Here is a 55,683-nt window from a genome sequence, read left to right as displayed (position 1 = left end):
CGGCTGGGGCCGGTTATCCTGCGCAGCGTTCTGATTACGCTGGCGATGTTGTTTTATTTTGCATCGCTGGCGCTGATGCCGATAGCACAGGCGTTGGCGGGGTTGTTCACTTCGCCGATTTTCGTGCTGCTGATTTCGGCCCTTGCGATGGGGCAGAGGATAGGCCCGTGGCGCATTCTGGCTGTTGTAATCGGGTTTGTCGGTATCCTGTGTGTGCTGCAGCCCAACCCCTATGAATTTGACGCGCAAACCCTGTTGCCGGTGGCCGGAGGGTTCTTCTATGCGCTCAGTTCCATCATCACGCGCAGCCATTGCGCGCAGGAAAGCACTGTGGCGCTGCTGGCAGCGATGATCGCCACCCTTGGGCTAGCCGGGGCGATTGGGCTGGCCGTGTTCTCGACCCTGCCACATTCCTTTGCGGATGGTTTCGTGACGCGGGGCATGGTGTGGGAGATGAAACCGGCGCTGCCCTGGATCGCCGTGCAGGCGGTTGGGTCCACGATTGCAGTCTTCATGCTGATCAAATCCTATCAGATCGGTGAGACCTCTTATGTCGCGGTGTTCGAATACTCGGTGATGATCTTCGGCCCATTATTCGCCTGGGTCGCGCTGGGTCAGGTGATCGGCGTCATGCAGATTGCCGGGATCGGGCTGATCGCGCTTGCTGGGGCACTGCTGGGCTGGCGGTCACGGCGTGCCGCCGCATTGGGGAAGACGGCATGATCATCTCGCGCGGGCGCGGCTATGTTTTCGTTCACATCCCTAAAACGGGCGGTACATCACTGTCGCAAGCGTTAGAACAGCGGGCGATGAAGGATGACATCCTGTTCGGAGACACGCCCAAGGCCATCAAGCGCCGCAGGCGCGCCAAGGCTCTGACTGGCAGGGGACGTTTGTGGAAACATTCCACGCTGGCGGATATCGACGGGGTTCTTTCGATTGAAGAACTGCAGGTGCTGACCGTGTTCACCTTGGTGCGTAACCCGTGGGACCGGATCGTCAGCTACTATCACTGGTTACGCGAGCAGAGCTTTGATCACGCGTCGGTCTCGCTGGCAAAGTCCTTGCCCTTCGATGGGTTTGCGCAACACCCCGATATTGGGCAATCGTTCCGTCTGAACCCTGCCCGCCGGTACGTGACACGCGCCGACGGGGTCGAGCAGTGCAGCTTTTTCATCCGACTTGAGCATTTCGAACAGGACGCGGCCCCCTTGGATGACCATCTTGGATTCCATGTGACTTTGCCCCGTCTCAACCGGTCAGGGCGGCGTGCGGACTACCGCAGCTACTATTCTGACCATACGGCTGCGGCGGTTGCCGAAGCCTGTGCCGAGGACATCGCCAGATTCGGGTATGCATTTGATCCGGCCAGCGGCAGATAGTTTCCAGATTGATTCTAATTATATCTGGATTTTCGTTGTTGTTCATTTTTCAAGGGCTTGATGGGCCTGAAATGACCCAAATTGGGCCATAATATGTCAAAAATAAGTCGCACCGCCTGATCCTGTGATACTCATAAGACTTAGTTTTTGTGTGTAATAGGTGGGTGGGTTCTTGTTGAAGGTACAGAGTGTAATAGATTTTGCTGAAGGGTCCGAATACCAGGGGAGAGCTGAGCCGCAAGTAGCGCTGAACGCGCGCCGGGGTGGGCTGGTACACGGTACAAAGGTTGCGACAAAGGGTGGGTGGAAGCTGGTCGAAGAGTTGCGGGCCGGTGACTTTGTTCGAACTTTGGATAATGGTTTCCAACCGATAAACCGCGTTGCGACAGATTGCATCACGGTGCCGACCGGAGAAAACAACTCGGAAAGCATGCCGGTCAGAGTGCCGTCAAACGCGGCCTATAATGGGCGTCCGGTCTGGCTGATGCCCGAACAGGGCGTCGCATTGGACAACACCAAGCTGGGTCATGATCCGATCACACTGCCCGTTAGCCTGCCGGTTGTTTCAGCCAGACTACTGAGCGGCATGTTCCGGATAACCTCGGATGTGCCTGCGACTTATTTCGACATCAGCACCCTGTTCTTCGATCGGGATGAAGTGATCTATATCGAGGGTGGATTTCGGGCCTTTTGTCCCGCGGGTCGCTTTGGATCGATCAGCCTTGCCGGTGGTGCTTCGTATGAGGTCGTCGCGGGCGAAGCCGCTGCGGATTTGATATATCTGACGACAAGGCGCGGCGATATTGGTGTTCTGGCAAATTCGCTGGGCTCGGTTCCTGCGCCGGTTTTTGATCATCCGATCGTTCCGGTGCGGCCGGTCAGGGGTGCGCGTCGGCCCGGGCGGCCGGGTCGGCCTGTGATGATGATCTGAACGGGAAGCTATCTGAAACTACAAGGTGACGCTGGCGCATTGGGGGCATGCGCCAGCGTTTTTGTTTAGGCAGCCTTGGCTTCGGGTGCGAAGCGACTGTAGAAGCTCTGGCCCTTTTCGGCCATCTCACGCAGCAGTGGCGGGCAGGCGAAGCGCTCACCGTAAGCTTCGGTCAGTTGATCGCAACGCTCGGCCGCGTAAGGCGTGCCGATGATGTCCAGCCAACTCAGCGGGCCGCCCGACCAAGGTGCAAAGCCCCAGCCAAGGATCGCGCCTACGTCGCCTTCGCGGATGTCTTCCAGAACGCCTTCCTCCAGCGCCCGGACCGCTTCCAGAACCTGCGCGAACATCAGGCGTTCCTGTACTTCGATCAAGTCGGGCTGGTCCTCGGCATGCGGGTATTTCTCCTGCAGGCCTTTCCAGTATTCGGTGCGCTTGCCCTTTTCGTCATAGTCGAAGAAACCCGCATTGGCCTTGCGGCCCAGACGGCCCAGTTCCTCCATCCAGAAGATCAGATCATCCGAGGGGCTTTCCGGGTAAGCATCGCCCATCGCTGCTTTGGTCGCGCGGGCAATCTTGGCCCCAAGATCAATCGAGGTCTCATCGGTCAGCTGGATCGGCCCCACCGGGAACCCCAGTTGACGCGCGGCATTGTCGATCAGCACCGGGTTCACACCTTCGGCGATCATCCGCACACCTTCATTGATATAGGGGATGATACAGCGGTTGGCGTAGAAGAACCGAGCATCGTTGACCACGATTGGCGTCTTCTTGATTTGACGGACATAGTCCAGCGCCTTGGCCACGGCACGATCACCAGTTTCCTTGCCCTTGATGATCTCGACCAGGAACATCTTCTCAACCGGTGAGAAGAAGTGGATGCCGATGAACTGCTCACGCCGTGCGGATGCTTTGGCCAGATCGGTGATCGGCAGGGTCGAGGTGTTCGAAGCAAAAATGCAATCCTCGGGGATGATAGCCTCGACCTTTTCGGTCATCTCTGCTTTCACGTCTGGATCTTCGAACACGGCTTCGATGATCAGATCGCAGCCTTTTAGGTGCTCCAGATCGGGCGTCGCGGTGATGCGGGCCAGCATGGCTTCCTTCTTTTCGACCGTGACCTTGCCGCGCTTCATACCCTTGTCCAGATAGGTCTCGGTATAGGCCTTACCTTTGTCGGCAGCTTCCTGATCGCGGTCGACCAGAACCACTTCCATTCCGGCCTGCGCCGAGACCAGTGCAATGCCGGCCCCCATCATGCCCGCACCCAGAACGCCAACCTTTTTGACCCGCTGATCTGGCACGTCCTTGGGGCGCACCGCGCCTTTCTCCAATGCTTCCTTGTTCAGGAACAGCGAGCGGATCATTGCCGACGAGGAGGGGTTCATCAGAATATTGGTGAACCAGCGCGCTTCGATCCGCAGAGCAGTGTCGAAATCTACCAATGCACCTTCGTAGATTGAACTCAGCAGGGCTTTGGCCGCCGGGAAAGCGCCTTGGGTCTTGCCGTTCACCATTGCATTGGCGCCGACGAAGGTCATGAAACCGGCAGGGTGATAGGGCGCACCGCCGGGCATCTTGTAGCCCTTGGCGTCCCAAGGTTTGACCAGATCAGCGTCTTTGGCGTTCAGAACCCACTCTTTCGCCGCCGCAACCGGATCGTCCGCCACGGCGTCGATCAGCTGTGCGCCCTTGGCCTTGGCCGGGTCCATCATCTTGCCTTCCAGCAGGACCGGGGCCGCTGCCATCGCGCCAACCATACGGCTGAAACGCATGGTGCCGCCGCCGCCGGGGAAGATGCCAAGCATGATTTCCGGCAGACCGATCTTGGCCTTGGGGTTCGAGGTCATGACGCGGTGGTGACAGGCCAGCGCTATCTCGGTTCCGATCCCTGCGCAGGTGCCGTTGATGGCGCAGGCCACAGGCTTGCCGCCTTTCTTGGTCTTGGGGTCCATGCCCGCCAATTCCAGCTTACGCAGGATGTGGTGGCCACCCATGACGAAGTCGAACAGCGCCTGTGCCGGCTCATCACCTGCTTCCTGCCGGATAGTGGCCAGCGTGTTCAGGTCCATGCCGCCAGCGAAGGAACCTTCTTTGCCACTGGTAATGACGACACCTTTGATTTCGTCATCTTCCAACGCCTGGTCAACCAGCGTGCTGACAAGTTCAAACGCTTCGCGGGTCATCACGTTCATGGATTTGCCCTGAGCGTCCCAGGTAACAAAGGCGACGCCGTCCGCGTCTTTGGTCAGAGTGAAATCAGTCATTGTCATCTCCAATCTGGTCAGCCGTCAGCGGGCTGCCGTCCTTGCGGGTGAAGGCGAATCCGTTCTCGTCATCCTTCACCATCATGTCTATGTCGCTGTAATAGCCGGTCTCAGTCGGGGTCCGTGTGCCCACCACCAGAAAGGTCGCAGGCGCATCGGTTTTGTTCACAAGGTGATGGCCGTTGGCCTCACCAGCTGGCCATGCCGCGCAATCGCCGGGCTGCATCTCATGCTCACCATCATCATCGATTAGCACGCAGGTGCCGCTGAGCATGATGGCAAACTCGTCCTGCTCCATGTGGTAATGGCGCAGCGAGGACATGCCTTGCGGCTCGAGCCGCACGATGTTGACCCCGTATTGGGTCAGCCCGCCCGCGTCACCCACACGCTGGGCGAAACGACCTGCGGTCGCCTCGGCCAGCTTGCCGGGATAGGCCGAGCCGCCCTGAAACGGGATCTGAGAGAGATCCAGCTTGGGCATCAGACCCGCTCGATAATGGTTGCCGCACCCATGCCGGATGCGATGCAGAGCGTGGCCAGACCGGTTTCTTTGTCCTGACGCTCCAGCTCATCCAGCAGCGTGCCAACGATCATCGCGCCGGTCGCACCCAACGGGTGGCCCATTGCGATCGAGCCGCCGTTGACGTTTACCAGCGCAGGATCGACTTCGAATGCTTGTTGGAAGCGCAAAACTACCGAGGCGAAGGCTTCGTTCACTTCGAACAGGTCCAGATCGCTGATCTTCATACCGTTGTCGGCGAGGATCTTCTCGGTCACCGGAACCGGGCCGGTCAGCATGATAGTCGGGTCAGTGCCGATCTTGGCGGTCGCTTTGATCCGGGCGCGCGGTTTCAGGCCGTATTTCTCACCGAATTCCTTGTTGCCGATCAGAACAGCGGCGGCACCGTCCACAATGCCCGAGCTGTTGCCCGCGTGGTGGATGTGGTTGATCCGCTCAAGGTGCGGGTATTTCAGCATCGCCACCTTGTCGAAGCCCGGCATCTGCTCACCCATCATCGCGAAGGACGGGTTCAGAGATCCAAGGCTCTGCATGTCGGTGCCGGGGCGCATGTATTCGTCGCGGTCCAGAATGGTCAGGCCGTTCTGATCCTTGATGGTGATGACCGATTTTTCGAACCGGTTGTCTTCCCAAGCCTCTGCTGCGCGTCTTTGGGATTCCACGGCCAGCGCGTCTGCGTCATCCCGGCTGAAACCATACTCGGTCGCGATGATGTCGGCCGAGATACCTTGCGGAACGAAATAGGTGTCCATCGCCAGCGTGGGATCGACAGCAATCGCGGCACCGTCGCTGCCCATGGCCACGCGGCCCATCATTTCGACACCACCGGCGATATAGGCTTCGCCTGCGCCGCCTTTGACCTGATTTGCCGCCAGGTTCACGGCTTCCATACCCGAGGCACAGAAACGGTTGATGGCCAGGCCAGGGATCGACTGGTCGAGTTCGGAGGCCAGAACCGCGGAACGTGCCAGACAGCCGCCTTGCTCCATCACCTGCGTAACGTTGCCCCAGATCACGTCCTCGACGGCGTGGCCTTCGAGGTTGTTGCGCTCTTTCATCGCGTTCAGGGTCAGGGCGGACAGGCGCACCGAGGTTACCTCGTGCAGGCTGCCATCCTTGCGGCCCTTTCCGCGCGGCGTGCGCAGGGCATCATAAATGTAAGCTTCGGTCATGGGTCTTCTCCTTAAGCTCGATCCGACGGTTTGCCGGGCATCAGGTCATATGGGTGTTTCCAGCCGGGCTGTTCGCTGAGGCGAGACAGCCAAGCGTCGATATGGGGCCAGTCGCCCCGGTCAAAGCCGAATGGTTCGGGGTAGTAGAGGTAGCCGCAGCAGCTGAGATCGGCGTTAGTCACGCCGTCTCCGATGATCCAATCGCGGCCTGCAAGGTGGTTGTTCAGAGTTTCATAGGCCGCCTTCAAGCGCCCTTGATTGAAAGCGATGACATCCGGGTTGCGGTGCTTTTCGGGCAAGAAGTGGATCAGGAAACGGGTCAACCCTGCCACCGAGCTGAGCTTGTGATTGTCCCACAGCACCCAGCGGAAAATATCGTAATTCTCGTCCCGATCCTTGCCGCCGAACTTGCCCGATTTCTCGGTTACATAGGCTTGTATCGCTCCGGATTGTGTGGTGCGAAAATCGCCGTCGATCATGACGGGGGCTTCACCCATCTCGTTGACCTCGGCGCGGTATTCGGGCGTGCGTGTCTCACCATTGAAGAAATCGACAAAGACCGGTTCCCAGTCCAGCCCGGACATTTCCAGCGCCAGTGCGGCCTTGTAAGAATTTCCGCTCTCGCCGAAACAGTGAAGTTTTATGGTCATGCGATCGCCCCTCCCAAGGCGCATGGTGCAGTGCCGCAATCTGCGTATTTCGAGAAAGCCGAACCGGTCTGGTCGATATGAGGTTCGTCTTTCTGAAAACACGCACGCCCAAAACGGGTGCGAGTAAAGCCGTCAGCGTTTGCGCGCCTCAAGCTCGGTATTGAATTCTCGTAGCCGGCGCGTCAGGTTCTCCTCATCTATGACGCTGTTGAAGTTCTCGAACAGAAACGACAGTGCTTCACCTTCGTCCAGCCCGGCATCGCGGGCAAAAGCCCTGAGCTGCGGTAACCGTCCTCGGTCATGGCGACCGGAATTCGACGGGTCAGGTGAAAGCGTTTTGGCATTGTGTCTCCTCCGAAAAGCCGGTTCCGGGGCGGGGCCCCGAAACCGGAGATTGATCAGAAGTTCGCGGCCTCCAGAGCCATGACCGTGTCCGCTCCGGTCTGGATGCGGGCCAGGTGCATTGCCGTGGCAGGCAGGCGACGTGCCATGTAGAATCGGCCCGTGTTGATCTTGGTTTCGTAGAATTCTTTGTCCGACGCACCATCGTCCAGCGCGTCCTGCGCGGCCTTGGCCATCTGTGCCCACATCAGCCCCAGGCAGACGTGGCCGAACATGTGCATGAAGTCATAAGAGCCGGACAGTGCGTTGTTCGGGTTCTTCATACCTTCCTGCATGAAGTACATTCCAGCTGCCTGCAGATCCTTGGACGCGGCTTTCAGCGGTTCGATGAAGGCCTTGTCATAGGCTTCGTCCTTGCCGCTGTTTTCCTTGCAGAAGGTTTTGACCATGTCGAAGAAGGCCATGACGTGCTTACCGCCATCCTGTGCCAGTTTCCGGCCCACAAGGTCCAGTGCCTGCACACCGTTCGCACCTTCGTAGATCATCGCGATCCGGGCGTCGCGGGTGTATTGCGACATGCCCCATTCTTCGATGTAGCCGTGGCCGCCGTAGATCTGTTGCGCCTGAACGGTCATGTCATAACCCTGATCAGTCAGGAAGCCCTTGATGACCGGGGTCAGCAGCGAGATCAGCCCGTCTGCGTCCTTGTCACCCGAGCGGTGTGCCTTGTCGATCATGGTCGCGCCCCACAGGATGAACGCACGTGCGCCTTCGGTGAAGCTTTTCTGATCCATCAGGTTGCGGCGGATGTCCGGGTGTACGATCAGCGGATCGGCCGGGCCGTCTGGGTTCTTCACACCGGTTACATCGCGGCCCTGCAGACGGTCCTTGGCATATTCCAGAGAGTTCTGGAACGCGGCCTCGGCCTGCGACAGGCCCTGCATCCCCACACCCAGACGCGCTTCGTTCATCATGGTGAACATGGCGCGCATGCCTTTGTGCTCTTCGCCCAACAGCCAGCCGGTGGCTTCGTCATAGTTCATGACACAGGTCGAGTTGCCGTGAATGCCCATTTTTTCTTCGATCTTGCCGACCGAAACGCCGTTGCGTTCGCCTGGCGTACCGTCTTCATTGACGATGAACTTTGGCACGATGAACAGCGATACGCCCTTGATGCCCTCGGGGCCACCGGGGATCTTGGCCAGCACCAGATGGATGATGTTGTCGGCCATGTCGTGATCACCGGACGAGATAAAGATCTTCTGTCCCGAAATCTTGAAGCTGCCGTCACCCTGTGGTTCCGCCTTGGTGCGCATCAGGCCCAGATCGGTGCCGCAATGCGGTTCGGTCAGGTTCATGGTACCGGTCCATTCACAGCTGACCATGTTGGGCAGATAGGTGTTCTTCTGCTCTTCGGTGCCGTGCGCCAGAATGGCCGAGGCCGCGCCGTGGGTCAGGCCCTGATACATCACAAATGCCTGGTTTGCGCCCGAGAACATCTCGCCCACAGCGGTTCCCAGTACGTACGGCATGTTCTGGCCGCCATACTCTTCCGGCATGTCCAGACCAGTCCAGCCGCCTTCCTTCATCTGCTCGAAAGCATCCTTGAATCCAGTGGGGGTGTAGACGATGCCGTTTTCCAACCGGCATCCTTCGGTGTCGCCGACCACGTTCAGCGGATGCAGAACGTTGGTGGCAACCTTGCCGGCTTCTTCCAGAACCGCGCCGGTAAATTCGGCCTCCAGTTCGCTATAGCCTGGAATATCGGATTCCGAGACTTTCAGTACATTGTGCAGAATGAACTGAGTGTCTTTGGTCGGCGCGTTGTAGACGGGCATTTGAAGCTCCCTTAAATTCAGATGTCCGGGGATTGAGCCGCTGGGGTTACCCGGCGGCTTTTTTCTCGTTGTTTATCGAGGCGATGACTTTCTCGCCCCAGCGCAGCTGTTCTTTCAGATCGTCAATGGCTTGCGTCAGCTCTTCGCGGCGGGCTTCCATGTCCGACAGGCGTTCACGTGCGATTTCAATCGTACGGATCATCTGGGTCATTTGTTGGTCACCCACATGGTACAGATCCAGCAATTGCCGGATCTCTTCCAGGCTGAAGCCGAAACGCTTGCCGCGCAGGATTAGTTTCAGGCGCGCCCGGTCCCGTTTGGTGAACAGGCGTTTCTGGCCCTCGCGGATCGGGAACAAAAGTTCCTTTGCCTCGTAAAAACGCAATGTGCGCGGCGTGACATCGTAGGTCTCGCACATTTCACGGATGGTCATCAGGTCTTCGGTCATGGTTTCAGCACTCTCGTCACTGGCGTCTAAAAAAGTCAGGTGCGCAGTCGATGCGCACGTTACAACACGTAGATGACGTTCACGTAATGCAAACGCTACGTCACATTGAAAGTTGACGTAGCATCCTTTCGCGTCAAGGTGCCTGATGCGCAGGTTTTTGGAATTGACGTTACGGAATTTCAGCCGGGAGAGGGCGTTGGCTATCTGACACGGAACCACAACGGGCCAGCCCAAGGCTGCAACGCGCGGGCTTCAGGTATCAGCAAAGGAAGTGAGTATGTTCAGCGCAGCGATTTGGCGGTCTGGTCACGCAGACGCTGAAGTTCGTCCATCGCCTCATCCAGCTGCTGCCGCTGCTTCTGCAGTTCGGGCATCTGCCGGTCAGCCAGTTTCACGAACTCGGCCATCTGCGCCTGATTACCCTGATCTTCATAGATCAACAGCCACTGGCGAATCTCTTCCAGTGAGAATCCAAACAGGCGACCGCGCATGATCAGCTTCATCCGGGCGCATTCACGCGGACCGTAATACCGGCTGCGGCCTTCGCGTTCCGGCTGCAAAAGCTCGATATACTCGTAGTAACGCAAGGTGCGCTTGGTTACGTCGAACTCTTCGCACATCTCGTTTAATGACAAACGGTTGTCAGTCATTTTCGATCTCCTTGGCTGCAAACTAGGCCGTCGTGGCGGCAAGCGCAACAGGCGGTCTTGCTCTTTTGCAAGGCACAGGCTCATAAAGAAGGAAATTAGGGGGGGCACCACGCATGGTCGACAAAGTAGAAATTGCGCGCCGGTTCATCGAGGCGATTCCACACGCCAAAGCGCTTGGGCTCAAGCTGACTACAATCAGCGATGGTGAGGCCGCGATTTCCATGCCGTATAACGCCGATCTGGTCGGAGACCCCAGAACCGGTGTCATCCATGGTGGCGCGGTATTTGCCGCGTTGGATACTTGCTGCGGTGCGGCCGTCATGTGTCACCCATCGGCCCCTGGCGGGACTGCTACAATTGACTTGAGGATCGACTACATGCGCGCCGCCACGCCGGGGCAGAGCATCACCGCTCATGCCACCTGCTATCACATCACTCGCAATGTTGCCTTTGTCCGGGCTACGGCGATGGACGAGAATCAGGACTTGCCGGTCGCAACCGCCGCTGGTTCCTTTACGGTGGAGGGTCTGTGATGGCGCGGCCCCGTCCCGAACCGATGCAGGTGGTCAAACAACGCCGCGATGCGGCCCTGAACGCAATTGTCGAAGGCGTGCCGTATATCCGGTTCCTGAATATCACTTTCGACCGGCGCGGTGACGAACTGACCGGAGTGTTGAATTTCGACGACAAGCTGATCGGCAACCCCTTACTGCCTGCACTGCATGGTGGGGTTACGGCGGCATTCCTTGAGGTCACCGCCGTCATCACGCTGAGTTGGGAATATTTCTTTCCCAAGATCGAAAGTGGCGAGATAGAAGCGGAGGAATTATTCAAGGCCGACTCGGTGCGGTTTCCCAAAACCGTAGATTTCACGGTGGATTACCTGCGCTCGGGCCTGCCGCGCGACGCCTATGCGCGCGCCTTTGTCAGCCGCTCTGGCCGGCGTTACGCCTCGGTCCGGGTCGAGGCATGGCAGGACAATCACGCGCGCCCGATTGCGCAGGCGACGGGGCATTTCCTGATGCCGCAATCCAAACCGGTCGCCGGGTAGAACACCGTGCAAACCGCCTCGGCGCCACTCACCCATAAACGGGTGTTGAAGATCGCGGTTCCGATCGTACTGTCCAATGCCACGGTGCCCATTCTGGGGGCTGTCGATACCGGTGTCGTCGGACAGATGGGGCAGGCGGCCCCCATCGGCGCTGTTGGCATGGGCGCGGTTATTCTGGCGACAATCTACTGGATCTTCGGCTTCCTTCGCATGGGCACCACTGGCCTTGCCGCGCAGGCACGCGGGGCCGGGGACACTGCTGAGACCGGCGCCTTGCTGATGCGCGGTCTGCTGCTGGGCAGTGCGGCGGGGCTGTTTTTTATAGTCACGCAGATCTGGGTGTTCTGGGGCGCATTCGCCCTGTCACCCGCCAGCCCCGAAGTCGAGGCGCTGACGCGGGACTACCTGCAAATACGCATATGGGGCGCACCGGCGACAATTGCCCTCTATGCGGTAACAGGCTGGCTGATCGCGGTCGAGCGAACGCGCGGCGTGTTCATCCTGCAGGTCTGGATGAATGGGTTGAACATCTTGCTGGATCTGTGGTTCGTGCTTGGTCTTGGCTGGGGCGTTGAAGGTGTCGCCATCGCCACTCTGATCGCCGAATGGACCGGGTTGGCACTGGGTCTTTGGCTGTGCCGCGGCGCGTTTCAGGGAAGCCAGTGGTGCGACTGGCCGCGCATATTCGATGCGGCCCGGCTGCGGCGGATGATGCAGGTGAACACGGACATTATGATCCGCTCGGTCCTGCTGACCGGAGCGTTCACTACCTTTCTGTTTGTCGGCTCCGATCTGGGCGATGTGAATCTTGCGGCCAATCAGGTGTTGTTGCAGTTTCTTGAAATCACCGCCTTTGCTTTGGACGGCTTTGCCTTCTCGGCCGAAGCCCTGGTCGGAAGCGCCGTGGGCGCGCGCGACCGGTATCAGGTCCGCCGTGCGTCGATCATGGCGTCGCAATGGGGCGTGGGCGGAGCTTTTGCTCTGGGTACTGTATTCTACCTGGCCGGACCGACCCTGATCGACCTGATGACCACTTCGCCCGAAGTGCGGGGCGCCGCACGGGACTATCTGATCTGGGCCGCTCTGGCCCCGGCGATCGGAGTGGCGAGCTGGATGTTCGACGGCATCTATATCGGGGCCACATGGACCCGCGCCATGCGCAATGCGATGCTTCAGTCGGTCGTAATCTATGTCGGCGCGCTGTTCATTCTTGTGCCGACGCTGGGCAATCACGGACTGTGGGCCGCGCTGATGGTTCTGAATATCGCGCGCGGCATCACGCTGGGCTGGCGTTATCCCCGGTTGGAGGCGCAGGTGGCTTAAAGCAGCGTAAGCAGGTTTTCGGGCGGGCGCCCGATGGCCGCCTTGTCGCCTGCAATGGCCAGAGGGCGCTCGATCAGGATCGGGCTTTCGGCCATGGCGGTGATCAGGTCGTCTGCAGACGTGTCCTTGGTCAGACCCAGCTCTTTGAACCGCTTTTCACCCGTCCGCATCATGTCGATGGCATCAATGCCCAGCTGATCCAGCACGCTGCGAAGCTCGTCGGCCGAAGGCGCGTCCTCAAGGTATTTGCGAATTTCGACTTGCGCGCCGTTCTCTTCCAGCAACGCCAGCCCGGCGCGGGATTTCGAACAGCGCGGGTTGTGCCAATATGCGATCACAGCCAGTCCTCTCGTTTACTTCCAACGGCTTGCGTGACAGAGTTGAACCCGTCTCGCGCCAACAATTCGTCCAACCCCTGCGCAATCTCAGCGGCCAGAGATATCCCACCATAGACAAGCGCCGTATAAAACTGCACGGCAGAGGCCCCGGCACAAATCTTGGCGTAGGCCTGTTCCGCATTGCTGATGCCGCCCACGCCGATCAAGGGGATGTTCCCCTCGGTCAGTTGGCTGAGCCGGGCCAGAACCCGCGTCGATTTCTCGAACAAGGGTGCGCCTGACAACCCGCCAGCTTCCCCCTTGTGGTCGCTGCGCAACCCGTCACGGGACAGGGTGGTGTTGGTTGCGATCACCGCGTCCACGCAGGTTTCTGAGGCGACTTCGGCGATGTCCCGCAATTCCGCTTCGGTCAGGTCGGGCGCGACCTTCAGGAAAACCGGGATTGGGCGCGGCAGCGTATTGCGCGTTTCGATCACGCCTCCCAGCAGCGCGCCAAGCGCCGCCTTACCCTGCAAATCCCGCAGCTTTTCAGTGTTGGGGGACGAAACATTGACCGTGGCAAAATCCAGATACGCCGCGCAATGGGCGAGAACCTTGGCAAAGTCGCCGGGCCGGTCGTCACTGTCCTTGTTCGCGCCAAGGTTCAGGCCGATCACTGCGTCCTTGGGGCGCTCCGCTAGGCGGCTTGCCATGGCTTCCATGCCTTCGTTGTTGAAGCCAAAGCGGTTGATGGCGGCCTTGTCTTCGGACAGGCGGAACAGACGGGGCTTCGGGTTGCCGGGTTGCGGGCGCGGTGTGACTGCGCCAACTTCGATGAAACCAAAACCAGTGCGAGAGAGAGGGGTCAGAACCTCTCCGTTCTTGTCGAATCCCGCGGCCAGTCCTACTGGGTTGGGCAGATCCAGGCCGGCTACTTGGGTTTTCAGCCGAGGCGAGGTTACCGGTCCCGGCATAGGGGCCAGACCGGCCCGCAACGCCTTGATCGACATGCCATGGGCGGCTTCCGGGTCCAACTTGTGGAGGACGGCAAGCCCCAGTTTCTCTGTCAATTTCATCCGAAAGTCTCTCCGCCATTTGCCGGTGCGCATCGGATCAGGCGCGAGGTTTCAACCGCCGCTTGTCGATGTATGACCGCCGCTTGGTAAACCGGGTCCGTCACCATTTCAAGGAACGCGTGTGCCGATGGATATCGGGCGATGAACACTTCATCCCATACCTCATCTTGCGGACCGATCAGGGTGGTCTGATACGCGCCACGCCACAGGATCGACGCCCCCAGCCGTGCAATGATCGGGGCGGTCTCGACCCCATAGTTGCGATAGGCCTGCGCGCCGGTCAGCCCGGCCTTGGCCAGTTCGTGCCCAGCGAGGTATGCGGCCTTGTCGCGAAACTTCACCAGATTCAGCATCTCAATCGGGTGATCGCGGTCCAGTGCCTTGAACACTTCGAACTGGGCACGGTCGGGATCAATGAACGCGGTCATACCATCTCTGCCGGGAACTGGTGCGCCTGCCCGTCAAAGGGCAGGGCGCGCGACCAGACCACATCCGTCATGCGAATTTGGCGGTAGAGATGCGGAAACAAGGCGCCGCCGCGCGATACCTCCCATTTCAGGTCGTCACCCATCGCATCCGCGTCGCAGGCCAGCAGGGTCAGCCCTTCGGCCTTGGCAAAATGTTTGGCTGCGGTCTCGGCGGCTTGTTCGGCGGTCGAGAAATGGACAAAGCCGTCGGCAACATCAATCGGTGCACCGTCAGTGGCCCCCTGATCCTGCAAAATAGCCCATTCATCGGCCCGGAAAATCTTGTAAATCAGCATGAGGAGGTGATGCCCCGCGGAACAGGCAGAATCAAGCCGGATTTCCCCCTTTGACTCTTCTTGTCGCTGAGCGCACCATCGCGGCAAACAAATACAGGGAGTATCAATATGTTCACCCGTTTTCTGGCGTCAGTGGCCGTTCTGGGCCTGACCGCAGGTATGGCCGCGGCGGAGTATAAGCTGACGATTCTGCACACAAATGACCTTCACAGCCGTATCGAGTCGATCAACAAATACGACTCGACCTGCGACGCCGAGGACGAAGCCGAAGGCAAATGCTTTGGCGGTGTTGCCCGGCTGAAAACCATTGTGGACACCAAGCGGGATGAACTGGCGGATCAGAATGTGCTGTTGCTGGATGCCGGTGACCCGTTTCAGGGATCGCTGTTCTATACAACCTACAAAGGCGCGGCCGAAGCCGAATTTATGGAGGCTATCGGCTATGACGCCATGGCGGTCGGCAACCACGAATTCGACGATGGCCCCGAAGGTCTGGCTGCGTTCATCGACGCCGTCAGCTTTCCGGTCATTTCGGGCAACCTCGATCTTTCGTCCTCGGCCGAGTTGAACGGAAAGGTTGAAAACCATCTTGTGCTTGAGGTTGGAGATCAGAAGATCGGCATCGTCTCTGCTCTGGCAACGGACACGGTCGATACGTCCAGCCCCGGCAAGGACGTGGTCTTTCAGGATGAAATCGACAGCCTGACCGCCGATGTCGAGGCGCTGCAGGCCGAAGGCGTCGATATCATCATCGCGCTGAACCATGTTGGTCTGGCAAAGGATATCGAGATTGCCGAGAAGGTGCCCGGCCTTGATCTGGTGATCGGTGGGCATTCCCACACATTGCTGTCCAACACGCAGGAAGGCGCGGCGGGTTCATACCCGTTGATGGTCGGCGATGTGCCGGTTGTTCAGGCCTATGCCTATTCCAAATATCTGGGCGACGTCACGCTGACTTTTGACGACGACGGCAACCTGATTTCGGCTGAAGGCGAACCCATTTTGCTGGATGCTTCGGTTGAACCGGATGCAGACATCGCTGCGCGTGTTGCCGAAATGGGCGCCCCGATTGAAGAGATGAAAAAGCGCGTTGTTGCCAATTCTGCTGACGCTATCCAGGGCGACCGAGCAGTCTGCCGTGTGCAGGAATGTGAGATGGGCAATCTGGTTGCTGACGCCATGCTGGCAAGGGTTGCCGATCAGGGCGCGCAGATCGCGATTGCCAACTCGGGCGGGTTGCGGGCCTCGATCGATCCTGGTGAGGTGACTATGGGTGAGGTGCTGACCGTGCTGCCCTTCCAGAACACGCTTTCAACCTTTGAGATCAGTGGTCAGACGGTCATCGACGCGCTGGAAAACGGCGTCAGTCAGGTCGAAGAGGTCAAGGGCCGCTTCCCGCAGGTCGCGGGCCTGACCTTCACCTGGGACCCGTCGGTTGCGCCGAACGAAGGGCGGATCGCCGAGGTGATGGTCGCCGAGGGGGATGGTTTCGTTCCGATTGATCCCGCTGCCACTTATCTGGTGGTCACCAACAACTATGTCCGCAACGGCGGTGACGGTTATTCCATGTTCGAAGGTGACGACAAGAACGCCTACGATTTTGGTCCTGATCTGGCCGATGTAACGGCGGAATACCTCGCCGAGAACGCGCCGTATCAGCCTTATCTGGACGGGCGCATCAAGCAGAAATAATCTTGTGCCCCTGTAATCAAAAAGGCCGCATCGCCCGATGCGGCCTTTGTTTTTACGGCTTGCTCAACCGAGGTCATATTCAGGCCAGAGCGCCGGGTCGAAACCGTCCAGCATGGGTTGCAGGTGTTTGGACACGCTCTGCCATCCACCGACCGATTTGGTCGAGATCTTGTTGCGGACCTGATCGATACTGGCGGTTCTTACCTGCTTTTTGTTTTCCTCTGGGCGCATCATCGTTTCATGCCATTCAATACCGCAGAATGCAGCGACCTGTTGGCTATAGCTTTTCGGATCGGCGACCAGCTTTTCGTAAGGAACGGTCAGAATGCGGTCTCCGAACACGGCATCCCAATGGGCCATATAGCGGCGGTACAAATTCGCCGAGTGTGCAATGGCCGAAAGATTCGAAGCATAGCGCATTCCACCTGCCGGGAACCGCCTGATCCATTTGGACAGCCCGACGTCACGGGGGTCTCGCAGCATGTTAATTACCTTCGCGTTGGGGAAGGCGGACAACAGGAAACCAACATTCTGGTAGTTGTGCGGCAACTTGTCGACAAAGGCGACAGATCCGTCAGGGACCGGTGGCATCAGTTTGCGGAACTGACAGGCAAATTCGGCGAAGTTTGCCGCATCGAAACTCTGATCATTTTTTACGAATTCACGGGACAGATCGCCGCCCAGCGTCAGTTCCCCGCACCCGGCAATATCAGGGGCCGAACTCAGCATCATTTCCATCAACGTGGTGCCCGATCGGGGTTGTCCGATAACAAAGACCGGAACAGGTGTATCGCTTAGCCCAGAGTCAGGTATCCCGATACCGGCGGGGAAAAGTCCGGTGATCCGCTCCAGTTTTTTCTCCTCGGCGTCCGCGTCGTAGGGGTTGCTCTCATGCTGTATCGCGTTGGCCCGCAGGAACTGTGGCATGGCCGCGTCCAGGCCATCCATTTTTGAGATCAGATGCGCCTTGGCGAATTCAAGCTCCAAATGATCACCGTCTCTGTTGCTGATGGCGGTTTCGACGGCCTCAAGCAATTCCGGAGCCTCCTCTTTGGTGGCCATTGTGGAAAGCTGCAGCAACGCCGAAATATGTTCTGGGTTTGTCTCCAGAATGCGCAGCAGGATGTCTCGGGCACCATTCTTGTCACCGCTCTGGTGCAGGTTCACTGATTTGTCGAATGCAATTACGGAATTGTTCGGATCCAGCTCATAGGCACGGGAAATGTCACGCGAATTGTCATCGACAAACCCGATCTTCGCGTAGGCCCGGGCCCGCTTGGCCAGAAGATGCACATCGTCGGGTTCGCTTGCCAGCTTCTTGCTCGCATGTTCGATGATCATGCGCCAGTTGCTGCCCTTAAGGTGGATCTCATCCAGGACGCGGTTCAGTTCTTTGTTATTCGGGAACTGTTCCAGCTTTTGCTCTGTATAATCCAGCGCTTTGGGGATCTGCCCGGTCTGCATCAAAGCATTGGCCAAGTTTTCCACGAATTGCGGATCGTCCGGTTTCATTCGGGACGCTTCAATAAAATGCGGGATGGATTTCTTGTACTGTTCCATCTCGGTCAGCACAAAGCCCGAGATGGCGTGGAAATCTGAATCCTTCGGGAATTTCTTGACGCCGAGCTGAGCTTTTTTTAGCGCCTGTTGCAGCTTGCCTGCCTCCAGAGCGGCCACTGCCTTGCCTTTGAGGGTTTTCGCTGTTTGATTTTGCATGAGACCCCGGGACATCCTGTGCCTGTATGAAACGACTAATGATGGTTCATTACCCATGTGCGGACGGTTTGCAATAACCCTTCCCAATGATGCGATGGCGCAGCTGTTTTCTGCGCGACCGGCGAACACGCTGCCAGCGGTGCCGAATTTCAACGTCTGTCCGACCAATCAGGTGCACGTGGTCCGCGCCGGAGAGAGCGGGCGCAGGTTGGACCCGTTACGCTGGGGGTTTCTGCCGCATTGGTACAAGACCGAAACCGCCGGACCCCTGCTGATCAATGCGCGGGCCGAAACGTTGGCTGAAAAACCTGCATTTCGTGCGGCTTGTCGCGAACGGCGATGCCTGATCGCAGCGACCGGATTCTACGAATGGACAAAGACCGATCAGGGCACGCGCCTGCCTTGGTATATTCACCGCAAGGATGGCGCGCCGATCGCCTTTGCCGGAGTCTGGCAAGACTGGGGGCAGGATGAGGCTCGGCAAGGTACCTGTGCCATCGTGACGACACCCGCAAACACCCATCTCAGTGCCATCCACCACCGGATGCCGTTGATCCTTGAGCCCGATGACTGGCCGCTCTGGCTGGGTGAGGCCGGGAAGGGGGCCGCGCGTCTGTTGCGACCCGGCGCCGAGAGTGTTTTGGACTTTTACCGTGTCGATCCAGCTGTGAATTCGAACCGCGCCAGCGGGTCCGAACTGATCGAGCCGATCCCGGCATGACAGCGCGCCTTTTCAATGCGGCCTTTGCAGGATAGACCCTTGATATGGCTTTGAACTTCACCGATCTGCCCAGCCTTTACGCGCATGATTTCGATACGGTTATTGATGTGCGCAGCCCGGCGGAATTCGCCGAAGATCATCTGCCCGGTGCCATTAACTTGCCGGTTCTGGACGATGAAGAACGCGCGCGAGTCGGGACGATCTATGTACAGGAAAGCCCCTTTCTGGCCCGCAAGCTGGGCGCGGCGCTGGTGTTCCGTAACGCGGCCAACCACATCGAACACAGCCTGTCACACCACGAAGGTGGCTGGAAACCTCTGGTCTATTGCTGGCGGGGCGGGCAGCGGTCGGGGTCTTTCACCTGGATGCTGCAACAGATCGGCTGGCGGGCCGAGGTGGTCGAGGGCGGGTATCGCACTTATCGTCGTCTGGTGAACCGGTTTCTGTACCAGGACCCCTTACCCCATCGTCTGATCGCGTTGGACGGCTACACAGGCACGGCCAAGACCGACCTTCTGGCCCGTCTTGAAACGCGTGGTGTTCAGGTTCTGGACCTGGAAGGGCTGGCCAATCATCGCGGCTCATTGCTGGGCGAGATGCCAGGCGGGCAACCCAGCCAGAAGGCGTTCGAATCCGCTCTGTCCGCTGCGCTGTGCGGGCTCGATCCGGCGCGCCCGGTTGTGGTTGAGGCCGAGTCCTCCAAGATCGGTTCGTTGATCCTGCCACCAAGCGTATGGGCCGCTTTGCGCAACGCGCCGCGTATTCAGGTCCAGGCCTCAATCGAGGCGCGCATCGCCTATCTTACCCGCGCCTATGACGACATTCTGTCGGATGCAGAGCGGTTGCGCGACCGGCTTTCTCCGCTGCGGTTCCATCGGGGGCATGAGGTTGTGGATGGTTGGTTTTCCCTGATCGACGCGGGCGACAAACAGGCGCTGACACGGGCGCTGATGGAACAGCATTATGACCCATCCTATGCCAAATCCAGCCGCGTTAGCAGCGTCGAGGTTGTTGCAAAGGTAAACGCGACAGCGCTTGACGGCGCGGGTCTGAACGACGCGGCCGCGCGGATCGAACGGATTCTGGATCAGCTTTGAAGGCGCAGGCCAGGTGTGTCGGACATGTGTCCGATGATGACCGCCGGATAACCCGCGTGCCTCAGCTGTTCGCACAGCCCCGGCGCCTGGCCAGCCGCGACGGCGGCCAGCAACCCTCCGGCTGTTTGCGGGTCGAACAACAGGTCGGTCCTGTCGCCAAACGGCAAATCCGGAGCGATCGACCGATTGTCATCGAATATTGTTGACCGGACGCCTTGGGTGCTCAACGCCAGCGCGCCGGCCAACAGCGGAATTGCTTCCAGATCGAGAGTTGCACCGCAGTCCGAAGCCTCGCACATGCCCAGCAGATGCCCGGCCAAACCAAAGCCCGTCACGTCGGTCATCGCATGAGCGCCTGCCAGAATGCGGGAGGCTTCTCCTTGCGGTTGAACCATCTGCCGGAAGGCATCGACAACCCATTCGCCCTGGGCCTTGCCTGCCATTTCGGCGGCCATCAACACGCCGTTGCCCAAAGGTTTTGTTAGTATCAGTGCGTCGCCCGGATGGGCACCCGCCAGGGTGATCGGGTCGGTCTCGCACAAGCCGGTAAGGGTGAAGCCGATGGTCATCTCATCGCCCATTGAGCTGTGGCCACCCACGATTTCAGCCCCGGCTTTGCGCATGACCTCGGTTGCGGCGGTCATGATCTCGGCCATGGTCCGTTGCTGCAATTCGGGGGACATGCGGGGCAGGATGATCGTTGCCGTTGCCGCTTGCGGGCTGGCACCCATGGCCCAGATATCCCCAAGCGCGTGAACGGCGGCGATGCGGGTCATCAGCGCCGGGTCATAGGTGAAACCGCGTAAATGGTCCGAGGTCATCACCTGCTGCACCTCACCGGTCGTCAGCAATGCGGCGTCGTCTCCGGGCAGGGAGGTGATATCTGCGCGCTCAGGCGCGGGCAGGTCGCGCAGTGCAGCCTGCAGCGCGCCGCGCCCGACTTTTGCGCCACAACCGCCGCACATGGGTTTTTCACCTAGTGCCTCATGCAGTCCGGCCGCGTGAAACCGCGGCATTGGAGGGCGCGCCATTTCGGGCAGGTCGCGGAACCTGTTCATGAAAGTCTGGTCGATATGGTTCTTCCAGCGCCACATCAAAGGCCCGCTGAAAGAGGTGCCCAACCGTTCGGCCAGTGCGGATTTTCCGCCCAGAGAGATCAGCTTCAGATAGTCTTTCTGCGGTGTGTACCGCCGCATCCGTCCTGCACCCAAAGCGGCGCGCAGATTGTTGAACAGGACCGGAGCCTCTCGCACCGCATACACCCCTGCCTTGGGGCGCGGGTTTTCCGACAGATGGGCGCAATCCCCGGCGGCAAAGATCACGGGGTCGCTGGATTGCAGGAACCCGTTCACGCGGACGTAACCGTCCTGCAGATCAAGGCCCGTTTGGGCGATCCAGTCATAGGGACGGGCACCGGCGGCGCCGGTCACGAACGCGGCCGGAATTTCACGGCCATCCTCCAGAACAACATGATCGGCCTCGATGCGGGAAATGGGCGTGTTTTCGATCAGATCAACGTTCAGATCAGCCATTGCCTTCCGAATGGTCGCGCTCGCCTTTGGCTTTGTAGCAGTCAGGGCTTGGGCGTTGTCGATCAGGGTCACCCGCGCGGCGCTGCCCTTGGCGCGCAAGGAGTGAGCCATGGCCATCACCAGTTCCACCCCCGCCACGCCGCCGCCGATCACCGCCACTGAGGCGGGGCCGGTGCCCTGCAGGTACGTGGCCCAACGCGCCGCGAAAGGCCCCAGCGGTTTGGCCGGGATCGCATGGTCGGCAAAACCGGGCAGGGCGGGCATGTCCGAGGTGATCCCCACATTGACCGAGGCCACATCGAACGCCACCGGAGGGCGGCCGGGTGCATGGACCAGACCCCGACCAACGTCGATCCCTTCGACCGGGGCAAGGATGACGCGCGCACCGGCAAACCGGGCCAGGCGCACCAGATCTATATCCAATTCCCGGCGGTCATAGTGTCCGGCGACATAGCCAGGCAGCATACCGGAATAAGGCGCAGTAGGACCGGGGTTGATTACCGTTAGCCGCGCGCCGGGCAGCGGGTTCATCCCCCATTTGCGCAGCACCAGCGCATGGGTATGCCCGCCGCCAATCAGAACCAGATCACGGGTCAGGGGCAGCGGAGGGTGATGCATGAGATTTAATTCGCAGTGTGGTCAGGGACATCCTCGACCTGCTCGACCGCGTGAGTGGCCCATAGTTCATCCTCGCCCGCGTCCGGCAGATCGTTGGGCTTTTCATGGCGGTGAATGTGCCATTTGGCAATGAACAGTGCCGTGATCGGCGCAGTCAGAAACAGGAAAAGTGTGATCAGCAGTTCGTGCAGCGACAGATGCTGCTCGATCAGGACTGAGTGGCAAATCGACGCCAGCAACACACCACCCACGCCCAGCGTGGTCGCCTTGGTGGGCGCGTGCAGGCGGGACATCGGGTCTTTCAGTTTGATCATACCGAACGATCCGACAAAGCCGAAGATGCCAGAAATGATCAGAAAGAACGCGATCAGAATTTCGAAAAGGAACTCCATGTCGCCCTCACTCGATGATATTGCCGCGCAGCATGAAGCGCGCATAGGCCACGGTTGAAACAAAGCCAAGCATGGCGATGATCATCGCGGCCTCGAAGAAAATCTCGGTGCCCAAGTGCAGCCCGTAAAGGATCAACAACGCGATGGTGTTGATCACCATCGTATCCAGCGCCAGAACCCGGGTGCCGACGCCTTCGGCCGAGATGATCCGATAGAGGCATAGCATTATGGCCGTTCCAAAACAGGCGAAGGCAAACCAGATCGCAACCTCGATCATTCGAAAATCTCCTTCAGGCGACGTTCATATCGCTGTTTAATCTGATCCCGTACCGCGTCCGGGTCGGGAGCATCCAGGCAGTGAACCAGCAGGTTATGCCCTTGTGCAGACAGGTCTGAGCTGACCGTGCCTGGGGTCATCGTGATGGTTCCCGCCAAAACCGTGATTGCCTCGGGCGTGCGCAGTTCCAGCGGAACGCAAATCCAGTTGGGTTGCCGGTCGGCATCGCGTTTGAACAGGATGATCTTTGCCACCGTGATATTGGCAATCACGATATCCCACAGCACCACCAGCATATATTCCACCACCATCGGCCAGTTGCGCAGCTTGGGGCGGTCGGGCCAATAGGGCTGGGTGACGAACGGGATGATAATCCCAAGGATCAGGCCGAATACGAGCGAGTTTAGCGAGGGTTTGTTGGCCAGCAGAACCCACACAATCGTCAGCAGGAAGGTCAGGTGGGGGTGCGGGAAAATCCGGTGCAGAAGTCTCATCATTCTTCTCCTCCCAGAACGGCCGAGATGTAGTGTTCGGGTGTGAACAGCTGCTCGGCTGTTTTGCCAGCATAATTCAGAGCTGGACCTGCGAACAGGGTCAGCATGACAAGGCCCAGCACCAGCCCAAAGACGGACGAGAAGGCCAGCCCAGCGTTTGGCTCGGGCGCGGGTTGGACGGGGGGCTCTTCATCTTCTTCGGGCGCAGGGTTGTGTTGGGCGTCGTGGCTTTTCCAGAAAATCAGCGAACCCGCGCGCGCGAGCCCGACAATGGTGACAAACGACCCGATCAGAACGACCGCCCAGATCGCGTTTGCATCCGGCGCGTCGCGGGATGCGTCCAGAACCAGCAGTTTGCCAATGAAGCCCGACAGCGGCGGCATCCCCGCCAGCGCGATAGCACCGACAAAGAACAGGGCCGAGATCAGACCGCTCTGCGGCATGGGTGTCTTGGGTTCGATGGAGCCGCCCTGACGCTCCATAACCAGATCGGCCACAAGGAACAGCAATGCCGTCGCAAGGGTTGAATGATAGATGTAGTAGAGCGCCGCAGCGGTGGCGGTTTCCGTGAACAGCGAAATGGCAATTAACAGCGTCCCCATCGACGCGATGGCGCAAAAGGCGACCATCCTCGCGATGTGCTGTGTGCCGAGAATGCCGACGGTGCCAACGGCCAGCGTCACCAAGGCTGCGGGTTGCAGCCATGCGCCGACCAGTCCTTGTGTCGCCTCAACCTCGGGGCCGAAGCCCAACGTGTACATCCGCAGGATCGAGTAAGCCCCGACCTTGGTCATGATCGCAAAAAGGGCGGCCACCGGCAGGGGCGCATTGGCATAGCTGGCGGGCAGCCAGAAATGCAGCGGCAGAACGGCGGCCTTGATACAGAACACCAGCAGCAACAGAACGGCCCCAACACGCAGCAGCGCTGTGTCATCAGCCGGAAGCTCTGCCACGCGCAGCGCCATGTCCGCCATGTTCAGCGTTCCGGTCACGCCATAAAGCGTCCCAAGCGCAAACAGGAACAGGGTCGAGCCCAGCAGGTTATAGGCTACATATTGCACACCTGCTTTCAGGCGCACCGCACCACCACCGTGTGTCATCAGACCGTAGGACGCGATCAGCAGGACCTCGAAGAACACGAACAGGTTGAACGCGTCACCGGTCAGGAACGCACCGCAGACACCCATGAGTTGGAAATGAAACAGCGCGTGGAAGTGCTTACCTCTGTCATCCCAACCCGACGCAATTGCATAGAGCACAATAGGCAGGGCCAGCAGAGCGGTCAGCAAAACCATCATGGCAGACAGTCGATCCAGCACCATCACGATACCGAACGGCGCAGGCCAGTCACCAAGTTCATAGACCTGAATATCGCCGCCAGAGGCCTGCGCGGTGATGGTAAGGGCAATGCCAAGCAGCGCCACCACACCAGCAACTGAAAAGATGCGCTGCAGGTCCAGGTGGTATCGCAGGACCATGATGATGAATGGAGCCAGGATCGCGGGCAGGACGATCGGCGCTACGATCCAATGGTTCATGCGTCTTCTCCTGCGCCGTCCACGCTGTCCCGCGCGGTCATGTCGATATGGTCATCTTTCGAGGACAGATAGGCGGACAGCGCGATCATCACGATCACCGCTGTCATCCCGAACGAGATCACGATGGCCGTCAGCACCAGCGCCTGCGGCAAGGGATCGGTGTAAGGAACGTCTTCGTATTTGTTCAGAACGGCCGGTGCATCCAGTGCCAGCCGTCCGGTTGCGAACAGGAACACGTTCACCGCGTAGGTGATGAGCGACAGGCCCAGGATCACGGGAAATGTCCGGCGGCGCAGGATCAGGAAAATCCCGGCGGCGGTCATGATGCCTACGGCAGAGGCTACGAGCGCTTCCATCAGGCCTGCTCCTTCTTTTCGTCTTCTTTCAGGTCGTCCCGCAGCGGGTTGATATCCATCGGAAATTCCTGCGCCATGCCCGGCTGCCACGCGAACCGCGACAGGCTGTCCAGCGCCAGCATCACCGCGCCCAGAACCGCAAGGAACACGCCAGTGTCAAACAGGATAGCGGTGGCCCATTCAAACTCTTCCAGCGGCGGCCAATGGATGTAACCGAAATCGCTGGTCAGGAAGGGGCGATCATTGAACCACGCACCCAAACCGGTCGCGGCAGCGATCAGCACACCCCAACCGATTGTGCCATGGTAATAAAAGCGCTGCCGCTCGATGGCCCATGTATAACCGCTGGCCATGTATTGCATCAGGTACGCAATAGCTACGATCAGGCCCGCGATGAACCCGCCGCCTGGCTGGTTATGTCCCCGGAAAAAGATATAGGCACCAACCATCAGCGCGATGGGCATCATCACGCGGGTCGCCACCACCATCATCAGCGGATGGGAATCCCCCGATTGCGGCCAGTGCGGTTTTCGGTTCAGCAGATAGGCGCGGACGTTCGAGCCCAGAACCGCCTCGGTCAGGGCAAAGATGATCAGTGCGGCTATGCCCAGAACGATGATCTCGCCAAAGGTATCAAAGCCCCGGAAGTCCACCAGGATCACGTTGACCACGTTGGTGCCGCCACCGCCTTTATACGAATTCGCCAGATGGAATTCCGAGATCGTCGGGAAGGCAAAGTCCCGCAGCATCAGCGCGTAGATCAAGCCGCCGGTGCCAAGACCTGCCACGACCGAGATAGCTGCATCTCGCCAGCGCCGTGCGGCGCTGCTGTCCCACGGCGTATCCGTGGGCAGGAAATTCAGCGACAGCAGCAACAGGATCATCGTCACCACCTCGACCGAGATCTGCGTCAGCGCCAGATCCGGGGCCGACAGATAGTTAAATGCCATCGAAACGATCAGGCCGACCACACCGATCAGCACCAGCGACAGCAAGCGATTGCGGTGGAACCACATGATCGCCAGCGTTGCACCAACCAAACAAATCCAGCCGATGAACGGGATGATCTGTATAGGCAGCGGTTCGCGCGTTTCCGGACCAATTGTCCCGGTTGTATAGGCGTAATAGCCAAGCCCGACGGTGAAGGCGATCAGGATGATGGCATAGCGGCTGATCACACCATTGTGCAACGTGTCGGTGACCCACCGGCTGAGCGTGGTCAAGGCGCCGATCACGGCTTCAAAGATCGTCTTGGCCTCGGGGCGGGGCAGGGCATTCCAAAGTGCCTCTCCCCGGCGGCGTAGCCCCAGCAGGAACAGACCGCCCAGCGTGGCCACGACAGACATATACAGCGCAGGCGTGAACCCGTGCCACAGTTTCAGCGAGTAATAGGGCAGTTTCTCACCACCGATCACAGCGCTGGACACAACCGCGACCAGAGGCCCGACGATAGCCGCCGAGTACAGCCCGATCAATACAACCAGCACCACAAGGAAAGCCGGAGCCAGCCAAAGCCCGACAGGTGGGTCATGCGGGTGGTGCGGGTAATCGGTGCGTTGTGGGCCGAGGAAGACATGGCTGACAAAGCGGAAGGAATAGGCCGCGGAGAATAGCGCCGCCAGCAACGCCAGCCCCGGAACCAGATAATGCGAGTTCAACCACGTGGTGTGGACTGTCTCTTCCAGCATCATTTCCTTGGACAGGAACCCGTTCAGCGGCGGCAGGCCCGCCATCGACAGGGCGGCAATCGTGCCGATGGTAAAGGTAATCGGCATCAGTTGCCGCAGCCCGCCCAATCGCTTGATATCACGGGTTCCGGTTTCGTGATCCACAATCCCGGCGGTCATGAACAGAGCACATTTAAAAGTCGCGTGATTGATGATGTGGAAGATAGCGGCCACGGCGGCAATCTTGGTGCCAAAGCCCAGCAGCATCGTCACCAGCCCCAGATGCGACACAGTCGAAAACGCCAACAGCGCCTTGAGGTCGTCTTTGAACAGCGCGATGCAGGCGCCGATCAACATGGTCACAAGACCTGTTGTCGCAACGATATAGAACCAGGCATCGGTCCCCGCCAAAACCGGCCACATCCGCGCCATCAGGAACAGCCCGGCCTTTACCATCGTGGCCGAGTGCAGATAGGCCGAAACCGGCGTTGGTGCGGCCATCGCGTGCGGCAGCCAGAAGTGAAACGGGAACTGCGCCGATTTGGTGAAACAGCCCAGCAGGATCAGGATCAGCGCCGGCGTGTAATAGGGCGACGCCTGGATCAGTTCCTTGTTTTGCAGGATCACGCTCAGGTCATAAGACCCCACGATATTGCCAAGGATCAGCATCCCGGCAATCATCGCCAGCCCGCCGGAACCGGTAACGGCCAGCGCCATCCGTGCGCCCTGACGACCTTCGGGCAGGTGCTTCCAATAGCCGATTAGCAGGAATGAGCTAAGCGACGTAAGCTCCCAGAATATAAGCAGAAGAAGGATGTTGTCAGAAAGGACAATCCCGACCATCGCGCCCTGAAACAGCAGCAGATAGGTATAGAACTGCCCCATCGGGTCCTCGCGCGACAGGTAGAACCGGGCATAGAGGATGATCAGCAATCCGATCCCCAGGATCAGCAGGGCAAACAGGAACCCCAGACCGTCTAGCATGAAATTCGCGTTCAGTCCCAGCGCTGGTATCCACTCGAACCGCGCCGTAATGACATCTCCGCGCATGACCGACGGGATGTGAATCAACAGCCCCATAAGCGCCAGAAATGTCGTCAGCCCGGCGGCTGATGCTGCTGCGTTTCGTCCTGCCCGGATCAGAAGGGCTGGAAAAACAGCTCCGAGGAAGGGAAGGGCCGCGATGAGGAATAGGGACAAGTGCGATACTCCGGTCTGAGCGGTCAAAAGTAATCCTGATTTTGTAAGGATAATTTTCTGACTGTCCAGCTATTGCAGGTTTTTAGCTGCATTCTAGAAGCGTCGCGCCGATAGCGTTTCAGGTGCGAAATAATGACGCGAACTTGATCTGCCGCCCGGATTTCACCACAGCGCCAACCCGACGACTGTGATAGAACCGGCCTGTCCGCGCAGGAGGGTGCTGTATGGCTGAAATGGTGAACCGGACCCGAAGATGGGTGTTGCTTGGCGGGGGTGCGGCCTTTGCCGCCGGTTTCGCCATCCGGCAATACCGCCTGATCCCCCCGGATTACGCGGGTGATAAACTGAGTGTTGCAGACGCACATGAGCAGGCGTTGTCGGGCGAAGTTCTGTTGGTGGATATCCGAACCCCGCGCGAGTGGAAGGCCACGGGCGTTGCTGAAGGCGCGTACCCGCTGGATATGCGCCGGGATGATTTTGAGCAGGCGCTGGCGCAGCTTGTCGGTGGAGACCGCAATACTCGGGTTGCGCTGATTTGCGCCCGCGGGGTGCGGTCGGCCCGTCTGAGCAACCGGTTGATTGAGGTCGGGTTCACAAATGTCATAGATGTGCCCGAGGGCATGTTGGGGTCGGCCGCAGGGCCGGGATGGGTGCGCGCCGGGTTGCCTGTGCAGCGTAATACAGGAGAGACAGGATGATCCGGGAAATGACGTTGGCAACCGGGCTGGCGCTGGCGGGCCAGACGGGCTTTGCTGCTTGTGCCGATCAGGAAGGCATGTGCGAAACCGCGACAGGCGGCTATCACATCGAACTGCCCGAGGCGGAAAACCCGCCGCTGGTGGTGTTTCTGCACGGCTATGGCGGTACCGCCACGGGAACGCTGAAGAATCGCAGCATGGTCGAGCCTCTGCTGGCGCGGGGGTATGCGGTGATGGCCCCGGAAGGGTCCCAGCGGAATGGCCGCCAAAGCTGGAACTTCTTTCCCGGATGGGAAGGGCGCGAAGAAACGGCTTTTTTGACCGAGGCTGTTCAGGATGCCTCGGACCGGTTCGGGGTGGATGCTGACCGGGTGGTGTTGGGTGGTTTCTCGGCGGGTGCCTTCATGGTCTATTACCTTGCCTGCGCCGCGCCGGAAACGTTTTCGGCCTATGTGCCCGTCTCGGGCGGTTTCTGGCGCCCACAACCCGTAGCCTGCGACGGCCCGGTGCGCTTGTTTCACACTCACGGTTGGACCGATAATGTGGTACCGCTGGAGGGGCGACTGTTGGGGGGCGGCCGGTTCCACCAGGGCGACATCTTTGCCGGTCTGGAAATCTGGCGCGCTGCCAACGAATGCGCCGACACCAAACCCAGCGGGTTTTCCACCACCGGCCAATTCATGCGCCGCTATTGGACTGGATGCGCCGAGGGCAGCGCGCTGGAATTTGCGCTGTTCCCCGGCGGCCACGGGGTGCCCAAGGGCTGGGCGGACATGATGGTCGATTGGTACGAAGGTCTGCCGGGTGGTTGATCCAGGCGCTTTGCGTTCAGTTGGAAACGAAACGCCCTGACTCTCCTGTTGGACGAACGCGCATTTCCTTGCTGGTGTTCACATGAAACGCAAAGCACTTTACTCGGCAGGGGTCATGACGCCTTTGCCTTCGATCAGACGCTTCAGTTCGTCCCGGTGACGCCGGGCCGAGCGAGTAATCGCAGGTTCCCGGAAATCCTCTCTCATCCCGACCATACGCCGCGCAGCCCCGGCCGAGACACCACTGAGCGCGGACAGAGGGATTGCCAGCGCAAGGCTGATCGCGATTGGTGCCAACCAGACCGAGACAAGGCCGGACAGGATGCCAACGCTCAGCGCGATGCCGCTGATAGATTCCAGCGTGTGGCACAGGATCAGTGTGCGCAAGCTGTAGGTGCCGCCGTCCCGCGCCTGCGGTGACCAGCCTTTTTGAATGCCCAGTACCGTGCGGAACACAGCGATCATCTGCTGTACCATCAGGATCGGGGCATAGAGTATAGACAGGATCACTTCGGCCAGAAATGACGCCAGAAACTTGGACCCGCCGCCGAACTCTGCATAGCGCACACCGCTCAGGGGCAGGGCCAGAACACCCAGCACTTTTGGGGCCAACAGCATCGCGTACATTACCAGAATGATCAGCACGTGGCGTGTTTCCGACATCTCGGGCCACTGCGGGAACATCGGGTTGTCGGGGCTGAAATAGTGCAGGACCGAGGCATCTTCACCCTGACCAATAAGCGCCCACATAACCAGCAGGGCAAACCACAGCGGCGACATCAGATAGCCGACCGCGCCGTGGAACATGTGGAAGCGGGACACGGCTCGGAACCCGGTCGAGCCCAACAGTTTCAGGTGCTGCAGGTTGCCCTGGCACCAGCGACGATCCCGCAGGGCGTGGTCGATCAGAGTGGGCGGAGTTTCCTCATACGAGCCCCGGATGCGCGGCAGGAACCGCACCCCCCAACCGGCGCGGCGCAACAAACCGGCTTCGACGAAGTCGTGGCTCATGATCAGCTTTTCCTGACCATTATAAGCCCGCAGTTTGGGTAGGCCAGCGCTTGTGGCAAAAGCCCGCGTGCGGATGATGGCATTGTGGCCCCAATAGTTGCCTTCCTGCCCGCACCAGCGGGCCAGACCTTCGGCAAAGGCGATACCGTAGACGCCATTGGCGAACTGTTGCATCCGGGCAAAGACCGACTGTGCGCCGATCAGCTGCGGATAGCTCTGGATCAGGCCCGCACCCGGGTCACGCGCCAGCGAGTCCGTCAGCCGCAGGATGGCGCGCCCGGTCATCAGGCTGTCGGCATCCAGCACTAACATCGCATCCCAATCGGCACCCCAGCGGCTGACCCAATCGGCGATGTTGCCGACCTTGCGGTCGGTGTTTTCTTCACGACGCCGGTAGTAGAGCTCCAGACCGGGGGCGAGGGTGGTGCGCAGCGCTTCGACACTGTCCTGCTCCTGCGCCGCGATCTCGGGATCGCGGGTGTCGGACAGGATGAACATCGCGTAATGGTGCTGCCCCCCCCGCGCGCGCAGATCCTCCAGCATCGTGCGGGCGTTGCCAAGCACGTTCCACGGCACTTCGTTGTAGACGGGCGTCAGAAGCGCCACACGCAGCGGCTGCGGTCGGGTCTCGCGTTTCGGCGGTTCCTGTCGCGACAGGGACACCATGCCCAGCAGCACTGTGCAGACCGTAAAGGAAATCCAAAAAAAGTTGAACGAGATCAGCACCAGCAAGACGCCTTCGATCAGATTGATCCCTTCAGCCCCGAACCAATCGCTCATGACCCACAGCAGGCCCAGCGTGGCCGCCATCGCCGGAGAAAACGCCAACGCGCGCCAGAACCCGGCCGAGGGCCGCTGGCCCCCGGGTACCTGCGCATCCCGGAAGTCCGCGCTGAAATCCTGCGCGGGCATGGCCAAAGGCGCCTCCGGGGGCATGATGTGCAAATCCTGGGTCATGCGGTCCAGCGATAAAGCCAGACCTCAGAGGCCGGCTGTTTGTCTTTCAGCAACTGCGCGCGCAGTTCCACGTGGTTGCGGTCGCCCGGCTGAAACGAAAACGCCAGCCGCAGGCCACCGGTATCGGGGTTGCGTTGCAGCACGCCCTCGGAGGTTGCGGCATGGGGCGAGTCGACAAAGATCGTCATCGCCTCGGGATCGTCGAACAGCTCGCTTTCCTCAAAGTCGATGACGGCCAGACGCCCTTCGCCAAAGGTGTTTTCACCCATCGCAGTATTGATTACGCGCGGCATCGGCGTGCGCTGCGGTTCTTCGCCCCAGACCAGTCGATAGGAAAGATCGACCTGAGTGCCTGCTGCATAGGGTTCCATCGGGCGCCAATAGGCTACGATGTTGTCATATATTTCCTGATCGGCCGGAATTTCGACCAACGTGACAGCACCTTTGCCCCAATCGCCATTGGGTTCGACCCAAAGGCCGGGTCGTTTGTGGTAATTCGCCTCAAGATCTGCATAGTCCGAAAACTCACGCTTGCGCTGCAACAAGCCAAACCCGCGCGGGTTCATGTCGACAAAGGACGAAAACTGCAGGCGCGTGGGGTTGGCCAGCGGGCGCCACAGCACCTCACCGGCTCCGTTGCGGATCAGCAGGCCGTCGCTGTCATGGACAGCAGGGCGGAAATCGTCGAACCGGCTGTGGTTGGTCTGATCGAACAGGAACATCGACGTTCCGGGTGCGATGCCGACATGGGTCAGCTCTTCGCGTGGGAACAGAGTGGCCTCGATATCCATCACGCTATCCGCACCAGCGGTGACGTTGAACCGATAGGCACCGGTCACGCTGGGGCTGTCCATCAGCGCATGGACGACCATGCCGCGCTGACCGGGCTTGGGGCGCTCCAGCCAGAAGCGGATGAATTCGGGGAATTCCTCGCCATCCGGGTCACCGGTTTTCAACGCCAGACCGCGGGCCGACAGGCCATAGACCTCGTGCAGTCCAATCGCGCGGAAATAGCTGGCACCCTGCCAGACGCAGAACTCGTCGGTCTTGCCGGGGCGGTGCATTTCAGTGCGCAGGCGCAGGCCGGAAAAACCCAGCGTCTCGTCGATCGGCAGTTCCGGCACGTCCTCGGACTTGTCGAACATGCTCAGATCAAAGGCGACAGGCGCGGCCATCCCGTTTTCGACCGTCATCACCTTCACCGTGCGCGGGAAATACAGGCCGGGGGTGAAGAAATCGACGTTGAAGGGCGTTTCGGTCTCAAACCAAAGCGCACGGTCCAGACGGAACCGGATCGAGCGGTATTGCTGGTATGTCAGGTTCTGCCATTCCTGCGGCACCATCTCGCGTTCGGCGTAAGGCTGGCTGGCCAGTTCCCGGGCCATGGCGATTACGTCGTTGCGATCGAACGGAGTCTCACCTCCTGTGGCAAAGGTGGCCGGCGCAAACGCAAGCGCCGAAGTCGAGGCCAGAAATGCGCGACGCGTAAAATTCATGTCTTTGTTTTCCAAGGTTGAGACTTGAACCAAGCGGCGATGTAAGCCACACCGATGATCAAAGCAAAGCCTATTGTGTTAGCGACGAACACACTGGCAACATCCCGCCCACTCAGGTCCAGTCCGACGCCGATAAGTCGTGCTGCTGCCATGGAAAATACGAACACTGCCAGCGATTGTTGCCCGACCTTGGTGATCACGGTCAGCAGAAATTGCCAGACTTTGGCAGCGGCTCCGTGCCCGGTGGCGATCAGGCGGTGGCCGTGCTCGCCTGCGATGACCCAGCCCAGATAGGCCAGCGACAGGAAGTGCAGGTACCGGAACAGGCCAAAGTCTGTCTTGTCGCGTAACTCCTTGGTGACCGGCCAGACCTTACGGATTTCGTCAGCCAGATCGGGGACTGCAGCATTGATCCAGCTAAACACTTTCCACGAGCCAAATGGCATCGAGAAGATCAGAAAGAGCGCCGCCGCCCAGATCAGGGTCTTGGACACCGGCGGTGCGGGAATCCAGCCGCGCATGAAGGCAAAGCCGGTGAAGAACAACAACTGCCAACCGAAGGGGTTGAAGAACCACTGACGGTCCGACCACGGCTCGGCCGGCAGGTCTAAAACGTCGGTCTGGGCAACCAGCCACAGCGTGACCGAGGCCAAGGCAACCGCCCAGAACCCGATCCGAGACAGGCCCATGACCAGCGGCATCATCGCCAGAACCACCAGATACATCGGCAGGATGTCGAAATAGTTCGGCACATAGGTCAGGGTGAACATCCCGACGATCTGCGGCGCCGGGTCGTTGAAGAAATGCTGCAGGTTCAGCGACGAGATATAATTCTTCTCGAACAGCCCGCTCTGATCCAGCGCTGCCATGGTCATGGCGACAAAGAAGAACAGCGCGATATGCGCCCAGTAAACCTGCCAGATGCGGAAGGCGACGCGGGCGGTGCCCATCCACCAGCCTTTGCGCAGGAACGCCCCGCCGAAAGCAATGGCCGAAGCCATGCCCGAACAGAACACGAAAATTTCAGTCGCGTCCGAGAACCCAAACCGGGCTGGAATCCAGTTGGCCCATGGGTCATTGGGGATATGCGCGATCAGGATGATGAACATCGCTATGCCGCGATAGAAATCCAGCCGCGGGTCGCGCGTGCGCGCAGGGGCAGCCGTCGAGGCCACCACAGGCGCAAAATCAGAAGCGGGCGAAGCTGTCGCCATACGTATTCTGTCCTTCTTGGTTTTTTTGTTTTGTTATTCAGCCGGGACGCTTTGTGCGTCTCCGTTGTCGCGCGCCGCGTCAATCAATGCGCGGCGCGCCAGTGCATAATTATCCTCGCCTCCGGCGCGTTTGGCGCGGCGATCGTCCAGAATGTGCTCGACAGCATCCAGACGGCCCGCGCGCAGGCCAGAATCAATTGTGATGCGCTCGAATACATCACGTTGGGCGTGACTTCCACCTGCCAGTTGCATACCATTTCGGGCACTCGATAAAAAGTCGAATGCCGCACCGTAGAGACCATCGCCGAAGGCTTCGAGCCCCTTAGCGGCTGCAATGCCCGGATCGGACATGCGGATCGGAGTATCCCCCTGATTGCGCTGCGCGTCCTTCTGGATGCGTTGCAACATCTTGTTGGTCGCGTCGGTACGTTTGTCGCCGGTCAGCGCCAGAAGATAGTGCAAATCGGCAAAGATCAGGCAGCCATCTTCGGTCCGGGCAGCGCTCAGGTCGGCCAGCTCTTCCCAGCGGTTGCCGACATCGATACCCTCTAGTTCCATCCGCGACAGCAACGATGTTGCGTTGGAAATATCGCGGTAATCGTCGGTTTTGTCCTGACGGATATAGTTGTCATACAACTCCATCACCTGATCAACCTGACCCAGATCCAGATGCATCAGCGCCTTGTGCCACCAGACGTGATAGCGGAAGTTGTTGCAGTGGGTCCAGGCGTCCTCGCGCCCGGCAAGCCAATCCAGACCCAGCTGCGCGTTGCCGGTCATCTCATGCACGTGGGCCACCGCGTGCAGGCCCCAGGCGTCGTCGGATACCATCCACAGCGCCTGACGTCCCGCGATCTCGGCCTTCTCATAGGCGCCCGTTTCTTCCAGCGCGAAGGAATGACAGCCCAGCAGATATCCACGTCCGGCATGGTCAGGTTCATAGGCAGGCAATACCCGTTCAATCGAACGGCGCATTCCGGCCGAATCGCCCAGAACAAACCGCGTTGCGTGGCTGAGCTTCATCGCCAGCGTATCCTGAGCATCGGCGCGCAGAATCTCTTCGAACTTCTTTACGGCCTGAGAGGGCAGGTCGGCCAGATACAGACCCAGCGCCTCGATATACAACCGCTCGCGCGTGGAGACTGGCTGTCGTTCCACCGCCGCATTCGCAGCTGCCAGAGCCTCAACCGCGACCGCCGTCATCTCACGCCGACCCAGCAAAACCATGAACAGACCTTTGATCGCGTGACCCAAGGCAAAGTCGGGCTCAAGTTCAAGCACTTTGCCCAGATGTAGCGGGGTGCTGGCCGAATGCGCCATGAAACCAAGCAGAACACCATTCCACGCCTCGACGCTTGCGGGCTGGCTCAGGGTGTTCATCTGTCCGAAAACATCTTGTTTCATGCGTGTGATCCGATCCAATTGTAAATTTCTACATATTCGATGTAGCAGAGACTTCGGCGGCGTCGTATCAGTATCGCTGCTGCTCTCGAATTGGTGAAATGCCGTGTGTGGAAAACGTGAAAAAAACCGCCGATTCAACGGCATGTTTCAGCAACATGCCGCCGAAATGGGCACTGTGTTTCAATCTTCGAATGGATTTTTGGCGTTCAGTACGGCCTGAGTGTCAGCCCCAAACACGGGCGGAGCACTGCGATATGTTACAGGCGTTCGGGACAGTTTCAGCGGGTTCCCGATCAATTTCACCTCGCCCGGGGCGGCCTGCATGGCGATCTGCATCTCCCGCGCAGCGACCTGTTTTGTGGCGAATACCTGATCCAGCGTCTGCACCGGGCCAACGGGCACTTTGCGCGTTTCAAGCTCGGCAATGACGGTGGCGGTGTCGTGGCTCTGCACCGCCGGGCGCAGCACCGAATTCAGGGCGTCACGGTTTTCCAGCCGCGCCGGATTGGTGGCAAAGCGCGGGTCTTCCGCCAGTTCCGGGTGGTCGATGAACTCGCAAAAGCGACGGAACTGGCCATCGTTCCCGACCGCCAGAATGACGTGACCATCCGCGGTTTCATAGACGTCGTATGGCACGATATTGGGATGCCCATTGCCGCGCCGTTGTGGCACATCACCCGAAGTCAGATAGTTCACGCCCTCATTGATCAGCCAGGAAACCTGTGTATCGACCAGTGCTAAGTCTACCTGCTGGCCTTCACCGGTCTGATCGCGGTGGCGCAGCGCAGCCAGAATACCGACAGTTGCGTACATTCCGCACATCACGTCGGAGATGCCCACGCCCACCTTCATCGGCGCGCCTTCGGGGTCACCGGTCAGCGACATGATCCCGCCATAGCCTTGCGCCATCAGGTCATAGCCGGGTTTGGATGCGTTCGGCCCGGTCTGGCCGTAGCCCGAGATCGAACAATAGACGAGGCTGGGAAACTCTTCCGACAGGCACGCGTAGTCCAGCCCGTATTTTGCAAGCCCGCCGGGTTTGAAATTCTCGATCAGGATATCCGCGTGCGAGGCCAGCCGTTTGATCTGTGCCTGACCCTCAGCTGTGGTGATGTCGATCGCAACGGACTTTTTGTTGCGGTTGGTCGACATGAAATAGGCGCTCAGGTCCGAGCGGTTGCCGTCTGCATCCTCAACGTACGGAGGACCCCATTGCCGCGTGTCGTCACCACCTGTTGCCGGGTTTTCGATCTTGATGACGCTGGCGCCCAGATCGCCCAGCAGTTGCGTGCAGGTCGGCCCGGCCAGAATGCGGGAAAGATCCAGTACTTTAACGCCCTTCAGCGGTCCCTCAGATACGGCCATCATACCCTCCACGGTCAATCTCGGCGGCGATCACGGTGAATGCGTCGGCCTTGACGGCCGCGTTTAACGCTGCGCGCAGTTCTTCCCGATTGCTGACGGTATGGCCGTTGCCACCAAAGGCCCGGCCCATGGCGGCAAAATCGTGGCGGTCGAAATCGACGCCCATGTTGCCCATCTGCCGCTGCCGCTGTTTCAATTCGATCAGCGCAAGGCTGGCATCGACGAAGACCAGAAAGATCGGGTTGCCGCCCATTTCGGCGGCGGTCGACAGCTCTCCGGCTACCATCAGGAATCCGGCGTCGCCCGAGAAGCTGATCACCGGACGGTCCGGTTCGGCCAGTTTCAGGCCAATGGCCATCGGCACGGCGCAGCCCATGGTGCACAGAGCCGAGGACTGGATCAGCCCGCGTTCTTCGTGGCAGTCCCACATCTGGCTCAGCAGAATGCGATGCGCGCCACTGTCAGCGGTCGCCAGCGTCTCGGCAGGCAGAACGGCGCGGGTTTCGGCGATCACCGCCGCTGGGCCCCAATCGTCATCGGTTGGGAAGGCCTGCGCCAGCGCGGCCTTGACCAGCGCGGGCTCACCACCCGACCATGTCGCGCGGGCAGGGTTGCCTTTTGCGATGGCCTCCAGCGTGGCACCGGTATGGGCCACCAGATTCAGTCCCGCCTGATGCATATAGTGATCATTGACCACGGCAGAGATGTCGATGACCCGCTTTTCCTCGGGGTCCCAGATTTCGCGCCAGCCGGGGCGCATTTCGATGGGGTCATAGCCAAGACACAGCACCAGATCGGACTGTTCAACCAGCGGCACCAGTTGTTTGTCGGCCAGCGGTGACAGGCCCGCGCCGCCGAGGCAGAGAGGATGGTCCTCGGGGATCACACCCTTGGCCTTGTAGGTAGTCACGAAGGGAATACTGAAATGCTCCAGAAACGCCTGTACCACGTTGCGTGAGGCGTCATAGAGCACGTCCAGGCCGACGATGGCGATGGGCCGCTCAGCGTCGGCGACCCAGCGGCGGGCCTTTTCGACGCAATTCCCCTCGGGCGCGACGGCGGCGGGTTTGGTGAGGCGACGGCGCTTCACCCCGGATACGCGCGTATCCGCGACCGAGATCGGCACGTCGATATGAACCGGGCCGGGGCGTGGTTGGTTAGCCAATGACACGGCCTTGTCAGCCACGATGTCCGCGCCTTGCGCGGTCAGGGTGAATGTCCCCTTGGTGATAGAACGGTAGACCTGCGCATGATCCATGACCTGATGCGTATAGGTCAGCGCCTCATCCGCATCGACACAGCCGGTCAGAACGATCATCGGCACCCGGTCCTGCAGCGCGTTGGCTACCACGTTGATCCCGTTCATCGCGCCGGGGCCGAGGGTGGCCACCAGAATCGCAGGCGCGCCGTCGCGGTGATGCACGGCCTCAGCCATGAACCCGGCGGCGTTTTCATGCTTGGCCAGGTGAAAAGTGATCCCCGCCTGCTCCAGCGCATCCACCAGCGTCAGAACTTCTCCACCGGGCATACCAAAGGCGTGGCGGCACCCGGCCTCGAAAAGACGTTGGGCCAATAGGTCCGCTGCGCGGGGGGATAGGTCCTGCATCAGGAAAGCTCCGAAAAACGTGTTTCACAGGAGATTGCGGAGGACGCGCCCGGACGCAAGCAGGTTCACGTCAGTGTGACTATTTGACTGCGGCTCCCGCCACTGCCTGAAACTTTGTATCAAGCTCGGCGGCAATGTCGCTCAGGGGCTCGCCCCCCTCATAGACATAGGGCGCAAACACAAAGCTGGGCGTTTTGTAGGATAGGGTGGCGGTACCATCCTCGTTTTCGGTGACGTAGAACCGGATTGGGGCCTCGATCATCGCCTGGACCGAGGTCTCCAGAACACGTACAGCGTAGTCGTTGTTGAAGGCCCCGATCACCAGATTGCCGGGAATGACGATGCCGCGCGCGGCCGCGGCTTTGGTCGGTCCGGCCTGAGTGACCACGATCAGCCCGTTTTCTTTCACCGCAGCCTTTGTGTCGGCCACGAGTTCCTCATAACTCTTGTCAGTCGGGTAAACCGCCCAGCCGGATAGGGGTTCTTCGGCCCAGGCAGGCATGACCAGACAGCAAAGCGAAGCCCAAAGAGCGCGCATTCGTGATACCTCCAGCACCATGATTGGCTCTATTGATGACAGAGAACACGGGGCGGCGCACTCACAATCCCGTGCGTTCTTGCAGCAGATAGATATCCATGATCCAGCCATGATCAGCCCGTGCGCGAGCGCGGGTTTCCAGAATCTGTTGCGCCACGTCGGCTAAAGGCCCCTTGATAAGCAGTTCCTCTTTCATACCCACATAGGCGCCCCACCAGATGTCATAGTCCTGCATCTCAAGGCTTTGGAACGAGCATTCGCCGTCCAGCATAACCGCTACTTTCGAGGCATTTACAGGCCAACCTTCGTCCCGGATGCGCCGGCCCGTGGTAACAATATACGGCGCACCAAGGTCGTTGATCGGAATCGCATGGGCGGCCGTCAACGCTTGCAGCGCCGTAATGCCCGGTATCACTCGCGTCTCCGGCTGTGGGTCCAGCCGTGAAGCGATCCGCAGCGAACTGTCATAGAGCGACGGGTCGCCCCAGATCAGCAAGGCCACGTGCTGCGCCTCTGGGTGCACTGAGATCGCCTCATGCCAGCGCAGGGCAATCGCGTCATGCCATTCGTCCACGCCGCGCAGGTAGCCGTCGTCCGAGCGACGTTTGGGGATGTCGAAATAGGCGATCTGAAGTGGCGAGTCAGTCACGGCCGCGATGATATCTTCGCGCAACCCGGCCAGATCGGCCTTGTCATCACCCTTGCGAGGGATCAGGATGAGGTCTGCATCGCGGATGGCCTGCGCGCCCTGAAAGGTCACGTGATCCGGGTTGCCGGTGCCGATGCCAATCAGGGTCAGGTCATACATCGTCAAGCTCTGCCAGCGGCCCATAAAGGATCAGCGCCGGGGCGGTGCCGATCTCGTTTGCCAGTTGTTCCGACAGCGCGCCGATGGTCGCCCGCTGCAATTTCTGGTCTGGTGTCGAGACCGACTCGGCCATCAAGGCAGGTGTGTCCAGCGGCAGTCCGTGATCGTGGAGTGTTTTGACCAGCAAGGGAAAGGTCCGCTTGCCCATGAACACCACGGTTGTCGCATCCGGATCGGCCAGCGCGGGCAGGTTCAGGTCTTCGGGCAGTTGGCCGCTGACGTCATGGCCGGTGACGAATTGCACCCGACGGGCGGTCAGACGCCGCGTCAGCGGAATACCGGCTGCCGCCGCAGCAGCCACGGCCGAGGGAATGCCGGGGATGATCTCGTATTCAATTCCGGCTTCCCGCAGGGCGACCAGTTCTTCCTCGAGCCGTCCGAACAACCCGCCATCGCCTGATTTCAACCGCACCACGCGGGCACCGGTCTTGGCATAATCCACCAGCAGGCGACTGACATGATCCTGCTTTGGCGAGGGCCGCCCGGCGCGTTTGCCAACACCAACCAAATCAGCGTCCTCGTGCGCATGGCTCAGAATCGGACCGCTGCTCAGGTCGTCAAACAGCACCGCGTTGGCCTTCTGCATCCGGTCGACCGCTTTCAGCGTCAGAAGTTCCGGGTCGCCGGGGCCGGATCCGATAAAGGAAACGAAGCCGTTCATGCCGTGGCCTCCGCAATCAGGTGAAAGAATGTGCCGGTGACGTTGCCGCGGACCGAACCGGTCTGCGGACCCTCGGCCCCCTCAGCATCAAAGACCCGTGCCAGCGGCGCATCCGGTTGCTGGACAATCGACGAGTAATGGAACTCATGCCCACGCAGAGCCGCTCCGGACGTAAAGCCGGGCATCGGTGCCAAAAGTTCCGCCTTGCGATAACCAAGGTTGAACTTGCGCTTCTCATACGAGGTCACCAGTCCCAGCAGACCGGCCATCTGGTGTTGAACACCTTCCTTGTCGATCAGTGCCTGACCCAGCGCCATGTACCCGCCGCATTCCCCGTGGACGGGCTTGGTTTCGGCGTGCTTGCGCAGCCCGGTCAGGAAGGTCTCCGCCGCGGCCAGCGTCCCGGCGTGCAATTCGGGGTATCCACCGGGCAGCCAGACCAGATCAGCATCCTGTGCAGGGGCCTCATTCGCCAACGGCGAAAACGGCAGAATCTCGGCCCCTGCCGCGCGCCAGCCTTCCAGCAAATGCGGATAGGTAAAGGAAAACGCGGAATCCCGGGCCAGCGCGATTCGTTGCGCCGGAGGACGCGGCAGCGCGGCTGACGATGGCTCCATTGGGCCTGAGGAAGCCGCCGCCTTGATCGCCTCCAGATCCACATGTTCGCGCAGAAACGCTGCATAACCGGCAATCGCACTTTCCAGATCGGGATGCTCGACCGCCTGGATCAGGCCCAGATGCCGTTCGGGCAGGGTCAGGTCTCCGCGACGGGGCAATACGCCCAGAACCGGCAGACCTGCGCGCTCCATTCCCAAGCGCGTCAGCCGCTCGTGCCGAGGGCTGGCGCAGCGGTTTAGGATCACGCCCGCAAACGGCAGATCCGGGTTATACATCCGAAACCCCAGCGCGGTGGCGGCTGCCGATTGCGCCTGACCGCCAACGTCCAGCACCAGCACCACAGGCCAGCCCATTCGCAATGCGGTCTCGGCGCTGGACCCGTGGCCCAGCTCTCCGGGCTTGGCGACGCCGTCGAACAGACCCATCGAGCCTTCGGCGACCACGATATCAGCCCCTTCGGCCTGCGCCGAAATGGCGCCTAGCAGCGGGTCCCCCATCGCCCAACTGTCGAGGTTGAACGAGGCCCGCCCCGCTGCCGCGTGGTGGAAGGCCGGGTCGATGTAATCCGGTCCGCTCTTGAACGGCTGAACAGCCAGCCCGTCCTCGGCCAGCGCTCGCAACAGGCCCAGCATGACGGTGGTTTTGCCCGTGCCCGAAGACGGCGCGGAAATCAGAAGACCCGGAGGGTTAGTCATCACCATGGCTCCAGCTCGACCACAGGCTGTCGGCGCTCTGTGGGCGGTAGCGGCGATCGTAATCCTTTGAATACAGGCAGCTTTCGTCGAATCCTTTACCGGCCAGCGCGGGGCCAACCATGATCAGGGCGGTGCGCGAAATGCTCTCGTCCAGCGACTCTTTCAACGTGGCCAGAGTAGCACGGATGATCCGCTCATCCGGCCAGCTGGCGCGGTACACGACAGCGACCGGGCAATCCGCGCCATAGGCCGGGGTCAGGTCGGCGATCACCTTGTCCAGATTGCCGATCGACAGGTGAATGGCCAGCGTCGCCCCGGTACGGGCGAAGTTTTCCAGCGTCTCGCCCTCGGGCATTGAAGACGCACGGCCCGGGGTGCGGGTCAGAACCACCGATTGCGCCAGCCCGGGCAGGGTCAACTCGGTTCCCAGCGAGGCCGCGGCAGCCGCGAATGACGGCACGCCCGGCGTTACGCTGACCGGGATGCCCATCTCTTTCAGGCGGCGGATTTGTTCTCCCATTGCCGACCAGACCGACAGGTCGCCGGAATGCAGTCGCGCCACATCCTGTCCGGCTTTATGGGCCGCCTCGATCTCGGCCATGATCTGATCCAGGTCCATCGGCGCGGTGTTGATTATCTTTGCCCCCTCGGGGCAGTGGTCCAGGATTTCCTCGGGCACCAGTGATCCGGCATAAAGGCACACTGGGCACGAGGCGATGATATCGCGCCCACGCAGTGTCAGCAGGTCGGCAGCGCCCGGTCCCGCGCCGATGAAATGAACGGTCATGTTTGTCCTCCGATGGCGACGGCGCAGGTGGCAAGCCGGTCGTCCGAAATTTGTCTGGGTGAGGTCAGCCGCGCACCGGGGCCGGCGGCAGCAAGGGCGGATGCTTCGGCCACGCTGCCAGTGCCATAGCTGGCGCGGCTGCGGTTCGAGCAGGTGAAGGTGCGCTGTCCGGCCAGATCGGCGGGCGCGATGAAATACAGCGGCAGGCCTGTGGATGCCGCGAATTCCGTCAGCGCGGCGTGGCTTTCTTTGTCGATGACTGTGGCGAGTGCTTCGACCTGCCAATCGACGCTGGCCCGGTCGAAGGCTGCGCGCAGGCTGTCCAAAGTGGCCGCCGAAGAAAACCCCAAACCCGCTACAATCATAGGGTGACGCTCCACTGCACCACCGGGTAAGCGGATTTCCAGCCGCGCCGGGGGCCAAGGGCCGAGGCCTGCGCCATCTCGACCCGCAACAGTTCACCGCCCAGTTTCTCGTGCCATTGCGCCAGCAACGCCTCGCTTTCCAGTGTCACCGCATTGGCGACCAGCCGGGTACCCGCGGGGAGGGCATCATGTATCCACTGCAACAATTCGGCGCTCAACCCGCCGCCGATGAAGACGACATCGGGCAGGGTAAGCTTGATCAAGGCATCCGGTGCGGTACCGTGCACCACATTCAGGCGATCCTGTCCCAGTGCATCGGCATTGCGCCGGATACGTTCTGCGCGATCTGCGCGGGGTTCGATCGTGGTGGCTGTCAGAGTCGGGTCGCACATCAGCCATTCAATGCTGATCGAACCGGTGCCGCCGCCGATATCCCACAGATGCTCGTCCCGCTGCGGTGCCAGTGCCGACAGCGTCAGCGCGCGGACCGGGCGTTTGGTGATCTGGCCATCTGTTTCGAAAATCTCATCGGGTTTGCCCGAGGCCTTCGGGAAAGCGCGCCCTGCGCCCGCGACCTCAAGCCCGACGCAGACAGGGTGGTCAAAGCTACCGAGCAGAGCCTCGGTCAGCGACACGGTCCGCGCGCGTTCGCGGGGACCGCCGAGAGCCTCCATCACGTGCAGGGCGCTGTCTGCAAATCCGGTCTCGGTCAGATAGGTTGCCAGCTCCGCAACTGCGGCGCCGTTGCGTAGCAACAGGATGGCGCGCAGGCCGGAGGACAGATGCGGCCGAAGCCGGGTCAGCGGGGCCGCGTGCAGGCCAAAGGTCAGCGTGCTTTCCAACGGCCAGCCCAGTCGTGCAGCTGCCAGAGAAAAGGTTGATTGGCCGGGTAGAGCTGCCCATTCCCCGGCCTCGAAATTACGCGCGATGACCGAGCCTGCGCCGAACCAGAACGGATCTCCAGAGGCCAGAACAACGGTTGGCCGCCCCCGGAATTTGGTCAGGATCGGCAGACCATCTGCGAACGGTACAGGCCATTCGATCCGTTGCGCCGAGGTTTCGGGAACCAGCGACAGATGGCGTGGCGGGCCCATGATGATTTCGGCGCGTTCCAGCACTTGACGACTTGCGGGCGGCAGGCCATCCAGTCCATCTTCGCCCAAGCCCAGAACGGTCAGCCACGGAGTTTCATGCATGACACATCTCCTGATTCTTGGTGGCACGACCGAGGCCAACACACTTGCCAAGTCTGTGGCTGAACAGGGGCTTCCGGCCACCTATTCCTACGCTGGGCGCGTTGAAAAACCGCGCCCGCAACCTTTGCCGGTGCGTGTAGGCGGATTTGGCGGCTCCGACGGTCTGGCAAGCTATCTGCGGAACAACACGGTCACCCATGTGATCGACGCCACGCATCCCTTTGCCGCACAGATGAGCGCCAACGCTGTCGCGGCGTGTCATGAGACCGGAGTGCCTCTGGCCGCGCTGACCCGCCCGGCATGGGAAGCGCAGGAAGGCGACCGGTGGCACCACGTCGCGGATATCAACGACGCGGTCGCAGCGCTGTCCGGCAAGCCGCAGCACATTTTTCTGGCCGTCGGTCGGATGCATCTTGAGGATTTCGCCGCCCAGCCCCACCACCACTATCTGCTGCGGTTGGTTGATGAACCGGACGAGCGGCCTCTGCCGAACTGCAACGTAGTTGTCGCGCGCGGGCCGTTCACAGTTGAGGATGATCGGGCGCTGATGCAGCAGCATGGCATAGAGTTGGTAGTGTCCAAGAACGCGGGCGGCACCGGCGCGCGTGCCAAACTGGACGCCGCGCGGGCGCTGGGCGTGCCGGTGCTGATGATCGATCGTCCGGCCTTGCCGCTGCGGACCGAATTGTCGAATGTCGCTCAGGTTCTGGACTGGCTGGTTCATTCCGGTGTGAACCTCGGGGTATAGACGATCGGGGCGCCGTTCCGTTCTATCACACGCGTCAGCGAGGAGCCGACAATGACCACCGTCTGCATGTCGGCCATATCCGGCGTCGCCTCGGCAAGGGTCGAAACCCGGATGGTTTCGTCGGTGCGGGATACGGCGCGGGCGAACAGGATAAGACGCTCGGGCTCGCATTCCTCGCGTAGAATTTCGAGCGTCTTCACAAAGCCTTCGGGGCGGGATTTCGAGCGCGGATTGTAGAACGCCATCGCAAAATCCCCTTGCGCGGCAAGGCGCAGGCGCTTCTCGATCAGGGACCACGGTTTCAGGTTGTCGCTAAGGTTAATAGTGCAGAAATCATGCCCCAACGGAGCGCCAGCACGGGCGGAGGCCGCCAGCATCGCGGTGATCCCGGGCAGAACGTCGATGGGGATGTCGCGCCATTCGGCGGGACCGTTCTCCAACGCTTCGAACACCGCGGCCGCCATCGCAAACACGCCGGGATCGCCCGAGGAGACGACGACCACGCGTTTTCCCTCGGCAGCCATCTGCAGCGCGTGCTGCGAGCGGTCAATCTCGACCCGATTGTCGCTGGCGTGCAGCGTCAGGCCGGGCCGCTCGGCCACGCGTGCGACGTAGGGGATATAGCCAACGATATCTGTGGCCTCGGCCAGCGCGGTTGACACTTCGGGTGTCACCAAATCTTCGTTACCCGGCCCAAGGCCCGCGATCTTGACCCATCCGCTCATGGCCGCCGCCCCTGACCATGCACGATGATGATCGAGAAATAGGGGGTGACCTTGTCACAGGCCTCAGACAGTTTCGTCACCGTCTGGTTCGGCATCTGGGCAAATTCCACGATCCACGCGCGATCATATAGACCAGCCGTCTTCAGCGCTCGTTTCACTTTGTCGATATTGCGCCCGATCTTCATCACGACCAGAGCGTCTGTCTGCGCCATGCGCTGCGCCAGATCTTCCTCGGGCAGGGTGCCGACCAGTATGGTCAGTACGTCGTCGCCCCAGGTGATCGGGTCGCCGGTCGCTGTCCATGCGCCGGACATGCCGGTGATAGCAGGCACGACTTCGACATCAGCCTCGTCTCGCAAGCGGCTGTAAAGATGCATGAAAGAGCCGTAGAAGAACGGATCACCCTCGCAAAGAACCACGACTTCCTCACCCTGATCTGACAGGGATTTCAGATGCGCGGCGCAGTTTTTGTAAAAGGCCGAAAGCAGTTCGTTATAGCGTGGGTCGGTCACGGGGATTTCCGTGGTGACCGGGTATTCCATCGGGAATTCTACCGCACCTTCGGGAATCATGCCGTTGACAATCTTGCGCGCCTGACCGCTGCGGCCCGGTTTGCGAAAAAAGGCGACGTGGCGGGCATTGCGCAGCAGGCGGTCGGCCCGGACACTCATCAAATCCGGGTCACCGGGGCCAAGGCCCACACCGTATATCTTACCCGCGCTCATTCGGCGCGGCTCGCGATGGCGTTGACGGCGGCCACGGTGATGGCGCTGCCGCCCAGTCGGCCTTTGACCATGCAGGACGGCACGGGTTGCGCCTCCCACAGGGCGTCTTTGGACTCAACCGCGCCGACAAAGCCCACAGGGCAGCCGATGATGGCGGCGGGGCGTGGGCATTCGGGGTCTTCCAGCATGTTCAGCAAATGGAAAAGTGCGGTGGGCGCGTTACCAATGGCGACCAGAGCACCCTCCAGATGCGGGCGCCACAACTCCAGAGCGGCGGCGGAGCGGGTGTTGCTCATCTCGGCGGCCAATGGGCGTACACGCTCGTCATGCAGCGTGCAGATCACCTCGTTATCGGCGGGCAGGCGAAAGCGGGTCACCCCTTCGCTGACCATGCGCGCGTCACACAGTATAGGCGCGCCGTTTTCCAATGCGATGCGAGCGGTCGAGACAAAACCCGGCGAGAAATGTACGAACTCTTCCAGCCCGACCATCCCGGCGGCGTGGATCATGCGAACGGCGACCTGCTCTTCGTCGGCGTCGAAACGGGCCAAGTCGGCCTCGGACCGGATGGTGGCGAAACTTTCCTTATAGATCGCCGCGCCGTTGGTTTCGTATTCATATGGCATCAGGTGAAGTCCATGGTCTTGAGTGTTTCGGGGCTCAGCCCGCGCTGGCTGGGCTCATCCCCCGCGCGGCCCTGTTTGACAAGATCAAATCGTCCATTGTCACCGACTAAAGTGATATCTGCGGTTCCCATGCGAGCGCAGCCTTTGGCACAGCCCGAGACGTGCAGGCTGCCCGAGACGCGCGGAGCGAGCGCGCGAGCAATGTCGCGTGTTTCCGCTTGCGCCTGCGGGCAGAACGGCGCGCCGGGGCAGGCGTCGGTGGTCATCAGCGGGTCGGTACCATCGGTGACAAAGGCGGAAGCGGGTATCGCCGCCCCGCCTTCAAGCAGGATCAGCCGCCACGGGGTGACCCGCAGAGCCGACGCGCCGGTGTCTTCGATCAGGCCGAACAGACGCCGTGCTGGCAGTTGCCCGAAGGCCGCACCATAAAGTGCACCGAGTTCGCAGGCACCGGGTCGCAATGGCGCGCCGATGGCAGCTGGTGCGCTACCGTGCCAGTCCTGCGGCAAGCCCAGCGCCGCAACCACCCGCGCCATGCGGCGTGTTTCGGGCGTGAAATTCTTAGCGAACCAATCGGCCAGAGCGATCGACTGGTCGATGGCTTCAGATTCCGCCACGCGGCACCCGGTTTCACAGCCGTCGGCGCGCAGGATCAGGCCCTCGGCACCGGTTTCAATTCGGATATCCGCCGAATCCCCAGCCAGCAGACGCTCGGGGCCAGTGTCGATGGCAAAGCCGAATTTCGCGGGCAGGGCAGGCAGTTCCGCCAGCCGGTTGATCAGTTCTTGGGTCAGTCGCGCGGTCAGATCACTTGTGTCATACAAGGGTGACACGAGGATATTGCGACGTACTTCGATGCCAGGTTCGGAATCCAGCAGGTCCAGCGCTGCAAGCTCCGCAAGCAGCGGCTGATGGTCGGGCTCTTTCACCCCTCGCAGCTGCAGATTGGCGCGGTTGGTCAGGTCAATGGTGCCATTGCCGAACCGTTCCGCCAGTTCGCATAGCCCAAGCGCCTGCGCGGCGCTCAACCGGGCCAGCCGGGGTCGTACCCGTACAACCAGCCCGTCACCGGACATCATCGGGCGATGGGCGCCGGGACACCAGCCTTGGACGATTGGCGCGCTCATTCCAGGCCCTCCAGGTTGGCCCGGATAGAATTCCGGCGCGTGTTCCAAAGCCCTGCCTCCAGCAGCGCAAGGAACCTGTCTTTCATGGCCTGATGTGCCTGCGGGTTGGCCTCTTGCAGGAAGGCATCGACCTCGGCATTGCCCAGCGTGGAATCGTGGTAGAGTTCGAACAGATGCGGCGCGACTGTGTTGGACAGATGCGCGAACGATGCCATGTGATCCAGCGTTGCCGCGATCTCGGCCGCGCCCCGGAACCCGTGACGTTGCATTCCCGAAATCCAGCCAGGATTGGCGGCACGGGCGTGGACGACGCGGCTGATTTCTTCGGGCAGGGTCCGCGCGCGCGGGTTTTCCGGGTTGGTATTGTCCAGATGGTAGAGCTGCGCAGTGCCGCCGGTGATTTTCTTGGCGGCGGCAAACCCGGCCTCATGCGTGGCATAGTCATTGGCCAATAGCAGGTCGGTTTCCGTCAGGTCCTGCAGGTGCACGAAACTGTCGGCGCTGGCGACACGTTTTGTAATGCCGTCTTTGTCCGGCGCTATATGCTCACCTTCCAGCGCGAAGGAACTGGCCTCCAGCCACGCTTCGCCCGCCTGTATTCGGGCCTCATCCGTATAGGTCTCGGACAGGTGCGTCATGTTCAGGCCATAGCTGCCGGGGGCCGGGCCATAGACGCGAGCGGCGGGTTCCTGACCGGCATAGGGGTTCCAGTCCGACGCTTCATCGCGTTCTGACAGCGCCCTTACCGCCTGACCGAACAGTGCCGAGAGCGTCGGGAACACATCGCGGAACAAACCCGAGACGCGCAAGGTCACGTCTAGACGCGGGCGGCTCAGGTCGGTGATCGGCAGCACCTCGATGCCCGAGACCCGCTCGGACCCCTTGTCCCAGACCGGTTTCACGCCCAGCAGGTGCAGCGCCATGGCGAATTCCTCACCCGCCGTGCGCATGGTGGCCGAGCCCCATAGATCGACGATCAGGCCCTTGGGGTAATCGCCTTCCTCCTGCAGGTGTCGCCGGACCAGTTCTTCGGCCAGTTTCACACCTTGGGCATAGGCGGCGCGGGTCGGCACCGAGCGCGGGTCGGTGGTATAGAGGTTCCGCCCGGTGGGCAGCACGTCCGACCGCCCCCGATAGGGAGAGCCCGACGGCCCGGCCTCGATCCGTTTGCCGGCCAGCGCGTCAATCAGAGCGTTGCGCTCTGCGTGGGCCGAGGGCGCGGGGTCGAAATTGCCGGTCACCTCGGGCACACGGCCAAAGATGTGCAGACCGTCACCGAATTGGCTTTCCTTGATATCGCAGACAAAGCGGTCGATGCGGGTGATTGCCTCGGCGGTGCAGGTGGCCTGATCGAGGCCGAGGTCGTTTTCCAGCCCAATGGCCTGTGCTTCGTTGCGGATGTCTTCCTGCAGCCGGTCGCGGCGCTTGGGATCGAGGCCATCGGCGTTCGAGAACTCATCCAGCAGCGATTCCAGTCGCACCATCCGATCCGGCGTGCCGCTTTCCTTCATCGGAGGCGGGATATGGCCCAGCGTGACGGCCCCGATTCGGCGCTTGGCCTGCGCGGCCTCGCCGGGGTCGTTGACAATGAAGGGGTAAATCACCGGCAGATCGCGGATCAGCGCCTCGGGCCAGCAATCGGCGGACAAGGCGACCGATTTGCCCGGAAGCCATTCCAGTGTCCCATGCGCACCGATATGGATCAGAGCATCCGCGCCCAATCCTTTGCGGAGCCAGAGATAGAAGGCCACATAGCCGTGGCGCGGAGTGCGTGACAGGTCGTGATAATCGTCATCGCGCAACTCGGGCGTGCCGCGCTCCGGTTGCAGCGCAATCAGTGCCTTGCCACGGCGCAGGGCGGTAAAGTGGAACGCGCCATCCGCGAAGGCCGGGTCGCCCTCAGGGGCGGCCCACACTGTTTGCAGGTCCGCACGCAGTTGTTCCGGCAGGTCGGTCAACGCGGCGCGATAGTCTTCCAGTGACCAAGAAATGCGGGCGTCCAGCAGGGTTTGGGCAATCGGTTCCGCGGGCGCGGTGTCATAACCTTCGCCCTGAAGATCAGACAGCATTGCTTCGGCCGAGGCCAGCGCGTCGAGGCCCACCGCGTGGGCCATCTGCCAGTTCTTGCCGGGGTAGGTGGACAGCACCAGTGCGGGAACCTGATCCGCCTTGGGCTTGTCGTGCAGGTTCAACCAGCCGGTGACGCGGTCGACAATGGCTTCGATCCGCTCAGGCTCGGCGCGATGGGCGAAACGGGAATATTCCAGATGCGGATCGCGCTTGCCGGGTTCCTTGAACGAGGCAATGCCTGCCGAAATCCGTCCGTCCACCTCGGGCAGTACCACATGCATGGCAAGGTCGGCAGGCGACAGGCCCCGTTCCGCTTCGGCCCACGCATTGCGGCGCGAGGTGGCGAGGGCGACCTGAAACACCGGCACGTTTGCCGCGTCCAAGGGCGAAGTGCCCGATGCGCCTTTGCCCGAGAAAGAGGTGGCGTTGATGATCGCTGAGGGCTCCGATACAACGACCTGTTCACGCAGCCATTCAGCGGCGGCTGGCGCTTTCAACGAAGGAGCGAACAGGCCAATCGCATCCAGTCCCCGGTCCCGTAGGCTGCGGATCAGGGCGGCGACCGGAGCAGTGTCGGCCGATGTCAGATAGGCGCGGTAGAAGGTGACAAGGATACGTCTCGCATCGCTTGTGAACGCCTTGTCCACCGGGATCACGCCGCGGTCCGGGCACCAGACACCGCAGTCGGGTAAGGTCTTTGCGCCCATCACCGGGCCGGCATAGAGACCTGCCGCCAGCGCCATCTGCGCCAGTGCAGCCTGTGCTGCAACCTCGCCGCCAGTGTCACACAGATGCGCCAAGCGGCGCAGGGTCGAGACCGGTAGGGTGGAGTAATCATCCAGCCGCGTGTCCTCACGCCCATCCGCAGGCAGAACGGCCAGCGCGATGCCTTTGGCCTGCGCCAGCGCCAGAACCTGCTGCAAGCCGTAAGACCAATAAGGAACACCGCCGATCAAGCGGATCAGGATGCCCTTTGCACCCTCCAGAGTCTGTTCAACATATGTGTCGACAGACAGAGGGTGTTTCAGCGCCGTCAGGTTGGCCAGCCGCATCGTCGGCATCCGCCCCTCGGGACCGCCACCACGATGCCAGCCCGCCGCGAAAGCACCAAGGTCGCTGTCGGAAAAGGACAGCACAACCAGATCCGCCGGGCTTTGGCCCAGATCGGTCGGGGGCTCGGTTTCTTCTAACCCGTGGCTTTCGCGGAAGACGACGTGCATGGCTTACTCGGCGGCCTCGGTCACGCCCACGAGGATATCGCGGATCGCGGCCTCTTTGATGTCGTCATGCTCGGCAATCACCACCAGACGCGAGCGACGATCCTCGCCGGGTTCCCAGGGGCGGTCGTACTGGTGACGTACACGGGCACCGACGGCCTGAACCAATAGACGCATCGGCTTGCCCTGAACGGCGGCATAGCCTTTGACCCGCAGGATGTTCAACTCATTGGCCAGACGTTCGATATTGGCGACCAGTTGGGCCGGATCGGTCTGTTCCGGCAACTCGACGATGATGCTTTCGAAATCGTCATGCTCATGGTCGTGATGACCGTCGTGGTGCGATGGGCGGGCGTCCATGTCGTCCTCGGCTGCTGCTTCCAAACCCAGCACAACGCGGACATCCACTACACCTTCGGCCACTTCGACGACGGGCAGGGAGCGCGGCGCCTCGGCGGCGATGATCTCTTTTGCCTTGGCCACACCTTCGGGACCCGCCAGATCAGGCTTGGTCAGCAGGATGATATCGGCACACGAAATCTGGTCCTCGAACACTTCGGACAGGGGCGTTTCGTGATCGATCGAGTCATCGGCCAGGCGCTGGGCATCAACGGCTTCGACATTAGGGGCAAAACGACCGGCGGCGACGGCCTCGGCATCGGCCAGAGCGATCACGCCATCCACGGTGATCTTCGAGCGGATATCAGGCCAGTCGAACGCCTTCAGCAGCGGCTTGGGCAGGGCCAAGCCCGAGGTTTCGATCAGGATGTGATCGGGGCGCGGTTCCAGCGCCATCAGGGCCTCGATAGTGGGAATGAAATCATCGGCTACGGTGCAGCAGATGCAGCCGTTGGCCAGTTCCATGATGTTTTCCGCTGGGCAATCCGGGATGGCGCAGGATTTCAGTATATCGCCATCTACGCCCACATCGCCAAACTCGTTGACCACAACGGCAAGACGCTTGCCCTGCGGGTTCTGCATCAGGTGTTTGACCAGCGTAGTCTTGCCCGAGCCCAGAAAGCCGGTGATCACAGTGACGGGGAGTTTTTCGAGATTGCTCATTTCAGGGCTCCAATCGGGGGAATGCGGGCCGCACAGTTTTTGCGGAAATGTTCGGGGCGTTCGCGCCATTTGACCAGGCCGTCCTCGGTCGCGAGGTACTTGGTGGCACCTTCGACAATGGTTGCGACATGGTCGTTTTCGTTGAGGTGTTCATAGACAAAGGTCCAACGATCCGGCCCGCCGCGCAGCACGATGGAACAACCTTCATCACAGTTCGACAGGCATTCCACGGCTTTCAGCGTGATGCCCTCGGGCAGTTCCGCTTGTTCCAGCGCTTTATGAAGCAGGGAGCCGGGCCGTTGCGCGTCGTCCTCGACGGGCAGGCCACGGCGGCACGTGGTACAGACCAGCAGCTCAACAGGTGCGGTCTCGGTCATGTCTCTCATCCCCCCAAATCCTCCTTGCGGGGGACGGGGTTTCATGCGGGCCACGTGTTGCGACATGGACCCGACACCGGAACACCCCGCCCGGTTTCATCTTCGCGTGCTGGCAGGTCTCCCGGCTTGCGGATGTCAGAGGCGGGCCTCTGTCGGATGTCCCGCCTTCCCGGCCAATTCGGCCAGTGGCTATGGGCACCCTCTCCGGTCACGGTCGCGGGGGCGGCTGCGTTTGACGGATGGCCGTTGACGCATTCCCTTTTCATCCATCCTGGGATGGACACCAACGCAAGCGACATGCGGCACGGGCAGGGGCCTTGTCAAGCGCGAGACAGGGGTAGAAACCCCATAGAACAGAAAAGCGACCAGCTTGTGTCAATCCGCGGCATCCGCCACCAGCCGGTCCTGCAACCACGCGCAAAACAAACCCGCCGCTGCCGTGGATTGCGCGGCCCGTTGAGCGCTGACCAGATAATGCGACTGGGCAAAGGGAATCGCCGGACCCGCAATCGCAATCGGTGCGCCTTGCCGAATTGCGTTTTTTGCGAACCGTTCAAGGATCGTGGCATATCCTGCACCGGCCATCACTAGTTGCAGCGCTGCCACCGTGGTGTCCACAGAATGCCGAGGCGGCTGGTCGGGCGGCGCTATGCCGTTGGCCTGAAGATACCGCGCCCAGTTGTCCTCGTATCCAAGGATGTGAATCAGTGGCCCGTTCGGCAGGGAGATCAGCTTCGCTGAGTCGTCCCCAGCCCGACAGACCGGGACTAGCTTTTCGTCGGTGAGTTTTTGGGATCGCACCCCCGGCCAGTCGCCATAACCCAGCCGGATTTCCACATCCACATCGCCGGGCGTCCCGCTGTCGTTCCAGATGTGCGAGACAAGTCGGACCGGAATACCCGGATGCTGCGCGGAGAAGTCAGGCAGCTCGGCAGCCAACCAATAGGTCGCGGTCGAAATTGCTGCCCGGATCGTCAGGGTCTGGCGCGAGGCCGGGCCAAACAGACTGTTGGTCGACAGCGCAATGTCGGCCAAAGCGCGCCGAACCGTCAGCGAATAGGACTGCCCCAGCTCGGTCAGTTCCAGCCGCCGTGCATTTCGTGTGAACAGCTTTTGACCCAACTCGGCCTCAAGGGACCGAATGTGCAGTGAAACGGCTGTTTGCGTCAGGCCAAGTTCACGCGCGGTTGTGGTGAAATTCAGATGGCGCGCAGCGGATTCGAAGCTGCGCAGCCAAACGGGATTTGGAAGGCGATCCATTTACCACCAAAAATTTTTATCTATATCGCGTGTTATTATTCATTTTCGTTTCCGGCAGGCAATAGGGATACTCGGCACAAACGGCGACCTTCGGGAGGGTGAAATGAAAGTCGGATTCATCGGTTTGGGTAATGTCGGCGGCAAGCTGTCCGGCTCACTGCTGCGCAACGGAATTGACTTGACGGTCCATGACCTCACCCCCGATCTGGTGGCCGAATACGTGGCCAAAGGCGCCAAAGCTGCCGAAAGCCCGGCGCAGATGATGCGGGATTGTGATGCAGTCATCACTTGTCTGCCGTCCCCGGCCGCCTCGGACACCGTGATGAAAGAGATGCTGCCCGAGGTCGCTCCGGGCAAAATCTGGATGGAGATGTCGACCACCGATGAGACTGAGGTTATGCGTCTCGGCGCGATGGTGGTCGAACGCGGAGGCGCCGCGGTCGATTGCCCGGTGTCCGGCGGGTGCCACCGGGCGGCGACCGGCAACATTTCGATCTTCGCAGGGTGCGACCGCGAAACATTCGAGCGGATTTTGCCGTTTCTAACCACGATGGGACGGCGAGTTCTGCACACCGGAGAATTAGGTTCGGCCTCGGTCCTGAAGGTGCTGACGAATTATCTGGCCACCGCCAACCTGATCACCTGTGCCGAGGCGCTGGTGACCGCCAAGGCTGCCGGGATGGACCTCAACACCACCTATGAGGCGATCAAGATTTCCTCCGGTACATCCTTCGTGCATGAAACCGAAAGCCAGGTCATCCTGAACGGATCGCGCGATATCTCCTTCACGATGGACCTTGTCAAAAAGGATATCGGGTTGTTCCAGGACGTGGCCGACCGGGCCGGAGTGCCGCTAGAAATCAACCCGGTGATGATCCGCATCTTCGACGATGGCATCGCCCGTTTTGGCGAACGAGAACTGTCTCCGAACATTATCAGGCGGTTAGAGGAGGCCACTGGCCTAGACATCACAGCACCCGGCTTTCCGCCCGAGATGCTGGATGACGAACCGGAAGAACCGGGCTACGAAGTCATCCCGCAGGGCCGAAGGGCGGAATGACGCACTACGCGGCGCAATACGGCCAGTTGTCAACGTAGAGCAGTTTAGGCGAGTACCTGTTTTGAAATCGAACCTTTCAGAGAAAAAATAGATAAAAAACAAGCACCTAAACGGGTTTTTCTGTCTTTGGAGCCAAGGAACGTTGCGGGATTTTGGACAGCTCACTTAGCAACCCAGGTTTTCTCGTGCTGCTGTGGATATACGATCCGTCATTTAGGTGAGCCTGCGAACGCCGACCTTTCCTCGGTTGTTTCATTGCACTTTCAGCCCCTCTCGGCAGCGCAGCGATCCTTCGACAGCCATATCGGCCGTATTGACGGGCCAGCTCGATCAGGGCGGCCACCGGTCGGTCTTCGCCTGCGCGA

53 protein-coding genes, 2 pseudogenes and 1 riboswitch (1 of these 56 only partly in view) are annotated in these 55,683 nt (G+C 60.6%); of the genes and pseudogenes, 13 read left to right on the top strand and 42 right to left on the bottom strand.

The annotated features are described in order from the left end of the window. From ACR0IM_RS21100 to ACR0IM_RS21090, 3 genes are all read left to right on the top strand, one after another. On the top strand, nt 1-723 hold the 3' portion of the coding sequence (locus tag ACR0IM_RS21100; protein WP_480683143.1) for a DMT family transporter. It extends 204 nt beyond the left edge of the window; 723 of the gene's 927 nt are visible here — the last part of the coding sequence; its start codon lies off the left edge, out of view; the stop codon is at nt 721-723. Then, nucleotides 720-1,382, top strand: a complete 663-nt coding sequence (locus tag ACR0IM_RS21095) for a sulfotransferase family 2 domain-containing protein (protein WP_480683142.1) — start codon at nt 720-722, stop codon at nt 1,380-1,382. Before ACR0IM_RS21100 ends, ACR0IM_RS21095 begins: the two co-directional genes overlap by 4 nt. 172 nt (nt 1,383-1,554) lie before the next feature. Next, a complete protein-coding gene (locus ACR0IM_RS21090) occupies nt 1,555-2,313 on the top strand; it encodes a Hint domain-containing protein (RefSeq protein WP_480683141.1) in 759 nt (252 codons plus the stop codon). 65 nt (nt 2,314-2,378) lie between these two features. On the opposite strand, the gene ACR0IM_RS21085 is transcribed toward ACR0IM_RS21090, so the two are convergent. The 8 genes and pseudogenes from ACR0IM_RS21085 to ACR0IM_RS21050 all read right to left on the bottom strand — a co-directional run bounded on the left by ACR0IM_RS21085 (nt 2,379) and on the right by ACR0IM_RS21050 (nt 10,200). Next, nucleotides 2,379-4,580: a 3-hydroxyacyl-CoA dehydrogenase NAD-binding domain-containing protein gene (locus ACR0IM_RS21085; RefSeq protein WP_480683140.1), complete on the bottom strand. Its 2,202-nt coding sequence runs from the start codon at nt 4,578-4,580 to the stop codon at nt 2,379-2,381. Then, on the bottom strand, nt 4,573-5,061 hold the full coding sequence (locus ACR0IM_RS21080) for a cupin domain-containing protein (RefSeq protein WP_480639935.1): 489 nt from the start codon (nt 5,059-5,061) through the stop codon (nt 4,573-4,575). Before ACR0IM_RS21080 ends, ACR0IM_RS21085 begins: the two co-directional genes overlap by 8 nt. Then, nucleotides 5,061-6,272: an acetyl-CoA C-acetyltransferase gene (locus tag ACR0IM_RS21075; protein WP_480683139.1), complete on the bottom strand. Its 1,212-nt coding sequence runs from the start codon at nt 6,270-6,272 to the stop codon at nt 5,061-5,063. The genes ACR0IM_RS21080 and ACR0IM_RS21075 overlap by 1 nt, the downstream gene beginning before the upstream one ends. An 11-nt stretch (nt 6,273-6,283) precedes the next feature. After that, nucleotides 6,284-6,922 carry a glutathione S-transferase family protein gene (locus ACR0IM_RS21070; RefSeq protein ID WP_480683138.1) on the bottom strand — a complete coding sequence of 213 codons (639 nt, stop codon included), beginning with the start codon at nt 6,920-6,922 and terminating at the stop codon, nt 6,284-6,286. Between the two features lie 132 nt (nt 6,923-7,054). After that, nucleotides 7,055-7,266 (bottom strand): annotated as a pseudogene (locus ACR0IM_RS21065) (hypothetical protein). A gap of 54 nt (nt 7,267-7,320) precedes the next feature. Continuing rightward, a complete protein-coding gene (locus ACR0IM_RS21060; protein ID WP_480683137.1) occupies nt 7,321-9,102 on the bottom strand; it encodes an acyl-CoA dehydrogenase C-terminal domain-containing protein in 1,782 nt (593 codons plus the stop codon). Nucleotides 9,103-9,148: 46 nt separating this feature from the next. Then, nucleotides 9,149-9,550 carry a MerR family transcriptional regulator gene (locus tag ACR0IM_RS21055; RefSeq protein WP_480595398.1) on the bottom strand — a complete coding sequence of 134 codons (402 nt, stop codon included), beginning with the start codon at nt 9,548-9,550 and terminating at the stop codon, nt 9,149-9,151. Between the two features lie 281 nt (nt 9,551-9,831). Then, the gene (locus tag ACR0IM_RS21050) at nt 9,832-10,200 is read right to left on the bottom strand and encodes a MerR family transcriptional regulator (RefSeq protein WP_170325474.1); all 369 of its coding nucleotides are present in this window, start codon (nt 10,198-10,200) and stop codon (nt 9,832-9,834) included. A gap of 113 nt (nt 10,201-10,313) precedes the next feature. On the opposite strand from ACR0IM_RS21050, the gene ACR0IM_RS21045 reads away from it, so the two are divergent. Genes ACR0IM_RS21045 through ACR0IM_RS21035 form a run of 3 tightly spaced genes read left to right on the top strand, consistent with a single transcriptional unit; the run spans nt 10,314 to nt 12,574 of the window. Then, entirely contained in the window at nt 10,314-10,733 is a 420-nt protein-coding gene (locus ACR0IM_RS21045) for a PaaI family thioesterase (protein ID WP_170325473.1), read from the top strand. Next, complete coding sequence (locus ACR0IM_RS21040) at nt 10,733-11,251, top strand: PaaI family thioesterase (protein ID WP_480595396.1); 519 nt, start codon at nt 10,733-10,735, stop codon at nt 11,249-11,251. The genes ACR0IM_RS21045 and ACR0IM_RS21040 overlap by 1 nt, the downstream gene beginning before the upstream one ends. Nucleotides 11,252-11,257: 6 nt before the next feature. Further along, nucleotides 11,258-12,574 carry an MATE family efflux transporter gene (locus ACR0IM_RS21035; protein ID WP_480683136.1) on the top strand — a complete coding sequence of 439 codons (1,317 nt, stop codon included), beginning with the start codon at nt 11,258-11,260 and terminating at the stop codon, nt 12,572-12,574. On the opposite strand, the gene arsC is transcribed toward ACR0IM_RS21035, so the two are convergent. The 4 genes from arsC to ACR0IM_RS21015 are packed head-to-tail and all read right to left on the bottom strand — an operon-like array spanning nt 12,571 to nt 14,730. Further along, nucleotides 12,571-12,912 (bottom strand): arsenate reductase (glutaredoxin), encoded by a 342-nt coding sequence (arsC, locus tag ACR0IM_RS21030; protein WP_480683135.1) that lies wholly within the window; start codon nt 12,910-12,912, stop codon nt 12,571-12,573. The two genes, ACR0IM_RS21035 and arsC, sit on opposite strands and share 4 nt — an antisense overlap. Beyond that, a complete protein-coding gene (locus tag ACR0IM_RS21025) occupies nt 12,909-13,967 on the bottom strand; it encodes a quinone-dependent dihydroorotate dehydrogenase (RefSeq protein ID WP_480683133.1) in 1,059 nt (352 codons plus the stop codon). The genes arsC and ACR0IM_RS21025 overlap by 4 nt, the downstream gene beginning before the upstream one ends. After that, nucleotides 13,964-14,395 carry a DUF1330 domain-containing protein gene (locus ACR0IM_RS21020; RefSeq protein ID WP_480683132.1) on the bottom strand — a complete coding sequence of 144 codons (432 nt, stop codon included), beginning with the start codon at nt 14,393-14,395 and terminating at the stop codon, nt 13,964-13,966. The genes ACR0IM_RS21025 and ACR0IM_RS21020 overlap by 4 nt, the downstream gene beginning before the upstream one ends. Continuing rightward, nucleotides 14,392-14,730, bottom strand: coding sequence for a DUF952 domain-containing protein (locus ACR0IM_RS21015; RefSeq protein ID WP_480639948.1), 339 nt, complete (start codon nt 14,728-14,730; stop codon nt 14,392-14,394). Before ACR0IM_RS21015 ends, ACR0IM_RS21020 begins: the two co-directional genes overlap by 4 nt. A 108-nt stretch (nt 14,731-14,838) precedes the next feature. Between ACR0IM_RS21015 and ACR0IM_RS21010 the strand changes: the two genes are divergently transcribed. Then, nucleotides 14,839-16,422, top strand: coding sequence for a bifunctional metallophosphatase/5'-nucleotidase (locus ACR0IM_RS21010; RefSeq protein WP_480683131.1), 1,584 nt, complete (start codon nt 14,839-14,841; stop codon nt 16,420-16,422). A gap of 63 nt (nt 16,423-16,485) precedes the next feature. Here ACR0IM_RS21010 and ACR0IM_RS21005 read toward each other — a convergent pair whose 3' ends face one another. Beyond that, nucleotides 16,486-18,138: a tetratricopeptide repeat-containing sulfotransferase family protein gene (locus ACR0IM_RS21005; protein ID WP_480683130.1), complete on the bottom strand. Its 1,653-nt coding sequence runs from the start codon at nt 18,136-18,138 to the stop codon at nt 16,486-16,488. A 55-nt stretch (nt 18,139-18,193) separates the two neighbouring features. Between ACR0IM_RS21005 and ACR0IM_RS21000 the strand changes: the two genes are divergently transcribed. Next, nucleotides 18,194-18,859: an SOS response-associated peptidase gene (locus tag ACR0IM_RS21000; protein WP_480683129.1), complete on the top strand. Its 666-nt coding sequence runs from the start codon at nt 18,194-18,196 to the stop codon at nt 18,857-18,859. Between the two features lie 44 nt (nt 18,860-18,903). Then, nucleotides 18,904-19,956 (top strand): tRNA 2-selenouridine(34) synthase MnmH, encoded by a 1,053-nt coding sequence (gene mnmH, locus ACR0IM_RS20995; protein ID WP_480683128.1) that lies wholly within the window; start codon nt 18,904-18,906, stop codon nt 19,954-19,956. Here mnmH and selD read toward each other — a convergent pair. From selD to ACR0IM_RS20960, 7 genes are read right to left on the bottom strand one after another with little or no spacing between them, the layout of a single operon-like run. Then, nucleotides 19,947-22,106, bottom strand: coding sequence for a selenide, water dikinase SelD (selD, locus tag ACR0IM_RS20990; protein ID WP_480683127.1), 2,160 nt, complete (start codon nt 22,104-22,106; stop codon nt 19,947-19,949). The two genes, mnmH and selD, sit on opposite strands and share 10 nt — an antisense overlap. A 5-nt stretch (nt 22,107-22,111) precedes the next feature. Continuing rightward, entirely contained in the window at nt 22,112-22,498 is a 387-nt protein-coding gene (locus ACR0IM_RS20985; protein ID WP_480595385.1) for a Na+/H+ antiporter subunit G, read from the bottom strand. Between the two features lie 7 nt (nt 22,499-22,505). Continuing rightward, on the bottom strand, nt 22,506-22,775 hold the full coding sequence (locus ACR0IM_RS20980) for a K+/H+ antiporter subunit F (RefSeq protein WP_480595384.1): 270 nt from the start codon (nt 22,773-22,775) through the stop codon (nt 22,506-22,508). Further along, nucleotides 22,772-23,269 (bottom strand): Na+/H+ antiporter subunit E, encoded by a 498-nt coding sequence (locus ACR0IM_RS20975; RefSeq protein ID WP_480640765.1) that lies wholly within the window; start codon nt 23,267-23,269, stop codon nt 22,772-22,774. Before ACR0IM_RS20975 ends, ACR0IM_RS20980 begins: the two co-directional genes overlap by 4 nt. Then, nucleotides 23,269-24,807 carry a monovalent cation/H+ antiporter subunit D gene (locus tag ACR0IM_RS20970; protein ID WP_480683126.1) on the bottom strand — a complete coding sequence of 513 codons (1,539 nt, stop codon included), beginning with the start codon at nt 24,805-24,807 and terminating at the stop codon, nt 23,269-23,271. The genes ACR0IM_RS20975 and ACR0IM_RS20970 overlap by 1 nt, the downstream gene beginning before the upstream one ends. Then, nucleotides 24,804-25,163 carry a Na+/H+ antiporter subunit C gene (locus ACR0IM_RS20965; protein WP_480595382.1) on the bottom strand — a complete coding sequence of 120 codons (360 nt, stop codon included), beginning with the start codon at nt 25,161-25,163 and terminating at the stop codon, nt 24,804-24,806. The genes ACR0IM_RS20970 and ACR0IM_RS20965 overlap by 4 nt, the downstream gene beginning before the upstream one ends. Next, complete coding sequence (locus ACR0IM_RS20960) at nt 25,163-28,030, bottom strand: monovalent cation/H+ antiporter subunit A (RefSeq protein ID WP_480683125.1); 2,868 nt, start codon at nt 28,028-28,030, stop codon at nt 25,163-25,165. The genes ACR0IM_RS20965 and ACR0IM_RS20960 overlap by 1 nt, the downstream gene beginning before the upstream one ends. A 224-nt stretch (nt 28,031-28,254) precedes the next feature. Between ACR0IM_RS20960 and ACR0IM_RS20955 the strand changes: the two genes are divergently transcribed. Together ACR0IM_RS20955 and ACR0IM_RS20950 are read left to right on the top strand one after the other, a co-directional pair. Then, nucleotides 28,255-28,728 carry a rhodanese-like domain-containing protein gene (locus tag ACR0IM_RS20955; protein ID WP_480683124.1) on the top strand — a complete coding sequence of 158 codons (474 nt, stop codon included), beginning with the start codon at nt 28,255-28,257 and terminating at the stop codon, nt 28,726-28,728. Beyond that, nucleotides 28,725-29,540, top strand: coding sequence for a CE1 family esterase (locus tag ACR0IM_RS20950; RefSeq protein ID WP_480683123.1), 816 nt, complete (start codon nt 28,725-28,727; stop codon nt 29,538-29,540). The genes ACR0IM_RS20955 and ACR0IM_RS20950 overlap by 4 nt, the downstream gene beginning before the upstream one ends. Before the next feature lie 99 nt (nt 29,541-29,639). Here ACR0IM_RS20950 and mdoH read toward each other — a convergent pair whose 3' ends face one another. The 13 genes from mdoH to cbiE form a co-directional block, all read right to left on the bottom strand. Continuing rightward, nucleotides 29,640-31,508, bottom strand: a complete 1,869-nt coding sequence (gene mdoH, locus ACR0IM_RS20945; RefSeq protein WP_480683122.1) for a glucans biosynthesis glucosyltransferase MdoH — start codon at nt 31,506-31,508, stop codon at nt 29,640-29,642. Then, entirely contained in the window at nt 31,505-33,004 is a 1,500-nt protein-coding gene (locus tag ACR0IM_RS20940) for an OpgD/OpgG family glucan biosynthesis protein (protein WP_480683121.1), read from the bottom strand. Before ACR0IM_RS20940 ends, mdoH begins: the two co-directional genes overlap by 4 nt. After that, nucleotides 33,001-34,218 (bottom strand): OpgC family protein, encoded by a 1,218-nt coding sequence (locus ACR0IM_RS20935; protein ID WP_480683120.1) that lies wholly within the window; start codon nt 34,216-34,218, stop codon nt 33,001-33,003. The genes ACR0IM_RS20940 and ACR0IM_RS20935 overlap by 4 nt, the downstream gene beginning before the upstream one ends. Nucleotides 34,219-34,251: 33 nt before the next feature. Next, nucleotides 34,252-35,622, bottom strand: coding sequence for a tetratricopeptide repeat protein (locus ACR0IM_RS20930; protein ID WP_480683119.1), 1,371 nt, complete (start codon nt 35,620-35,622; stop codon nt 34,252-34,254). Nucleotides 35,623-35,802: 180 nt separating this feature from the next. Continuing rightward, complete coding sequence (locus ACR0IM_RS20925) at nt 35,803-36,987, bottom strand: CaiB/BaiF CoA transferase family protein (protein ID WP_480639974.1); 1,185 nt, start codon at nt 36,985-36,987, stop codon at nt 35,803-35,805. After that, nucleotides 36,974-38,593, bottom strand: a complete 1,620-nt coding sequence (locus ACR0IM_RS20920; protein WP_480683118.1) for a thiamine pyrophosphate-binding protein — start codon at nt 38,591-38,593, stop codon at nt 36,974-36,976. The genes ACR0IM_RS20925 and ACR0IM_RS20920 overlap by 14 nt, the downstream gene beginning before the upstream one ends. A gap of 79 nt (nt 38,594-38,672) precedes the next feature. After that, nucleotides 38,673-39,131, bottom strand: coding sequence for a DUF302 domain-containing protein (locus ACR0IM_RS20915; RefSeq protein ID WP_480595372.1), 459 nt, complete (start codon nt 39,129-39,131; stop codon nt 38,673-38,675). 61 nt (nt 39,132-39,192) lie between these two features. After that, a complete protein-coding gene (cobF, locus tag ACR0IM_RS20910; RefSeq protein WP_480683117.1) occupies nt 39,193-39,939 on the bottom strand; it encodes a precorrin-6A synthase (deacetylating) in 747 nt (248 codons plus the stop codon). Beyond that, nucleotides 39,932-40,660, bottom strand: a complete 729-nt coding sequence (gene cobA / locus ACR0IM_RS20905) for a uroporphyrinogen-III C-methyltransferase (RefSeq protein WP_480683116.1) — start codon at nt 40,658-40,660, stop codon at nt 39,932-39,934. The genes cobF and cobA overlap by 8 nt, the downstream gene beginning before the upstream one ends. Then, a complete protein-coding gene (locus ACR0IM_RS20900) occupies nt 40,657-41,979 on the bottom strand; it encodes a cobyrinic acid a,c-diamide synthase CobB (protein WP_480683115.1) in 1,323 nt (440 codons plus the stop codon). The genes cobA and ACR0IM_RS20900 overlap by 4 nt, the downstream gene beginning before the upstream one ends. Continuing rightward, nucleotides 41,966-42,760, bottom strand: coding sequence for a precorrin-4 C(11)-methyltransferase (gene cobM / locus ACR0IM_RS20895; RefSeq protein WP_480683114.1), 795 nt, complete (start codon nt 42,758-42,760; stop codon nt 41,966-41,968). Before cobM ends, ACR0IM_RS20900 begins: the two co-directional genes overlap by 14 nt. Further along, nucleotides 42,757-43,125: a cobalamin biosynthesis protein gene (locus ACR0IM_RS20890; RefSeq protein WP_480683113.1), complete on the bottom strand. Its 369-nt coding sequence runs from the start codon at nt 43,123-43,125 to the stop codon at nt 42,757-42,759. The genes cobM and ACR0IM_RS20890 overlap by 4 nt, the downstream gene beginning before the upstream one ends. After that, nucleotides 43,122-44,321 (bottom strand): precorrin-6y C5,15-methyltransferase (decarboxylating) subunit CbiE, encoded by a 1,200-nt coding sequence (cbiE, locus tag ACR0IM_RS20885; protein WP_480639985.1) that lies wholly within the window; start codon nt 44,319-44,321, stop codon nt 43,122-43,124. Before cbiE ends, ACR0IM_RS20890 begins: the two co-directional genes overlap by 4 nt. On the opposite strand from cbiE, the gene ACR0IM_RS20880 reads away from it, so the two are divergent. Continuing rightward, complete coding sequence (locus ACR0IM_RS20880) at nt 44,320-45,069, top strand: cobalt-precorrin-6A reductase (protein WP_480639987.1); 750 nt, start codon at nt 44,320-44,322, stop codon at nt 45,067-45,069. The genes cbiE and ACR0IM_RS20880 overlap by 2 nt on opposite strands. Here ACR0IM_RS20880 and cobJ read toward each other — a convergent pair. From cobJ to ACR0IM_RS20840, 8 genes are all read right to left on the bottom strand, one after another. Further along, nucleotides 45,042-45,794 carry a precorrin-3B C(17)-methyltransferase gene (gene cobJ / locus ACR0IM_RS20875; protein WP_480683112.1) on the bottom strand — a complete coding sequence of 251 codons (753 nt, stop codon included), beginning with the start codon at nt 45,792-45,794 and terminating at the stop codon, nt 45,042-45,044. The genes ACR0IM_RS20880 and cobJ overlap by 28 nt on opposite strands. Next, on the bottom strand, nt 45,791-46,519 hold the full coding sequence (locus ACR0IM_RS20870; RefSeq protein WP_480595363.1) for a precorrin-2 C(20)-methyltransferase: 729 nt from the start codon (nt 46,517-46,519) through the stop codon (nt 45,791-45,793). The genes cobJ and ACR0IM_RS20870 overlap by 4 nt, the downstream gene beginning before the upstream one ends. Beyond that, entirely contained in the window at nt 46,516-47,145 is a 630-nt protein-coding gene (locus tag ACR0IM_RS20865) for a precorrin-8X methylmutase (RefSeq protein ID WP_480683111.1), read from the bottom strand. Before ACR0IM_RS20865 ends, ACR0IM_RS20870 begins: the two co-directional genes overlap by 4 nt. Next, entirely contained in the window at nt 47,145-48,272 is a 1,128-nt protein-coding gene (locus ACR0IM_RS20860; RefSeq protein WP_480683110.1) for a cobalamin biosynthesis protein CobG, read from the bottom strand. Before ACR0IM_RS20860 ends, ACR0IM_RS20865 begins: the two co-directional genes overlap by 1 nt. After that, on the bottom strand, nt 48,269-51,562 hold the full coding sequence (cobN, locus tag ACR0IM_RS20855; protein ID WP_480683109.1) for a cobaltochelatase subunit CobN: 3,294 nt from the start codon (nt 51,560-51,562) through the stop codon (nt 48,269-48,271). The genes ACR0IM_RS20860 and cobN overlap by 4 nt, the downstream gene beginning before the upstream one ends. A 3-nt stretch (nt 51,563-51,565) precedes the next feature. After that, nucleotides 51,566-52,621, bottom strand: coding sequence for a cobalamin biosynthesis protein CobW (gene cobW, locus ACR0IM_RS20850; RefSeq protein WP_480683108.1), 1,056 nt, complete (start codon nt 52,619-52,621; stop codon nt 51,566-51,568). Further along, entirely contained in the window at nt 52,618-52,998 is a 381-nt protein-coding gene (locus ACR0IM_RS20845; protein ID WP_480683107.1) for a DUF1636 family protein, read from the bottom strand. The genes cobW and ACR0IM_RS20845 overlap by 4 nt, the downstream gene beginning before the upstream one ends. A gap of 94 nt (nt 52,999-53,092) precedes the next feature. After that, a riboswitch (cobalamin riboswitch) is annotated at nt 53,093-53,301 on the bottom strand. A 72-nt stretch (nt 53,302-53,373) separates the two neighbouring features. After that, nucleotides 53,374-54,258, bottom strand: coding sequence for a LysR substrate-binding domain-containing protein (locus ACR0IM_RS20840; protein ID WP_480683106.1), 885 nt, complete (start codon nt 54,256-54,258; stop codon nt 53,374-53,376). 103 nt (nt 54,259-54,361) lie between these two features. Between ACR0IM_RS20840 and ACR0IM_RS20835 the strand changes: the two genes are divergently transcribed. Then, entirely contained in the window at nt 54,362-55,318 is a 957-nt protein-coding gene (locus ACR0IM_RS20835) for an NAD(P)-dependent oxidoreductase (RefSeq protein ID WP_480640000.1), read from the top strand. A 196-nt stretch (nt 55,319-55,514) separates the two neighbouring features. Here ACR0IM_RS20835 and ACR0IM_RS20830 read toward each other — a convergent pair. Then, nucleotides 55,515-55,683: pseudogene (locus ACR0IM_RS20830) on the bottom strand (IS3 family transposase); the annotation flags it as partial.

It is taken from the genome of Ruegeria sp. BF6 (assembly GCF_056538665.1).
This window is presented reverse-complemented; position numbering and strand designations above follow the sequence as displayed.

What these genes read in the sequence shown, in the direction of transcription:
- ACR0IM_RS21070 (WP_480683138.1), bottom strand. Translation starts at nt 6,922, where the DNA reads ATGACCATAAAACTTCACTGTTTCGGCGAGAGCGGAAATTCTTACAAG.
- cbiE (WP_480639985.1), bottom strand. Translation starts at nt 44,321, where the DNA reads ATGCATGAAACTCCGTGGCTGACCGTTCTGGGCTTGGGCGAAGATGGA.
- ACR0IM_RS20930 (WP_480683119.1), bottom strand. Translation starts at nt 35,622, where the DNA reads ATGAAACAAGATGTTTTCGGACAGATGAACACCCTGAGCCAGCCCGCA.
- ACR0IM_RS21015 (WP_480639948.1), bottom strand. Translation starts at nt 14,730, where the DNA reads ATGCTGATTTACAAGATTTTCCGGGCCGATGAATGGGCTATTTTGCAG.
- cobJ (WP_480683112.1), bottom strand. Translation starts at nt 45,794, where the DNA reads ATGAGCGGATGGGTCAAGATCGCGGGCCTTGGGCCGGGTAACGAAGAT.
- ACR0IM_RS20880 (WP_480639987.1), top strand. Translation starts at nt 44,320, where the DNA reads ATGACACATCTCCTGATTCTTGGTGGCACGACCGAGGCCAACACACTT.
- ACR0IM_RS20845 (WP_480683107.1), bottom strand. Translation starts at nt 52,998, where the DNA reads ATGACCGAGACCGCACCTGTTGAGCTGCTGGTCTGTACCACGTGCCGC.
- ACR0IM_RS21095 (WP_480683142.1), top strand. Translation starts at nt 720, where the DNA reads ATGATCATCTCGCGCGGGCGCGGCTATGTTTTCGTTCACATCCCTAAA.
- mdoH (WP_480683122.1), bottom strand. Translation starts at nt 31,508, where the DNA reads ATGACCCAGGATTTGCACATCATGCCCCCGGAGGCGCCTTTGGCCATG.
- ACR0IM_RS21060 (WP_480683137.1), bottom strand. Translation starts at nt 9,102, where the DNA reads ATGCCCGTCTACAACGCGCCGACCAAAGACACTCAGTTCATTCTGCAC.
- ACR0IM_RS20890 (WP_480683113.1), bottom strand. Translation starts at nt 43,125, where the DNA reads ATGATTGTAGCGGGTTTGGGGTTTTCTTCGGCGGCCACTTTGGACAGC.
- ACR0IM_RS20935 (WP_480683120.1), bottom strand. Translation starts at nt 34,218, where the DNA reads ATGGCGACAGCTTCGCCCGCTTCTGATTTTGCGCCTGTGGTGGCCTCG.
- ACR0IM_RS21010 (WP_480683131.1), top strand. Translation starts at nt 14,839, where the DNA reads ATGTTCACCCGTTTTCTGGCGTCAGTGGCCGTTCTGGGCCTGACCGCA.
- ACR0IM_RS20900 (WP_480683115.1), bottom strand. Translation starts at nt 41,979, where the DNA reads ATGGTGATGACTAACCCTCCGGGTCTTCTGATTTCCGCGCCGTCTTCG.
- ACR0IM_RS21085 (WP_480683140.1), bottom strand. Translation starts at nt 4,580, where the DNA reads ATGACTGATTTCACTCTGACCAAAGACGCGGACGGCGTCGCCTTTGTT.
- ACR0IM_RS21075 (WP_480683139.1), bottom strand. Translation starts at nt 6,272, where the DNA reads ATGACCGAAGCTTACATTTATGATGCCCTGCGCACGCCGCGCGGAAAG.
- selD (WP_480683127.1), bottom strand. Translation starts at nt 22,106, where the DNA reads ATGCATCACCCTCCGCTGCCCCTGACCCGTGATCTGGTTCTGATTGGC.
- ACR0IM_RS20915 (WP_480595372.1), bottom strand. Translation starts at nt 39,131, where the DNA reads ATGCGCGCTCTTTGGGCTTCGCTTTGCTGTCTGGTCATGCCTGCCTGG.
- cobN (WP_480683109.1), bottom strand. Translation starts at nt 51,562, where the DNA reads ATGCACGTCGTCTTCCGCGAAAGCCACGGGTTAGAAGAAACCGAGCCC.
- ACR0IM_RS21000 (WP_480683129.1), top strand. Translation starts at nt 18,194, where the DNA reads ATGTGCGGACGGTTTGCAATAACCCTTCCCAATGATGCGATGGCGCAG.
- ACR0IM_RS20925 (WP_480639974.1), bottom strand. Translation starts at nt 36,987, where the DNA reads ATGGCCGTATCTGAGGGACCGCTGAAGGGCGTTAAAGTACTGGATCTT.
- ACR0IM_RS20975 (WP_480640765.1), bottom strand. Translation starts at nt 23,269, where the DNA reads ATGAGACTTCTGCACCGGATTTTCCCGCACCCCCACCTGACCTTCCTG.
- cobM (WP_480683114.1), bottom strand. Translation starts at nt 42,760, where the DNA reads ATGACCGTTCATTTCATCGGCGCGGGACCGGGCGCTGCCGACCTGCTG.
- ACR0IM_RS20950 (WP_480683123.1), top strand. Translation starts at nt 28,725, where the DNA reads ATGATCCGGGAAATGACGTTGGCAACCGGGCTGGCGCTGGCGGGCCAG.
- ACR0IM_RS20955 (WP_480683124.1), top strand. Translation starts at nt 28,255, where the DNA reads ATGGCTGAAATGGTGAACCGGACCCGAAGATGGGTGTTGCTTGGCGGG.
- cobF (WP_480683117.1), bottom strand. Translation starts at nt 39,939, where the DNA reads ATGTATGACCTGACCCTGATTGGCATCGGCACCGGCAACCCGGATCAC.
- ACR0IM_RS20920 (WP_480683118.1), bottom strand. Translation starts at nt 38,593, where the DNA reads ATGCAGGACCTATCCCCCCGCGCAGCGGACCTATTGGCCCAACGTCTT.
- ACR0IM_RS20840 (WP_480683106.1), bottom strand. Translation starts at nt 54,258, where the DNA reads ATGGATCGCCTTCCAAATCCCGTTTGGCTGCGCAGCTTCGAATCCGCT.
- ACR0IM_RS21040 (WP_480595396.1), top strand. Translation starts at nt 10,733, where the DNA reads ATGGCGCGGCCCCGTCCCGAACCGATGCAGGTGGTCAAACAACGCCGC.
- cobW (WP_480683108.1), bottom strand. Translation starts at nt 52,621, where the DNA reads ATGAGCAATCTCGAAAAACTCCCCGTCACTGTGATCACCGGCTTTCTG.
- ACR0IM_RS20870 (WP_480595363.1), bottom strand. Translation starts at nt 46,519, where the DNA reads ATGAGCGCGGGTAAGATATACGGTGTGGGCCTTGGCCCCGGTGACCCG.
- ACR0IM_RS21050 (WP_170325474.1), bottom strand. Translation starts at nt 10,200, where the DNA reads ATGACTGACAACCGTTTGTCATTAAACGAGATGTGCGAAGAGTTCGAC.
- ACR0IM_RS20860 (WP_480683110.1), bottom strand. Translation starts at nt 48,272, where the DNA reads ATGAGCGCGCCAATCGTCCAAGGCTGGTGTCCCGGCGCCCATCGCCCG.
- ACR0IM_RS21045 (WP_170325473.1), top strand. Translation starts at nt 10,314, where the DNA reads ATGGTCGACAAAGTAGAAATTGCGCGCCGGTTCATCGAGGCGATTCCA.
- ACR0IM_RS21055 (WP_480595398.1), bottom strand. Translation starts at nt 9,550, where the DNA reads ATGACCGAAGACCTGATGACCATCCGTGAAATGTGCGAGACCTACGAT.
- ACR0IM_RS20985 (WP_480595385.1), bottom strand. Translation starts at nt 22,498, where the DNA reads ATGGAGTTCCTTTTCGAAATTCTGATCGCGTTCTTTCTGATCATTTCT.
- ACR0IM_RS21025 (WP_480683133.1), bottom strand. Translation starts at nt 13,967, where the DNA reads ATGAAATTGACAGAGAAACTGGGGCTTGCCGTCCTCCACAAGTTGGAC.
- ACR0IM_RS21080 (WP_480639935.1), bottom strand. Translation starts at nt 5,061, where the DNA reads ATGCCCAAGCTGGATCTCTCTCAGATCCCGTTTCAGGGCGGCTCGGCC.
- ACR0IM_RS20970 (WP_480683126.1), bottom strand. Translation starts at nt 24,807, where the DNA reads ATGAACCATTGGATCGTAGCGCCGATCGTCCTGCCCGCGATCCTGGCT.
- ACR0IM_RS20835 (WP_480640000.1), top strand. Translation starts at nt 54,362, where the DNA reads ATGAAAGTCGGATTCATCGGTTTGGGTAATGTCGGCGGCAAGCTGTCC.
- ACR0IM_RS21020 (WP_480683132.1), bottom strand. Translation starts at nt 14,395, where the DNA reads ATGACCGCGTTCATTGATCCCGACCGTGCCCAGTTCGAAGTGTTCAAG.
- ACR0IM_RS20965 (WP_480595382.1), bottom strand. Translation starts at nt 25,163, where the DNA reads ATGGAAGCGCTCGTAGCCTCTGCCGTAGGCATCATGACCGCCGCCGGG.
- ACR0IM_RS20940 (WP_480683121.1), bottom strand. Translation starts at nt 33,004, where the DNA reads ATGAATTTTACGCGTCGCGCATTTCTGGCCTCGACTTCGGCGCTTGCG.
- ACR0IM_RS21005 (WP_480683130.1), bottom strand. Translation starts at nt 18,138, where the DNA reads ATGCAAAATCAAACAGCGAAAACCCTCAAAGGCAAGGCAGTGGCCGCT.
- cobA (WP_480683116.1), bottom strand. Translation starts at nt 40,660, where the DNA reads ATGAACGGCTTCGTTTCCTTTATCGGATCCGGCCCCGGCGACCCGGAA.
- mnmH (WP_480683128.1), top strand. Translation starts at nt 18,904, where the DNA reads ATGGCTTTGAACTTCACCGATCTGCCCAGCCTTTACGCGCATGATTTC.
- ACR0IM_RS20980 (WP_480595384.1), bottom strand. Translation starts at nt 22,775, where the DNA reads ATGATCGAGGTTGCGATCTGGTTTGCCTTCGCCTGTTTTGGAACGGCC.
- ACR0IM_RS20865 (WP_480683111.1), bottom strand. Translation starts at nt 47,145, where the DNA reads ATGCCATATGAATACGAAACCAACGGCGCGGCGATCTATAAGGAAAGT.